This is a genomic window from Paraburkholderia sp. RL17-347-BIC-D, from assembly GCF_046027915.1.
Lineage (GTDB): Bacteria > Pseudomonadota > Gammaproteobacteria > Burkholderiales > Burkholderiaceae > Paraburkholderia.
In genome coordinates, this window is record NZ_JARESS010000001.1 from 226,214 (window position 1) to 283,884 (window position 57,671).

General features: G+C 62.9%; 51 protein-coding genes and 1 pseudogene. 40 read left to right on the forward strand and 12 right to left on the reverse strand.

Annotation, left to right across the window (positions count from 1 at the left end; genetic code table 11):
* Positions 1-16 precede the first annotated feature (16 nt).
* Positions 17-634: a P-loop nucleotide/nucleoside kinase family protein gene (locus tag P0D96_RS01105; RefSeq protein WP_408290029.1), complete on the reverse strand. Its 618-nt coding sequence runs from the start codon at positions 632-634 to the stop codon at positions 17-19.
* Positions 631-780 (reverse strand): cytochrome bd-I oxidase subunit CydX, encoded by a 150-nt coding sequence (gene cydX / locus P0D96_RS01110; RefSeq protein WP_408180758.1) that lies wholly within the window; start codon positions 778-780, stop codon positions 631-633. Before cydX ends, P0D96_RS01105 begins: the two co-directional genes overlap by 4 nt.
* A 381-nt stretch (positions 781-1,161) precedes the next feature.
* On the opposite strand from cydX, the gene P0D96_RS01115 reads away from it, so the two are divergent.
* From P0D96_RS01115 to P0D96_RS01170, 12 genes are all read left to right on the forward strand, one after another.
* Positions 1,162-1,629, forward strand: a complete 468-nt coding sequence (locus P0D96_RS01115; protein WP_408310907.1) for a hypothetical protein — start codon at positions 1,162-1,164, stop codon at positions 1,627-1,629.
* Between the two features lie 179 nt (positions 1,630-1,808).
* Positions 1,809-2,786 (forward strand): magnesium/cobalt transporter CorA, encoded by a 978-nt coding sequence (gene corA / locus P0D96_RS01120; protein ID WP_132374233.1) that lies wholly within the window; start codon positions 1,809-1,811, stop codon positions 2,784-2,786.
* A 430-nt stretch (positions 2,787-3,216) separates the two neighbouring features.
* Positions 3,217-4,179 (forward strand): sugar ABC transporter substrate-binding protein, encoded by a 963-nt coding sequence (locus P0D96_RS01125; RefSeq protein ID WP_408180756.1) that lies wholly within the window; start codon positions 3,217-3,219, stop codon positions 4,177-4,179.
* A gap of 303 nt (positions 4,180-4,482) precedes the next feature.
* Entirely contained in the window at positions 4,483-6,081 is a 1,599-nt protein-coding gene (locus P0D96_RS01130; protein ID WP_408310909.1) for a sugar ABC transporter ATP-binding protein, read from the forward strand.
* Entirely contained in the window at positions 6,078-7,133 is a 1,056-nt protein-coding gene (locus P0D96_RS01135; protein WP_132374236.1) for an ABC transporter permease, read from the forward strand. The genes P0D96_RS01130 and P0D96_RS01135 overlap by 4 nt, the downstream gene beginning before the upstream one ends.
* Positions 7,134-7,301: 168 nt before the next feature.
* The gene (locus tag P0D96_RS01140) at positions 7,302-8,342 is read left to right on the forward strand and encodes a LacI family DNA-binding transcriptional regulator (protein ID WP_408310912.1); all 1,041 of its coding nucleotides are present in this window, start codon (positions 7,302-7,304) and stop codon (positions 8,340-8,342) included.
* A 597-nt stretch (positions 8,343-8,939) separates the two neighbouring features.
* Positions 8,940-10,715 carry a methyl-accepting chemotaxis protein gene (locus P0D96_RS01145; protein ID WP_408310915.1) on the forward strand — a complete coding sequence of 592 codons (1,776 nt, stop codon included), beginning with the start codon at positions 8,940-8,942 and terminating at the stop codon, positions 10,713-10,715.
* A 389-nt stretch (positions 10,716-11,104) separates the two neighbouring features.
* On the forward strand, positions 11,105-11,866 hold the full coding sequence (locus P0D96_RS01150; RefSeq protein ID WP_408310918.1) for a hydratase: 762 nt from the start codon (positions 11,105-11,107) through the stop codon (positions 11,864-11,866).
* A 793-nt stretch (positions 11,867-12,659) separates the two neighbouring features.
* Positions 12,660-14,582 (forward strand): PrkA family serine protein kinase, encoded by a 1,923-nt coding sequence (locus P0D96_RS01155; protein WP_132374241.1) that lies wholly within the window; start codon positions 12,660-12,662, stop codon positions 14,580-14,582.
* Positions 14,583-14,808: 226 nt separating this feature from the next.
* Positions 14,809-16,080 (forward strand): YeaH/YhbH family protein, encoded by a 1,272-nt coding sequence (locus tag P0D96_RS01160; RefSeq protein ID WP_132374242.1) that lies wholly within the window; start codon positions 14,809-14,811, stop codon positions 16,078-16,080.
* On the forward strand, positions 16,077-17,792 hold the full coding sequence (locus tag P0D96_RS01165) for a SpoVR family protein (protein WP_207915627.1): 1,716 nt from the start codon (positions 16,077-16,079) through the stop codon (positions 17,790-17,792). Before P0D96_RS01160 ends, P0D96_RS01165 begins: the two co-directional genes overlap by 4 nt.
* Before the next feature lie 290 nt (positions 17,793-18,082).
* The gene (locus tag P0D96_RS01170; RefSeq protein ID WP_132374243.1) at positions 18,083-19,387 is read left to right on the forward strand and encodes an MFS family transporter; all 1,305 of its coding nucleotides are present in this window, start codon (positions 18,083-18,085) and stop codon (positions 19,385-19,387) included.
* Positions 19,388-19,515: 128 nt separating this feature from the next.
* On the opposite strand, the gene P0D96_RS01175 is transcribed toward P0D96_RS01170, so the two are convergent.
* The 3 genes from P0D96_RS01175 to P0D96_RS01185 form a co-directional block, all read right to left on the reverse strand.
* Positions 19,516-19,737 carry a hypothetical protein gene (locus tag P0D96_RS01175; protein WP_012433250.1) on the reverse strand — a complete coding sequence of 74 codons (222 nt, stop codon included), beginning with the start codon at positions 19,735-19,737 and terminating at the stop codon, positions 19,516-19,518.
* Between the two features lie 159 nt (positions 19,738-19,896).
* Entirely contained in the window at positions 19,897-20,976 is a 1,080-nt protein-coding gene (locus P0D96_RS01180) for a glycosyltransferase family 2 protein (RefSeq protein WP_408180750.1), read from the reverse strand.
* Positions 20,977-21,188: 212 nt separating this feature from the next.
* Positions 21,189-21,368, reverse strand: coding sequence for a hypothetical protein (locus tag P0D96_RS01185; protein WP_408180749.1), 180 nt, complete (start codon positions 21,366-21,368; stop codon positions 21,189-21,191).
* A 226-nt stretch (positions 21,369-21,594) separates the two neighbouring features.
* On the opposite strand from P0D96_RS01185, the gene P0D96_RS01190 reads away from it, so the two are divergent.
* Entirely contained in the window at positions 21,595-21,846 is a 252-nt protein-coding gene (locus P0D96_RS01190; RefSeq protein WP_132374246.1) for a DUF1488 family protein, read from the forward strand.
* Positions 21,847-21,901: 55 nt separating this feature from the next.
* Here P0D96_RS01190 and P0D96_RS01195 read toward each other — a convergent pair whose 3' ends face one another.
* Positions 21,902-22,831 carry a LysR family transcriptional regulator gene (locus P0D96_RS01195; RefSeq protein WP_408310924.1) on the reverse strand — a complete coding sequence of 310 codons (930 nt, stop codon included), beginning with the start codon at positions 22,829-22,831 and terminating at the stop codon, positions 21,902-21,904.
* Between the two features lie 251 nt (positions 22,832-23,082).
* Between P0D96_RS01195 and P0D96_RS01200 the strand changes: the two genes are divergently transcribed.
* Entirely contained in the window at positions 23,083-23,856 is a 774-nt protein-coding gene (locus P0D96_RS01200; RefSeq protein ID WP_408310927.1) for an SDR family NAD(P)-dependent oxidoreductase, read from the forward strand.
* A gap of 18 nt (positions 23,857-23,874) precedes the next feature.
* Here the strand turns inward: P0D96_RS01200 and P0D96_RS01205 are convergent, their stop codons facing one another.
* Positions 23,875-25,275 carry a DHA2 family efflux MFS transporter permease subunit gene (locus P0D96_RS01205; RefSeq protein ID WP_408310929.1) on the reverse strand — a complete coding sequence of 467 codons (1,401 nt, stop codon included), beginning with the start codon at positions 25,273-25,275 and terminating at the stop codon, positions 23,875-23,877.
* A 164-nt stretch (positions 25,276-25,439) separates the two neighbouring features.
* On the opposite strand from P0D96_RS01205, the gene P0D96_RS01210 reads away from it, so the two are divergent.
* Together P0D96_RS01210 and P0D96_RS01215 are read left to right on the forward strand one after the other, a co-directional pair.
* Entirely contained in the window at positions 25,440-26,300 is an 861-nt protein-coding gene (locus tag P0D96_RS01210) for a LysR family transcriptional regulator (RefSeq protein WP_132374250.1), read from the forward strand.
* A gap of 382 nt (positions 26,301-26,682) precedes the next feature.
* A complete protein-coding gene (locus P0D96_RS01215) occupies positions 26,683-28,257 on the forward strand; it encodes a methyl-accepting chemotaxis protein (RefSeq protein WP_408310933.1) in 1,575 nt (524 codons plus the stop codon).
* A gap of 32 nt (positions 28,258-28,289) precedes the next feature.
* On the opposite strand, the gene P0D96_RS01220 is transcribed toward P0D96_RS01215, so the two are convergent.
* Positions 28,290-28,727, reverse strand: coding sequence for a carboxymuconolactone decarboxylase family protein (locus P0D96_RS01220; protein WP_408180744.1), 438 nt, complete (start codon positions 28,725-28,727; stop codon positions 28,290-28,292).
* Positions 28,728-28,966: 239 nt separating this feature from the next.
* Here P0D96_RS01220 and P0D96_RS01225 point away from each other — a divergent pair, with 239 nt between their 5' ends.
* Entirely contained in the window at positions 28,967-30,016 is a 1,050-nt protein-coding gene (locus P0D96_RS01225) for an NAD(P)/FAD-dependent oxidoreductase (protein ID WP_408180743.1), read from the forward strand.
* A gap of 83 nt (positions 30,017-30,099) precedes the next feature.
* Here the strand turns inward: P0D96_RS01225 and P0D96_RS01230 are convergent, their stop codons facing one another.
* Entirely contained in the window at positions 30,100-30,336 is a 237-nt protein-coding gene (locus tag P0D96_RS01230; protein WP_408180742.1) for a hypothetical protein, read from the reverse strand.
* A 191-nt stretch (positions 30,337-30,527) separates the two neighbouring features.
* On the opposite strand from P0D96_RS01230, the gene P0D96_RS01235 reads away from it, so the two are divergent.
* From P0D96_RS01235 to P0D96_RS01255, 5 genes are all read left to right on the forward strand, one after another.
* Complete coding sequence (locus P0D96_RS01235; protein WP_408290004.1) at positions 30,528-32,498, forward strand: PAS domain-containing hybrid sensor histidine kinase/response regulator; 1,971 nt, start codon at positions 30,528-30,530, stop codon at positions 32,496-32,498.
* Between the two features lie 198 nt (positions 32,499-32,696).
* Positions 32,697-33,875, forward strand: a complete 1,179-nt coding sequence (locus P0D96_RS01240) for an acyl-CoA dehydrogenase family protein (protein ID WP_408310938.1) — start codon at positions 32,697-32,699, stop codon at positions 33,873-33,875.
* A gap of 24 nt (positions 33,876-33,899) precedes the next feature.
* Complete coding sequence (locus P0D96_RS01245; protein ID WP_408290000.1) at positions 33,900-34,505, forward strand: class I SAM-dependent methyltransferase; 606 nt, start codon at positions 33,900-33,902, stop codon at positions 34,503-34,505.
* Entirely contained in the window at positions 34,502-35,158 is a 657-nt protein-coding gene (locus P0D96_RS01250) for a glycosyltransferase family 2 protein (RefSeq protein ID WP_408310941.1), read from the forward strand. Before P0D96_RS01245 ends, P0D96_RS01250 begins: the two co-directional genes overlap by 4 nt.
* A 38-nt stretch (positions 35,159-35,196) precedes the next feature.
* The gene (locus P0D96_RS01255; protein WP_132374257.1) at positions 35,197-35,691 is read left to right on the forward strand and encodes a DUF421 domain-containing protein; all 495 of its coding nucleotides are present in this window, start codon (positions 35,197-35,199) and stop codon (positions 35,689-35,691) included.
* A gap of 9 nt (positions 35,692-35,700) precedes the next feature.
* On the opposite strand, the gene P0D96_RS01260 is transcribed toward P0D96_RS01255, so the two are convergent.
* Positions 35,701-37,098 carry an MFS transporter gene (locus P0D96_RS01260; RefSeq protein ID WP_408310945.1) on the reverse strand — a complete coding sequence of 466 codons (1,398 nt, stop codon included), beginning with the start codon at positions 37,096-37,098 and terminating at the stop codon, positions 35,701-35,703.
* Positions 37,099-37,326: 228 nt separating this feature from the next.
* On the opposite strand from P0D96_RS01260, the gene P0D96_RS01265 reads away from it, so the two are divergent.
* A complete protein-coding gene (locus P0D96_RS01265; RefSeq protein WP_165923831.1) occupies positions 37,327-37,479 on the forward strand; it encodes a hypothetical protein in 153 nt (50 codons plus the stop codon).
* Between the two features lie 295 nt (positions 37,480-37,774).
* Here P0D96_RS01265 and P0D96_RS01270 read toward each other — a convergent pair whose 3' ends face one another.
* Positions 37,775-37,915 carry a hypothetical protein gene (locus P0D96_RS01270; protein WP_165923832.1) on the reverse strand — a complete coding sequence of 47 codons (141 nt, stop codon included), beginning with the start codon at positions 37,913-37,915 and terminating at the stop codon, positions 37,775-37,777.
* A 490-nt stretch (positions 37,916-38,405) separates the two neighbouring features.
* On the opposite strand from P0D96_RS01270, the gene mprF reads away from it, so the two are divergent.
* The 7 genes from mprF to P0D96_RS01305 all read left to right on the forward strand — a co-directional run bounded on the left by mprF (position 38,406) and on the right by P0D96_RS01305 (position 47,550).
* Entirely contained in the window at positions 38,406-40,958 is a 2,553-nt protein-coding gene (gene mprF, locus P0D96_RS01275; RefSeq protein ID WP_408180775.1) for a bifunctional lysylphosphatidylglycerol flippase/synthetase MprF, read from the forward strand.
* A complete protein-coding gene (locus P0D96_RS01280) occupies positions 40,955-42,217 on the forward strand; it encodes a virulence factor family protein (RefSeq protein ID WP_408180736.1) in 1,263 nt (420 codons plus the stop codon). Before mprF ends, P0D96_RS01280 begins: the two co-directional genes overlap by 4 nt.
* 67 nt (positions 42,218-42,284) lie before the next feature.
* Positions 42,285-42,509: a hypothetical protein gene (locus P0D96_RS01285; protein ID WP_408310949.1), complete on the forward strand. Its 225-nt coding sequence runs from the start codon at positions 42,285-42,287 to the stop codon at positions 42,507-42,509.
* 215 nt (positions 42,510-42,724) lie between these two features.
* Complete coding sequence (ilvA, locus tag P0D96_RS01290; RefSeq protein WP_408180734.1) at positions 42,725-44,299, forward strand: threonine ammonia-lyase, biosynthetic; 1,575 nt, start codon at positions 42,725-42,727, stop codon at positions 44,297-44,299.
* Between the two features lie 241 nt (positions 44,300-44,540).
* Entirely contained in the window at positions 44,541-45,719 is a 1,179-nt protein-coding gene (locus tag P0D96_RS01295) for a 4-hydroxybenzoate 3-monooxygenase (protein WP_132374263.1), read from the forward strand.
* Positions 45,720-45,930: 211 nt separating this feature from the next.
* On the forward strand, positions 45,931-46,587 hold the full coding sequence (locus tag P0D96_RS01300; protein ID WP_408310953.1) for a TetR/AcrR family transcriptional regulator: 657 nt from the start codon (positions 45,931-45,933) through the stop codon (positions 46,585-46,587).
* A gap of 183 nt (positions 46,588-46,770) precedes the next feature.
* Positions 46,771-47,550 carry a ParA family protein gene (locus tag P0D96_RS01305; protein ID WP_408180729.1) on the forward strand — a complete coding sequence of 260 codons (780 nt, stop codon included), beginning with the start codon at positions 46,771-46,773 and terminating at the stop codon, positions 47,548-47,550.
* Positions 47,551-47,572: 22 nt separating this feature from the next.
* On the opposite strand, the pseudogene P0D96_RS01310 reads toward P0D96_RS01305, so the two are convergent.
* Positions 47,573-48,538, reverse strand: a pseudogene (locus tag P0D96_RS01310) (Hsp70 family protein); the annotation flags it as partial.
* A 319-nt stretch (positions 48,539-48,857) separates the two neighbouring features.
* Here P0D96_RS01310 and P0D96_RS01315 point away from each other — a divergent pair.
* From P0D96_RS01315 to P0D96_RS01360, 10 genes are all read left to right on the forward strand, one after another.
* Positions 48,858-49,994, forward strand: a complete 1,137-nt coding sequence (locus P0D96_RS01315; RefSeq protein ID WP_342960346.1) for a porin — start codon at positions 48,858-48,860, stop codon at positions 49,992-49,994.
* A gap of 162 nt (positions 49,995-50,156) precedes the next feature.
* Positions 50,157-50,894 (forward strand): GntR family transcriptional regulator, encoded by a 738-nt coding sequence (locus tag P0D96_RS01320; RefSeq protein WP_408180728.1) that lies wholly within the window; start codon positions 50,157-50,159, stop codon positions 50,892-50,894.
* Positions 50,895-51,076: 182 nt separating this feature from the next.
* Entirely contained in the window at positions 51,077-52,060 is a 984-nt protein-coding gene (locus P0D96_RS01325; protein ID WP_408310957.1) for a substrate-binding domain-containing protein, read from the forward strand.
* Between the two features lie 35 nt (positions 52,061-52,095).
* Positions 52,096-53,094 (forward strand): tripartite tricarboxylate transporter substrate binding protein, encoded by a 999-nt coding sequence (locus tag P0D96_RS01330; RefSeq protein ID WP_408310960.1) that lies wholly within the window; start codon positions 52,096-52,098, stop codon positions 53,092-53,094.
* A 46-nt stretch (positions 53,095-53,140) separates the two neighbouring features.
* Entirely contained in the window at positions 53,141-53,521 is a 381-nt protein-coding gene (locus P0D96_RS01335; RefSeq protein ID WP_132374268.1) for a VOC family protein, read from the forward strand.
* A gap of 189 nt (positions 53,522-53,710) precedes the next feature.
* Positions 53,711-54,229, forward strand: a complete 519-nt coding sequence (locus P0D96_RS01340) for a tripartite tricarboxylate transporter TctB family protein (protein WP_408310963.1) — start codon at positions 53,711-53,713, stop codon at positions 54,227-54,229.
* A 12-nt stretch (positions 54,230-54,241) separates the two neighbouring features.
* Complete coding sequence (locus P0D96_RS01345; protein ID WP_408310966.1) at positions 54,242-55,789, forward strand: tripartite tricarboxylate transporter permease; 1,548 nt, start codon at positions 54,242-54,244, stop codon at positions 55,787-55,789.
* Between the two features lie 87 nt (positions 55,790-55,876).
* The gene (locus P0D96_RS01350; protein WP_408180723.1) at positions 55,877-56,449 is read left to right on the forward strand and encodes a chromate transporter; all 573 of its coding nucleotides are present in this window, start codon (positions 55,877-55,879) and stop codon (positions 56,447-56,449) included.
* Positions 56,439-56,975 (forward strand): chromate transporter, encoded by a 537-nt coding sequence (locus P0D96_RS01355; protein ID WP_132374272.1) that lies wholly within the window; start codon positions 56,439-56,441, stop codon positions 56,973-56,975. Before P0D96_RS01350 ends, P0D96_RS01355 begins: the two co-directional genes overlap by 11 nt.
* Positions 56,976-56,991: 16 nt before the next feature.
* Positions 56,992-57,633 carry a glutathione S-transferase family protein gene (locus tag P0D96_RS01360; protein WP_408310969.1) on the forward strand — a complete coding sequence of 214 codons (642 nt, stop codon included), beginning with the start codon at positions 56,992-56,994 and terminating at the stop codon, positions 57,631-57,633.
* Positions 57,634-57,671: the final 38 nt, after the last annotated feature.

Sequence of the window (57,671 nt, forward strand, 5' to 3'; positions counted from 1 at the left end):
TTTATTGACGCCGCTGCTACACAGGTACCGGCGGCATGATCGTCGCCGCCTGCGGCTCGCCCACGATGCGCGCGAGCAGGGTTTCATGATCCGCCGAAGTAGGCGCGGTATTGTCGAACATCAGCAGATCGCCGCAGATATCGCCACTGGGCACGAAACGGCGCTGCCGATACTCGTCCCAGTGCGCGAGTTTGTATGCGTCGTTCGGATTGGCGCGCGCGAGGATCCGCTGCCGCGCCGTCTCTTCCGACGTATAGACCCACACGACCCGTAGTACCACGTCCGCAGCGACCCCCAGCCACGCGCGATCGAACAAACGCCGCTCGCGCACTTCGCGCGAGAGCGGCCCGACCACCATCGCGCTGACGCCGAGTTCGAGATTGTCGCGGGCGGTATCGAGCAGGCCGCGATACTCGGGATCGCGCAGATGCTGCAGAAACAGCGGGCTGTCGCGGTCGTTCGGGTCGCCGGTCAGCATGGCCATGGCGGCCGCGCTGTAGCCGCCGTAGAGCGTGTCTTTATCGAGCAGGCAGAAGGGCGTGGCGCTCGCTTTCATCAACGGGCCGAGCAGCTTTCTCGCGAGCGTGGTCTTACCCGTGCCCGCGTGGCCGCAGAAGAAAACCAGATGGGTCACGAAGGCGTGTCCTCGGGCGTGGCGGGTGCGGCGCCGGCGCGCTCCGGGTCACGCGCGAACTTGCCGCCGGCTTCCAGCCACATCACGTTGATGATGCCGAAGCCCAACGCTACGCCGATGCCGAGAATCCAGGTGAAATACCACATTGCAGACTCCTTGGTCGTATGTCCAGCAAGGCCGGCCCCGAAGCGTGGCGCATAGCTCGTACAGTGAAGCCGGCATGTCCGCAGGCAAAGTGGCATGCGCTGGAACCGAGGGTAAATCCGCAACGGGAACACAACGCGCAGCAGCCCACGGAACGGCCCTTTGCAGCGATCATGAAGAAGAACGCGGCGCCATGCAAGAGGCCGCGGGGTCGTCCGATCGGCCAGGCTGGCAGAACGACCGCGCATTGCTATCATGCATGGCAAAGGTTGAGCGGGTGCAATGAACGGCAGCGATCAGGACGGCCAGGCATCGTCCCGCATACCGATCAGCAAGAAGAAGCACACGAGCAAGACCACAACCAACAACACGGGAGACCCAGCATGCCGACGCGTCCGGACCGTCACCGTCAAGCCACGTGGGTCGTATTGGCGAAGCTGGGCGCGCTTGCCGCGCCGAGCCTCGGCGTGCTCGCCGGCTGCGCCTCGACACCCGCCGAGCCGGTTCCATTCAAGCCGGTGCCGGCCGCGCGCATCGTCCAGCCAGGCTACACAGAGGCGGGGACGGGGCTCGTCGCCGTGGATGTCCGCCGTGAGCGTTCGCGCGACGTGATCGTCCGCTTTCGCGATGCCTTGGTGTATATCGACGGCGAACAGGTCACCGACCTGATGAACGGCGAGCACGTGGTCTTCTATCTGAGTCCGGGCGTGCATCGCATCGCCGTGTCGACGCAGTTCGATCCGGTCGTCGAAATGCGCTTCACGGTGACGGCCGATACGCGCTACACGAACCGCGCCTCGGTCACGTTCGGCGACGATCACCGTATCGCGCTGCGGCGGGTCGCGCAATAGCGTGCTCTGTCTCGCGGGCGTTGCGCACGGCGTCCGCGCGGCTTAACAATTCGATACATGAGCGGCGCGCATAGCCCTTAACATGGCGGCTAACGCCAATCCGTTCCTGCAGATGCGCCGCCAGGCTTACGTTTCGTAAGCGTCGGGCCGCTCTGTTCCGTTTTCAAGGTAATCCAAACATGCTGATCAATTGCGCCGCCTATCAGGACGGCCGGAAGCTGGCAGACATCGACATCGATAGCATCAGCGACTACGTGGCGCGGCCCGAGTGTTTTGTCTGGGTGGCGCTAAAGGACCCGGGCCCGGGCGAGCTGGCCGTGATGAAACACGAGTTCGGCCTGCATGAACTCGCGATCGAAGATGCGCAGAACGGCCATCAGCGTCCCAAGATCGAGGAGTACGGCGAGTCGCTGTTCGCCGTGATGCACACGGTGGAAATGGACGAAGAGGGCGAACTGCTGATCGGCGAAGTCGACGTGTTCGTGGGAAGCAACTATGTGCTGTCGGTGCGGCGCGGCACGCGCATCGGCTTTCAGAACGTGCGCGCCCGCTGCGAGCGCGAGCCGCAACTGCTCAAGGAAGGCGCGGCGTTCGTGCTGTATGCGCTCGCCGACGATATCGTCGATCGTTACTTCCCGATCATCGAGGCGTTGAACACCGAGATCGAAGCGCTCGAAGACCGCATTTTCGACCGCAACAATTCGGCGGCGTCGCGCGCGATCATCCAGGATCTGTATTCGTTGAAACGGCGCCTCGTGATTCTGCAGCACCATATCGCGCCATTGCAGGAAGCAATCAGCAAACTGACGGGCGGCCGGATTCCGAGCGTCTGCGGGGGCATGCAGGCGTACTTCCGCGATGTCTACGACCACCTCGAGCGGATCGTCAGGATCATCGACGGGCGGCGCGAAATGGTCGTCACCGCCGTGCAGGTGAATCTCGGCATGATTTCGCTGGCCGAGAGCGAGGTGACCAAACGGCTCGGCTCGTTCGCGGCGCTGTTCGCGGTGCCGACCATGATCGCCGGCATCTACGGGATGAACTTCCAGACCATCCCCGAGCTGCACTACAAGTACGGCTATCCGATCTGTCTCGCGGTGATGCTGACCGTCGACCTGGTGCTGTACTGGCGCTTCCGCAAGGTCGGCTGGCTTTGATGAGCGGGCAGGGCGGCGTCCGTCGGCGCCGCCATCCATCCGCTCAAACTGGCCGGACTGAGCAACAGCGCCCCCGCAGCAAACCCACCCGCTGGCCGTCCGGCGTTCTCCACGCTTGCACCGCGCGCAATAAAAGTCCAGCATAGGCGGCCCGCCGGCCGTTGATCTTGCAGCCGGCGGCAAATCTGCTACGCACGGACCAAGCGAGGAACCCTTTGCCACACGCCGCCTGCCGGCCCGCTACAACAGCGCGCCGCTCCGATTCGACCGGGCGCACAGCACGCCGGCGCATCGCCGCGCGCCGATGCACTGCAACACCGCGCATCGTTGACAATCGGAATGGACTGCGCTGAGAATGGGCCTCGCAAACGTTTGCGCACTAATTAAAAATAAGGCTCCGTTGCGAGCCTGACAGACCCTGGAGATATGCATGAGCCAACGCATTCGCCGCCGCATCCTGGTGGCCGCCGTCCTCGCCACCGCTACCGCCGCCTTGCCGTTTTCCTCCGCGTACGCGCAGAGCGCGCCCGCTCATAAGCCGAAGGTCGCGCTGGTGATGAAGTCGCTCGCCAACGAGTTTTTCCTGACCATGGAGACCGGCGCGAAGGACTATCAGAAGCACAACCCGTCGCAGTTCGACCTGATCACCAACGGCATCAAGGACGAGACTGATACCGCGAACCAGATCCGCATCGTCGAACAGATGATCGTCTCGAAGGTCGACGCGATCGTGCTCGCGCCGGCCGATTCGAAAGCGCTGGTGCCGGTCGTCAAGAAGGCGGTGGACGCGGGCATCATCGTCGTGAACATCGACAACCGGCTCGACCCGGACGTGCTCAAGTCGAAGGACCTGAATGTGCCGTTCGTCGGACCGGATAACCGCAAGGGCGCGCAGAAGGTCGGCGACTACCTGGCGAAGAAGCTCAAGGCAGGCGACGAGGTCGGCATCATCGAAGGCGTGTCGACCACCACCAATGCGCAGCAGCGCACCGCGGGCTTCAAGGACGCGATGCAGAAGGTGGGCGCCAAGGTCGTCTCGGTGCAATCGGGAGAATGGGAAATCGACAAGGGCAACGCGGTGGCGTCGGCCATGCTCAACGAATACCCGAATCTGAAGGCGCTCCTTGCCGGCAACGACAATATGGCGATCGGCGCGGTCTCGGCCGTGCGCGCGGCAGGCAAGCAGGGCAAGGTGTTGGTGGTCGGCTACGACAACATCAACGCGATCAAGCCGATGCTCAAGGACGGGCGCGTGCTCGCCACGGCGGATCAGTACGCCGCCAAGCAGGCCGTGTTCGGCATCGACACCGCGCTGAAGGCGCTCAGCGAACACAAGAAGCAGGCGGATCTGTCCGGCGTGGTGGAAACGCCGTGCGATCTGGTCACGAAGTAAGCATCGCCCGGTCAGTCCCGGGGTAAGTCGGGTACGCGGGTTTGCGCTGGCGTCGTTTCGTGCTCAATGCATGACATACGCTCGCAAACCCGCGTGTATTCAATAAACGCTCAAGAAACCTGCCGCGCCGCCGTTAATTCCAGAGGTAAGCGTCATGACGGTGCCGCGCGACGGGAGGGTGCGTGGCTTTTAGCGCCTGCGCATTCCGCGCATTGGGCCGGCATGACACGGGGCGCAAGGGCCGCAACTTCATTCGAGCGAATCGCATGAGGCCGCGGCCACCGCCCGGGAACCAGGATTGCGATGGATTCAACCGATCACGACGCCGTGCCTGCCGTCCTGTCTGTTAGCGGCATCGGCAAGACCTACGCCGAACCGGTGCTCGCCGACATTTCGCTGTCGCTGCGCGCCAGCGAGGTATTGGCGCTGACGGGCGAGAACGGCGCGGGCAAGAGTACGCTGTCCAAAATCATCGGCGGCCTGGTCGACCCGACCACTGGCACGATGCAGCTCGGCGGCGCGCCTTATGCGCCGGCGAGCCGCACCGAAGCCGAAGCGCTCGGCGTGCGCATGGTGATGCAGGAGCTGAATCTGCTGCCGACCTTGTCGGTGGCCGAAAATCTGTTCCTGAACCGCTTGCCGCGGATCGGCGCGTTCAGCTTCGGCTGGATCGACCGGCGCAAGCTGCGCGAGGACGCGCGTCACGCCATGGCGCAGGTCGGCCTCGACGCGATCGATCCGGACACGCTGGTCGGCGAGCTCGGCATCGGCCATCAGCAGATGGTGGAAATCGCCCGCAATCTGATCGACGACTGCCGCGTGCTGATCCTCGACGAACCGACCGCGATGCTGACCGCGCGCGAAGTCGATCTGCTGTTCGAACAGATCGACCGGCTGAAGGCGCGCGGCGTGGCGCTCGTCTACATCTCGCACCGGCTCGAGGAGCTCGCGCGGGTGGCCGAGCAGATCGCGGTCTTGCGCGACGGGCGGCTGGTGCATGTCGACGCGATGGCCAACCTGACCAGCGACGAAATCGTCACATGGATGGTCGGCCGTGAACTCGGCGAGCGGATCGATCTGGGCGTGCGCAACATCGGCGCGCCGCTGTTGAAGGTGGACCGGCTCACGCGCGGCAGGGTGGTGCGCGAGGTGTCGTTCGAAGTGCGCGCGGGCGAGATTTTCGGCATCAGCGGCCTGATCGGCGCGGGCCGTACGGAGCTGATGCGGCTGATTTACGGCGCCGATCCGAAGGACGGCGGCGCCGTCTTGCTGGCGCAAACGCCGGGCGCGCCGCCCACGCCGGTGCAGATCGCGTCGCCCTCGGACGCGGTGCGCGCGGGCATCGCGCTGATCACCGAGGACCGTAAAGGCGAAGGGCTTCTGCTGCCGCAGCCGATCGCGGCCAATGTGTCGCTTGGCAATATCGGCAGCGTGGCGCGGCACGGCATCGTCGATGCGAAGCGGGAGAATGCGCTCGCGCAGACGCAGATCGCAGCGATGCGGATTCGCACGTCCGGGCCGGGGCAGATTGTCGGCGAGCTGTCGGGCGGTAACCAGCAGAAGGTCGTGATCGGCCGCTGGCTGGCGCGCGACTGCCGCGTACTGTTATTCGACGAACCTACGCGCGGCATCGACGTCGGCGCGAAGTTCGACATTTATGGCCTGATGGGTGCTCTGGCCCGTGAAGGGCGCGCGCTCGTCGTGGTGTCGAGCGACCTGCGTGAGCTCATGCTGATCTGCGACCGGATCGGCGTGATGTCAGCGGGCAGCATGACGGGTGTGTTCGAGCGCGATAACTGGTCGCAGGATGCGTTGCTGGCCGCGGCTTTCGCCGGTTACCGCAGCCGCGAAGCGTTGCTGCACGCCGCCCCCGACACCAGCGAAGCAGGGAGTCTGTCATGAACGATCAACCGTTGCGGGAAGCATCGGGCGACAAGCCGGGAACGGGCAGCGGCACCGGCACAGTCGCGCCGCCGGCCGATCCGTCGGCGCCGCTCGCGAGCGGCAAACCGGCCGGCACGCGGCTGGGCTTTTCGAATTATCTCGGGCTCGCCGGCGCGTTGCTGGCGATGATCGTGCTGTTCTCGCTGCTGAGTTCGCACTTTTTGACGTACGACACGTTCAGCACGATCGCCAATCAGATTCCCGATCTGGTGGTGATGTCGGTCGGGATGACCTTCGTGCTGATCATCGCCGGGATCGATCTGTCGGTGGGATCGGTGCTGGCGCTGGGCGCGTCGGTGGTGAGCGTGGCCGCACTGAAGTGGGGCTGGGGGCCGTTGCCGTCGGCGCTGCTCGGCGTCGCCGCGGCGGCGCTGACCGGCACCATCACCGGCGCGGTGACGGTGGGCTGGCGGATTCCGTCGTTCATCGTCTCGCTCGGCGTGCTCGAAGCGGCGCGCGGCATGGCGTATCAGATGACGAATTCGCGCACCGCCTATATCGGCGACGCGTTCGACTTCCTGTCGAACCCGATCGCGGTCGGCATCTCGCCGGCGTTCCTGATCGCGGTGGCGGTGATGGTGATCGCGCAGCTGGTGCTCACGCGCACGGTGTTCGGCCGCTATCTGGTCGGCATTGGCACCAACGAGGAAGCGGTGCGGCTCGCGGGCGTCAATCCGCGTCCGTACAAGGTCATCGTGTTCGCGCTGATGGGCGCGCTCTCGGGGCTGGCCGCGCTGTTCCAGATATCGCGTCTGGAAGCGGCCGATCCGAACGCGGGTGTCGGCCTGGAACTGCAGGTGATCGCGGCCGTGGTGATAGGCGGCACCAGCCTGATGGGCGGGCGCGGCTCGGTGATCAGTACCTTTTTCGGCGTATTGATCATTTCAGTGCTGGCGGCCGGCCTCGCGCAGATTGGCGCGAACGAGCCGACCAAGCGCATGATCACCGGCGCGGTGATCGTGGTGGCGGTGGTGCTGGATACGTATCGCAGCCGCCGCAAGCGCGCCTGAGCGGTGGCCGGCACCGCAAGCCGGCAGAGTAACGCAACCAGGGCGGTTGCGGCGTCATGAGCGGTAAAGCGTAAGAATTCATGGGTTTGGTCTGTCTTCGATGAAGACGTCCGGTGGGTCGCCAGATGGCGCGGCCGGCGGGTAAAACTGGCGGGAGAGCAACAGGTTATGGCGACGATCAAGGATGTAGCGGCTGTGGCAGGCGTGTCGTTCACGACGGTATCGCACGTGGTGAACAACTCGCGGCCGGTGTCGGCGGACGTGCGCGCGAAGGTCGAACACGCGATCCGTCAGCTCCACTATGTTCCGTCGGCGGTGGCCCGCTCACTGAAGGCACGGGCGACCGCGACGATCGGGCTGGTCGTGCCCAACACCACGAACCCGTATTTCGCGGAACTGGCGCGCGGCATCGAGGACGGTTGCTCGCGTAACGGCTACTGCGTGTTTTTCTGCAATTCCGACGACGATCCGGCCAAGCAGCGTAACTATCTGCGCGTGCTGCAGGAAAAGCGGATCGACGGCCTGATCGTCGCTTCCGCTGGCGACGACGCCGTGCTCGCGCAAACGCTCGCTGACTCGCACGAGCCGCTGGTCATTCTGGATCGCAATATCGAAGGGCTGAACGCGGATCTGGTGCAGATCGATCACGAGAAGGGCGCATATCTCGCGACCCGGCATCTGCTCGAACTGGGGCACGTGCGGATCGGCTGCATCACCGGGCCGGTTCACACGGCGGTCAGCGCGATGCGCGTGCACGGCTTTATCCGCGCGATGACGGAGCGCGGCATCGAGATTCCGCCCGATGCGATCGTGGAAAGCGATTTTTCGGGCACCGGCGGCCACCGTGCGGCCGCGCAACTGTTCGACACGGTCAAACCGTCGGCGATTTTTGCCGGCAACGACATGATGGGCATCGGCGCATTGCGCGCCGCCGCGGAACGCAATATCAGCGTGCCGCGCGACTGCTCGATCATCGGTTTCGACGATATCGAGCTGGGGCGTTTCACCTATCCGGCCCTCTCGACCGTCGGGCAATCAGTGCGCGCGCTCGGCGATATGGCTGCGCAGACGCTGATCGAACGGATTGCCGGCACGTCGTCGGGCACGCCGCGCGCGCCGGGGCGCCGGCGCGTGGTGTCGCCGCGGCTGATCGTGCGCGAGTCGACCGCCACATGGGCCGGCGCGGCCAAGCGCGATCTGGCGGCGTGATTGGATTCGATGCGCTGATACATACGCGCATTTGTGGCTAGCGGCGCGGCCGCGCGCGTCATCGGGCGATTTGCTTGGCGTAACACGTAGCCTTCGATTCTCGCCCGCAGCGGCGTTGAACATTTCTTCAGATCTGGCAGGCGTTGTCGAGCGAGGCGCTGCAATCGCGCGGACGTCCTAACGCTCAATAGCGTTGTTCTGCAACGCTTGCCCTCGTCGCAGCAAGAACGCAGGCCGATCGGATTCAGCCGTGCGGCGCGCTCGCTGTCGTCGCGGTATTCAATACCTGTGGCGCGACACCGTCAGCACATTCCCAGCGGTCGCAATGTCGTGCGGTCTCTCACTTCCATCTCCAGGCACCGGCACGCCCGGTCCGCATCACCGGTGCGTAAATCCGCCGTCTGTCAGCATCTTGTAATTTATTCCGGTTGCTTACAGCGCCTTTCCTCATACCATATAAATCCTTCAAGTACGCGGTCAGCAGGCCGTAAACAGGACTATTAGAGCGACGTATCGAAAAAGCGCCATTACGCAGACGCCACACGCCAAACCGCGCTGCGTACGCAGCCTCTCATTTTGTAAAGCACAGGAACAAGCATGTTGAACAAAGGCATTACGATCAAGGCGCGGATAGGCCTCACGATGGCTTTTCTCGCCGCGCTGCTCGTCGCCATCGGCGTCTTCGGTTTGTTCGGCATGAGCCGTTCGAACGACGCCTATAAGGACACCTTCACCAACGCCATGCCGAGCGCGGTCAATATCGGCAACGCCGAGCTGTTCGCGGCGCGTGAGCGGCTGGCGCTCGACCGCGCGGCGTTCATGATCGGCACGCCGGAAGCGACACCGACGCTCGAGCGCGCGCGCGGCATGCGCGCCACCTCCGACACGTGGTGGAAACAGTACATGGACCTGCCGCGCGACCCGGATGAAGACCGCCTCGCGCAGGACGTCGTCGCCAAACGCGACGCGCTGCATCAGCAGATGGACACCTTTGCGGCGATCGTCGTCGCGAACGAACCGCCCAAGCTGGTCGAGGGCGCCAAGCGTCTGCAAGTGGCCTACAACGACCTCGCCAATGCCGACGACGCGCTGCGCAAATACCAGTTCACCTCGGCGAAAGAGGGTTACGACGCCGCGCAAGGCAGCTTCGATGTGTTCCGGATGGTCAGCGTGGGCGCCTTGCTGATCGGCGTGCTGGCTGCGGCGATTTCGTACCTGACGCTTAGCCGCGCCATCGCCCGGCCGCTCGATGCCGCCCTCGAACATTTCGACGCGATCTCGGCCGGCGATTTACGCCGCCCGGTCGTCGTGACATCGCGCGACGAAATGGGGCAGTTGCTCGAAGGCATCGCCAAAATGCAGCACAGTCTCACCGAAACGGTGCGTACCGTGCGCAGCGGCAGCGAATCGATTGCGACGGCTACGCGCCAGATCGCGGCCGGCAATATCGACCTGTCCTCGCGCACCGAAGAGCAGGCTTCCGCGCTGCAGGAAACCGCGTCGAGCATGGAAGAGCTGACCGGCACGGTCAAGCAGAACGCCGACAATGCCCGCCAGGCGAGTTCGCTGGCGGCCAATGCGTCGGAGATCGCCAATAAGGGCAGCGCGGTGGTCGGCCAGGTGGTCGGCACGATGGGCGACATCAATCAAAGCTCGGCCAAGATCGCCGACATTATTTCGATCATCGAAGGGATTGCGTTCCAGACCAACATCCTCGCCTTGAACGCGGCCGTGGAAGCGGCGCGAGCCGGCGAAGAAGGGCGCGGTTTCGCGGTCGTGGCCGGTGAAGTGCGCAGCCTCGCGCAGCGCTCGTCGGCGGCGGCGAAGGAAATCAAGGAACTGATCGACACCTCGGTGGAGCGCGTGCAGTCGGGCTCGGCGCTGGTCGACGAAGCCGGCCGCACCATGACCGAGATCATCGGCGCGGTGCAGCGCGTGACCGACATCATGGGCGAAATCGCCGCGGCGTCGGAAGAGCAGAGCAGCGGTATCGATCAGGTTGCGCGCGCTGTTACGCAGATGGACGAAGTCACGCAGCAAAACGCCGCACTGGTCGAAGAAGCGGCGGCGGCAGCGTCGTCGCTCGAAGACCAGGCCGGCAAACTGCGTACCGCGGTAGCCGTGTTCCAACTCGAAGAAGGCGGTTACAAGGCGCCCGTGAGCGCGCCGCCGAAGCGCGCGGCTACGCCGCCGCGTACGGTGGTCGCACGCAAGGTCGCGCACGCTCGTGCTGCGCAACCCGCCGCGCAAGCCGCAGCCGCGACGAAGGCGCCGGCCGCGACGGCACAGCCCGTTGCCGCAGCGGCACGCGCGCCTGCTAAAGCGATAGCGACCGCTAGCGCCGGCAGCGATCAGGATTGGGAAACGTTCTGAGCGGAAGTCAGTTGCAACATTCATTCCCGGCGCCGCAGCCAATCCCATTAGATGGGTAGGCGCCGCGAGAAGATGACGGCCTCGCTTCAAAAAGACCTCGATTGCGCACGCATTCGCGGTCTTTTTTTATGGTGTGCGCATTAAGTAACGTTTGCGACCGCAGTCGGTCCCCTGGCAAGCGTCGTGATCCGGTACATTGACGGACGCACCGAAGCAACTCCCCTTGGGGGACGCTATCCGCCATGGTGCGGCAATCGCCGACGCGGCCCGTTAGCCCACGAGCGTGGTTCCGCCGCCTTCGATCGCAGCAACGCATGCCCCAAAGCACGGCCACCACCCACCAGCACGCCACAACCAACCGCTCAATGCGCCAGCCACAAAGGACCGACATGACGCCATACGACCTCGCGAACCGCCTCGTCGAAGCACGCCGGCATCATCGCCCGATCGATGCGCCCGCACCCGACAGCCTGCCGCCCGATGCGGCGACCGCGTATGCGATCCAGCAGGCGGTCATCGCAGGTCTCGGCGACTCGACGGGCGCCTGGAAGATCGGTGCCAAAGCGCCCGGCGGCGCCGCCGCGGGCGCGCCGATTCCGGCCTCGCTGGTGCTGCGCTCGCCGGCGCGCGTCGCGCATGACGGTTTCTTCCGCGTGCTGGTCGAGCTGGAAATCGCCTTTCGCTTCGCCGAGGCGATCGAACCGCGCGGCCGGGCCTATGCGCGCGACGAAGTGCTCTCGAAGGTCGGCGTCGTATTGCCGGCCATCGAGATCGTCGATAGCCGCTTCGCCGAGTGGCCGAATGTCGCGCCGCTCGCGCAACTGGCCGATGCGCAGAACAACGGCGCGTTGATCACGGGCCATCCGGTCGCTTATGCGGGTCTCGCGCGCGGCTTCGATTTCGTTTCACCCGAACTGGAACTGAGCTTCGACGGCGCCTCGCTGCTGCCGGAAGCCACCGGCAATCCGGCCGGCGACCCGCGCGAACTGCTGGTCTGGTTCGTCAACCATTGCGCCGCCATGGGTATCACCATCGAACCCGAGTGGACTATCACCACCGGTTCGTACGTCGGCGCACACAGGCTGGATAAAGCGGGCATCGTGCGCGGACACATCGACGGCCTTGGGGAAGTGGAGATTGAACTGACCTGAGAGGCCGCGCGCTTGTAACAGCGTATTACGAAGCTTCATTCAAACGGCTGCCTGCGGGTGGCCGTTTTACATTGCTCGCATCTGTACCGGCGGCTTTGCCGTATACACCTATTGAGCGATGCATGGCGTTGTCGTCATTCAGTTATACATGCGGCTAACCATGCTCACGACGCGGTTAATGCCTGCGTGTCGCTCACGACGATGCATGACTCGCTTGCCAATGACGGAACAAAAACGTTCGTGGCTTGACGAACCGCATGAAGCTGCACGGACTTTGCTTATGTGTGAAACCGCGCGTGAATCGCGCATGAACATGTAACAGGCATGTGTCGGTGTAGACCGAACGCTTGTGTCGCGCGTTGAGGAAAAAGGTAACGGACACAGAAAGCCGGCAGACATCCGCGCTTTTCAGCAACAAAGTGTGCGTGTGCAGACATGCCGTCCGGTACAGCAGTGGGATCGTTCGATGAACGTAACGGCTTACGCAAGAGAGTATTGCAGGACAGTAAGAGAGGAACACTGAGCAGCACTGCAGTAGAGTGCTGATGAGGCGTCAAGGCGGCAGCGCAAAAGGCAGGGACGTATGACTGCAATCGCTGCGATATGAGTGCAAGATTGTAGGTGGTCGAAACTTTGTTTCCAAGTGAGGAATGTTGGGAGGCGAATGCGGCGCGATTTTCGCAACGTAGTTCGTGAAAAAAAATTTAAAAGGGTTTAGGATGAATTCGAGCGATGTCGTTTCCGAATAGCGCGCCGCGCACGACATCGGTCTAGACTTCGGCGAGGAGGTAGCATGGATATCTACAGCAGTTTCGCGACCCGCTTCGAGAAAACGCGAGAAGATGAGCTCTCGCTCGAGGAGTATCTCGCGCTCTGCAAAGACAATCCCGCCGCGTACGCCACGGCTGGCGAACGCATGTTGACGGCGATCGGGGAGCCGGAACAGATCGACACTCGTAACGATCCGCGCATGTCGCGCATCTTCGCGAACAAGGTCATCAAGGTATACCCCGCATTCCGTGAGTTCTACGGAATGGAGGAGGTGATCGAGCAGGTGGTCGCCTACTTCCGGCACTCGGCCCAGGGGCTCGAAGAAAAGAAGCAGATTCTGTATCTGTTGGGCCCGGTCGGCGGCGGTAAATCGTCGATTGCGGAACGTCTGAAGCAGCTTATGGAACGCGTGCCGTTCTACTCGATCAAGGGCTCGCCCGTGAACGAGTCGCCCCTGGGTCTGTTCGATTACGAGGAAGACGGCCCGATTCTCGAAGAACAATACGGCATTCCACGCCGCTACCTGAAAAGCATTCTGAGCCCGTGGGCGGTCAAGCGCCTGCACGAATTCAACGGTGACATCCGCAAGTTCCGCGTGGTGCGCCGCTATCCGTCGATCCTTCGCCAGATCGGTATAGCCAAAACCGAGCCGGGCGACGAAAACAATCAGGACATTTCGTCGCTGGTCGGTAAGGTCGACATCCGCAAACTCGAACAGTATGCACAGGACGACGCGGACGCATACAGCTACTCCGGTGGCTTGTGTCTCGCGAATCAGGGCCTGCTCGAGTTCGTCGAAATGTTCAAGGCGCCGATCAAGGTCCTGCACCCGCTCCTGACTGCGACCCAGGAAGGCAACTTCAAGGGCACGGAAGGCTTCGGTGCGATCCCGTTCGACGGCGTGATTCTGGCTCACTCGAACGAGTCCGAATGGAAGGCGTTCCGCAACAACCGCAACAATGAAGCACTGCTCGACCGGATCTTCGTGGTGAAGGTGCCGTACTGCCTGCGCTACGGTGAAGAGGTCAAGATCTACGAGAAGCTGCTGCGTAATTCGTCGCTGGCGAATGCGGTGTGCGCGCCGGGCACGCTGAAGATGATGGCGCAGATGTCGGTGCTCACGCGTTTGCAGGAGCCGGAGAATTCGAGCCTGTTCTCGAAGATGCAGGTGTACGACGGCGAAAATCTCAAGGACACCGATCCGAAGGCCAAGTCGTATCAGGAGTACCGCGATTTCGCGGGCGTGGATGAAGGGATGACCGGCGTGTCGACCCGCTTCGCGTTCAAGATCATGTCGCGCGTATTCAACTTCGACTCGACCGAGGTCGCGGCCAATCCGGTGCACCTGATGTACGTGCTCGAACAGCAGATCGAACGCGAGCAGTTCCCACCGGAAACCGAGCAGAAGTATCTGTCGTTCATCAAGGACGTGCTCGCCTCGCGCTATGCGGAGTTCATCGGCAAGGAAATTCAGACCGCGTATCTGGAGTCGTATTCCGAGTACGGTCAGAACATCTTCGATCGCTATGTGACGTACGCGGACTTCTGGATTCAGGATCAGGAGTTCCGCGATCATGACACCGGCGAGAGTTTCGATCGCGCGGCGCTGAACGCCGAACTGGAGAAGATCGAGAAACCCGCGGGCATCAGCAACCCGAAGGACTTCCGCAACGAGATCGTGAACTTCGTGCTGCGTGCGCGTGCTGCCAACGGCGGAAAGAACCCCGCCTGGGTCAGCTACGAGAAGCTGCGCGTCGTGATCGAAAAGAAGATGTTCTCGAACACGGAAGAGCTGTTGCCGGTGATCTCGTTCAACGCCAAGGGCTCGGCGGAGGAACAACGCAAGCACGAAGACTTCGTCAATCGCATGGTGACGAAGGGCTATACGCCGAAGCAGGTGCGCTTGCTGTGTGACTGGTATCTGCGCGTGCGCAAGTCGTCATGATGCGCATTGCGTGCCGCCCGCGCGGTCCGACCGCGCGGGCACCCTGCGAGGCGCAAGCTGCATGGACATAGCGTGGGCTTAAGCAGCAAGCGTCTCGCGCACCGGAAATTAGTGCCGCTGCATGGGGTCTGGGTAAGTGCTAAAGCGCCAACTCTGATCGACATGCGGTGCATGGGATGGGCGTAAGCGCTAAAGCGCGAACGCCCATCGATACGGGAGACCGGGCGTGCTTCATCAAATCATCGACCGCAGGTTAGCAGGCAAGAACAAAAGCATTGCGAATCGCGAACGTTTTTTGCGTCGCGTTAAGAACTATATTCGTCGCGCCGTTTCGGAAGCCGTGCGCGATCGCAGCATCAAGGACATTCAGAACACCCAGAGCATCACCATCCCGCGCAAGGACATTGCGGAACCGTCGTTCCGGCATGGACCCGGCGGCAAGCGGGAAATGGTGCATCCGGGCAATTCCGACTACATCCGTGGCGACAAGATCCAGCGCCCGCAAGGCGGCGGTGGTGGAGGCGGGGGCAACCAGGCCAGCAACGAAGGCGAGGGCCAGGACGACTTCGTGTTCGAGCTGAGCCGCGAAGAATTCATGCAGTATTTCTTCGACGATCTCGAGCTGCCGCGTCTCGTCAAAACCCATCTGATGGCCGTGCCCACGTGGAAAAGCATCCGCGCGGGCTGGGCTGCGGAAGGCACGCCGAACAACATCGACGTGGTCCGTTCGTTGCGCAGCGCGCTCGGCCGCCGCATCGCGCTCGGTGCGCCGCTCGTCAACCAGTTGCACGAGATGGAACGGCAACTGGAAACGATGAAAGCCGATCCCGACGATCGTCGCGAAGAGATCAAAGTGCTCGAAGAAGAGATTCACCATTTGCGCGGGCGCATCTGGCGGATTCCGTTCATCGATCCGTTCGATCTGCGCTACGTGAATCGCGTGAAGCAGCCCACGCCTTCCAGCCAGGCGGTCATGTTCTGTCTGATGGATGTGTCCGGCTCCATGGACGAGCAGCGCAAGGACCTCGCCAAGCGCTTCTTCATCCTGCTGTATCTGTTCCTCAAGCGTAACTACGAGAAGATCGAAGTGGTGTTCATCCGCCACCATACGCGTGCTGAAGAGGTCGACGAAGACACGTTCTTCCACTCGACCGAAAGCGGCGGCACGGTGGTGTCGAGCGCGCTGGAGCTGATGCAGAAGGTAATGGACGAGCGCTATTCGCCAACTGAATGGAATATTTACGGCGCTCAGGCGTCGGACGGCGACAACTGGACCGACGACTCGCCGAAGTGCCGCAAGATACTCTCGGATGACATTCTGGAGAAGGTGCGCTATTTTGCGTATATTCAGGTGACGCCGGAAGAGCAGAATCTGTGGCTCGAATATGCGCAGTTGGCTTTGAGCCAGCCGCACATGGCGATGAAGAAGGTCGAAACCGCGGCCGACATCTATCCGGTATTTCGCGAGCTGTTTGAGAAGCAGGTGGCGTCTTCATGACAAAACACCTGCACAACGAAGCGCGCGGCTACCAGCCGGAGCGCGGGAAAGGCGTGCCGCAGCAGCAACAGTCGGGGCATGCCGAGGCGAAGGCGGACGATACGGGAGCCGCCGCAGCCGGAGCAGTCGACACCGCTGCAGCACGGGGACACACCGGAACGCCCACTGAGGGGCAAAGGGAAGTCCGTATGAACGTAGCCGATAGACGGCCTCTGCCGTGCCCGTCCGACTGGACCTTCGAATTGATCGAAGAGTATGACTCGCATATTGCCCGTGTTGCAGAGCAATATGAACTCGACGTGTATCCGATCCAGCTCGAACTCATCAGCGCCGAACAGATGATGGATGCGTACGCGTCCGTCGGCATGCCGGTGAACTACCGTCATTGGTCGTTCGGCAAACACTTTCTCTCCACCGAAAAAAGCTACCGTCGCGGGCAGATGGGGCTGGCGTACGAGATCGTCATCAATTCGAATCCCTGCATCGCGTATCTGATGGAAGAGAACACGATGACGATGCAGGCGCTCGTCATCGCCCACGCGGCCTATGGGCACAACTCGTTCTTCAAGGGCAACTATCTGTTCCGGCTGTGGACGGATGCGCACGCGATCATCGACTACCTGGTCTACGCGAAGAATTACATCGCGGAGTGCGAGGAGCGTTTCGGGCTCGACCGGGTCGAGGAATTGCTCGATTCGTGCCACGCGTTGATGAACTACGGCGTGGACCGTTACAAGCGCCCGCAGAAGTTGTCGCTGGAAAAGGAGTTTGCGGCGCGCCGCGAACGCGAAGCGTATCTGCAGTCGCAGGTCAATGAACTGTGGCGCACCTTGCCGACCCGGCATACGCCGTTGCCGGAGGAAATCGAGGAGCGCTATCCACCGGAGCCGCAGGAAAACCTGCTGTATTTCGCGGAGAAGAATGCGCCTTTGCTGGAGCCGTGGGAGCGGGAAGTGATCCGCATCGTGCGCAAGGTCGGCCAGTATTTTTATCCGCAACGGCAGACCCAGGTGATGAACGAGGGTTGGGCAACGTTCTGGCATTACACCTTGCTCAACACCATGTACAACCAGGGCAAGCTGGAAGACGGCTTCATGATGGAGTTTCTCCATTCGCACAGCAATGTGGTCTACCAGCCGCCGGTGACGAAACCGTACTACAGCGGCATCAATCCGTACGCGCTCGGTTTTTCGATGATGAGCGACATTCGCCGCATCTGCGAGGCGCCAACGGACGAAGACCGCAAGTGGTTCCCGGAACTGGCGGGCAGTCCGTGGCTGCCGGCCATGCACTATGCGATGCGTAACTTCAAGGACGAGAGTTTCGTCGCGCAGTATCTGTCGCCGCATCTGATCCGTGAGATGCGCCTCTTCTCCGTGCTCGACGACGACATGCGCGACGCGCTCGAAGTCTCGGCGATTCATGACGACAGCGGCTATCAGTACGTGCGTCAGGCGTTGTCGCGCCAGTACGACATGCATCACCGCGAGCCGAATATTCAGGTGTGGGCGGTGAACACGCGCGGCGACCGGAGTTTGACGCTGCGGCACTTCATGAGCGACAACCGGCATCTGTCGGGCGATAGCGAAGAAGTGCTCAAGCACATGGCGCGGCTATGGCAGTTCGACGTGTATCTGGAAAGCGTCGATGAGAATGGCACGGTCCGCAAGCGTTATGAGTGCCGCTATGTACCGCCCGCGGTGAGAGTGTGATCGGCGGGTTGCGACGCAACGCGATCGATACAATGACAAAAAAGCCAGCTTTCGAGCTGGCTTTTTTCTTGGCCGCGCAGTCGCAATCAGGACAAGACATCAGCGCTGCCGCGCCGCAACATCGACATGCCCCCCGTCTGGCGCCCCCTAACAAACCCCCATCTTCTCCTTGCGATTCTGTAAAATTCGCGCACGCACGCGCCGACTGCCTCTGCGGCATGTCGGTTCGCGGGTGATGAAGGCGGCGCCACGACCGCTACCTCCGTTCAAAGACAAGGAAAGAGAACAGCATGACCGACCTAACCGACCAAACTGTGGCCTCGGCTCACGACACACGGCGCCGCATCTTCGCGATCGTTGGCGCTTCATCGGGCAATCTCGTCGAGTGGTTCGACTTTTACGTGTATTCGTTCTGCGCGCTGTACTTCGCGCCGGCGTTCTTCCCCAGCGGCAATACCACCACGCAGCTGCTCAATACGGCGGGCGTGTTCGCCGCCGGCTTCCTGATGCGCCCGATCGGCGGCTGGTTCTTCGGCCGCCTCGCCGACAAGCACGGCCGCCGCACGGCCATGATGGTGTCGGTGTTCATGATGTGCGGCGGTTCCCTCGTGATCGCCTTGCTGCCCACGTACGCACAGATCGGCGCGCTGGCGCCGGCGCTGCTGCTGGTCGCGCGGTTGTTCCAGGGCTTATCGGTGGGCGGCGAGTACGGCACCAGCGCGACCTATATGAGTGAGGTCGCGCTCAAGGGCCGGCGCGGTTTCTTCGCGTCGTTCCAGTACGTCACGCTGATCGGCGGCCAGTTGTGCGCGTTGCTGGTGCTGGTGGTGCTGCAACAAACGCTTTCCACCGAAGAGCTGAAGGCATGGGGCTGGCGCGTGCCGTTCGCCATCGGTGCGGTCGCGGCATTGGTCGCGCTGTATCTGCGTAAATCGCTCGACGAAACCACCACCGCCGAAACGCGTCAACGCAAGGAAGCCGGCACGCTGCGCGGGCTGTGGCTGCACAAAGGCGCGTTCATGACGGTGCTCGGTTTCACGGCCGGCGGCTCGCTGATTTTCTACACGTTCACCACCTACATGCAGAAGTACCTGGTCAACACGGCCGGCATGCATGCGAAGACGGCCAGCAACGTGATGACCGCCGCGCTGTTCGTCTACATGGTGATACAGCCGGCGTTCGGCGCGTTGTCGGACCGCATCGGCCGCCGTCGTTCCATGCTGTTCTTCGGCTTCTTCGCGACCATCGGCACGGTGCCGCTCCTGCACGCGCTGAAGGACGTGACGAGCCCGTATGCGGCCTTCGGTCTGGTGGTGGTGGCGCTTGCGATCGTCAGTTTCTACACGTCGATCAGTGGTCTGATCAAGGCGGAAATGTTCCCGCCTGAAGTGCGCGCGCTCGGCGTGGGGCTCTCGTACGCGGTGGCGAATGCGATCTTCGGCGGCTCGGCCGAGTATGTGGCGCTGTGGCTGAAGTCGGTCGGCAACGAGTCGATGTTCTACTGGTACGTCACCGCGCTGTGCGCGATTGCCGGCCTCGTGGCGCTGCGGATGCGCGATCCGTCGAAAGAAGGGTATTTGCGTCTCGAGCCTTGAGTCTTGAGGCTCGTCGAGAAGCGCAGTTAGGCGCTGCTTGAAAACGGCGGTCCGGGGCAATCCCGGCCGCCGTTTTTTATGGGCCCCGGCGATGCGGACCGACTGTGCATCGAGGGCAGGGCGCATGCTCACGCCACGACGATCTCCGTGCCCAATGCGTGCAGCAGATCGCGCAGCGTCTCGGCTTGCGCCATTTTCGCGTCGCTGCGTAAATGAATCTGCAGCGCTCGCCCCGCGATTCCATCGACGGGTTGCGCGAGCCATAACTCCACCGCGAGACCCAATCCTTCAGGCTGGTTGACGACGACCGGTTCGATCACACGCGGCTTGAAACAGGCACTGTCGGACATGGTGTATCACCTCAGGGCTGGTGAAGGGACGTCCTTATCGTAATCAGCGCACCGCGCCGGACCAAGCAACAAATCCGCGTTTGCTTACCAGAGGATGCTTAGCAGAAAACACGTTTATTGCGCGAAGGCTTGCCGGCGTTCAGCGCCGGCGTTGCCACGTCAGACTTGTTCCGAATGATCGCTTACCAGTTCCGAGACGAGTTCCTTCACCACGGCGGCCGGATCCGCGGCAACGACAGGCGCGGCCGCTACCGCTGCAACCGCCGCCGCGACGGGCTGCTGACGCGCGCTCAATGCACCACGCGCAAGCAACAGAAGATGGTAGTAAAGCCGCGCCCTCAGGCCATAGTTGTACGCGTACAGATGGGCGAGGGCGACCTTGAAGCCGGTGAGCGCCTGACGATTCTTCGCATGAACCGACACCACGATCGGCGCGAGACGGCGCAACGCCAGCGTGCGCGACGGCTCGAGCTGCGCCGGCAGCCTCAACGCCTTGACGAACGCATACGCGCTGACCGTTGCGGCGACCGCCGTGCCGCGCGTGCTATGCGAGATCGAGCTGGCCGTCTTTCGATACACCGAGACATAGTCGTGCAGATAGAACACCTCGCGCGCGGCGAGACAGAGTTCGGTGCCGAACACGAAGTCGCAGCACACGCCGTATTCTTCCTTGTAGCCGATCCGTTTCACGAGTGCGGCGTTGGCCATCCAGCCGTTGTTTGGAAACATCTGGATCAGGCCGGTTCTGCCCGGCAGAGATTGCAGGCCTTCGGCATCTTTCGTACGCCGAAACGCGGAGTTCAGGTTCGCGCTCGCTTCGAAGTCGATGGCGCCGCTGTGATCGGCTTCGTACTGGTCGCCGAATGCCGCATCGAGTTGCGGGTGAAGCGTCCATAGCGACACGAGCTTTTCGACGCCGTCCGTGGTGAGCAGGTCGTCGTCGTGGATCAGCAGGATCTTGTCGCCGCTCGCGCGTTGGAACAGCCTCGCGACATTGCGCGCCTGGCCGAGCGGCGGCTGATTCTTCGCATAGCGCACGCGCGGCTCCCGCGCATAACGGGCCGCGATCAACTGCTCGGTGCGCGCGTCCTTCGAGTCGTCGCCGATCACGATCTCCAGATCGTCGTAGCTCTGCGCGAGGCACGAATCGATGCACGTTGCGATCAGATCGGGACGATCGCAGGTCGGCAGACAGATGGAGACCTTGGGACGGTGGGTGAGAGTCGAGGAGATGGACATGAGCGTCGCCTTTGTTATCTGTTGAGGGGCGGCAGCTGGTCCGCTTGGCGCACACGTCGCTGCAAGCAGAAAAATAGTCCATCATGCAGAAAAAATAATCGGTAAAAATTAGGAAGAAATGTTTGGCTTATGAAAGTCGTTGGAAGGGAAAAATTTATGCGGCTTCGCCGCGAAAATGCAGCAAAGCCGCTCCTGGATGGGCTTCTAATATTTCAACCGACCGACGGCTCGCCCTCGCCGGGTTTCTTGCCCGGACGGTCCGCGGGTGACTGATCGCGTCCTTCATCGTCGCGTTCAGGCAGCTTGCTCTTTTCGTTGTCGCTATGCGTGGCGGGCTGCGGATGTTCGATGTCGTCCGGCTTGCCCTTGGCGGGTTCTTTGGTCTGGCTCATGGTGCTCTCCTGGTTGGATGACACGAGCTTTGCAGCAAGCGGCAGACCTGGGCTCTTGATTCGCGTATTGATCCGGTCTCTCGCACATCATTGACTGATCCGGACTCAAAAACCCCGCCGTGACCCGGGAACGGCGAGCCCGCTCCGCCCGCCTGCAAAAACCCCTTGACCCGTTCCCCCATTCAGCGCACCGTGGAAGGAGAACCCTATATCCCGGGAGTACGAAATGTCCCTCAACTTCCCGAATCCCAGCCGCAGCTACGACGCGTCTCACCACTGCGTCAATTTCTGGGGCTACGACAATGCGCGCGAAATCGCCTTTACCGTCAACCGTTCGGTGATTTCGAATCTGAGCCCGAGCGTGGGCTCCGACGAACCGGCGGTGCTCGCCGCGTTCGACCGGCATCGCGAGCAGATCCTCACGCTCGCGCGCGGCCTGTACCTCGGCGGCCCGCAAAACCGTTACACGATTTCCTGACACAGCGCAGCGCCTTTCGCCGGCGCGCTGACGTCGCGGACCGCGGACCGCGGACTCAAGCCGCCGGTTCGCGCGGCGCGGCGCCCGTGAGCGACACGATGAAATCGTAAAACGCCCGCACCTTCGCCGGCGGATGATGCCGCGAAGGATAGAGCGCATACAGCGGATAAACCTCGTCGCCCCAATCGGGAAATAGCTCGACGAGTTTTCCGCTCGCCATCAACGACTCGGCGCCGAGCGAGAGAATCTGCGCGACGCCCTGGCCCGCCGTGCAGACGCTATGCAAGGTGCCCACGTCGTTCACGGTTAAACGGCCGTGCGGCGTGATCGCCATCTTCTTGCGGCCGCGATGAAATTCCCAACTGAACGGGTAGCCCGTGAGCGGATCGCGAAACTTGATGCAGACGTGCTTGCCGTTTTCGAGCTCGGCCGGATTCACCGGGTGTCCATGCTTCTTCAGATACGGCGGCGCGGCCACGGTGAGAATCCGCGTGTCCAGCAGCTTGCGAGCGATCAGCGTCGACACCGGCGGATCGCCGAAACGGATCGCGAGATCGAAACCGTCGGCGACAAGATCGCCCATCTGGTCGCGGGTGATCAGTTCGAGCTGCAGATCGGGATGCTTGTCGATAAAGCCGCCCAGCCGCGGCCCCAGCACGAGGCGCGAAAAGAACGGATCCATGTTCACGCGCAAACGTCCGCGTACGGCGCTCGCGCCCTCTGCGGCGCAAGCCGCGGCTTCTTCGAGTCCACCCAGCAGCGGCACGATCTGTTCATAGAAGCGCCGGCCTTCGTCGGTCAGCGTAACCGAGCGCGTGGTGCGGTCAAAGAGCCGGATGCCGAGACGCGCTTCGAGCCGCGCGACCGAACGGCTCACCCCGGATTGCGACATGTCGAGCGCAACGCCTGCCGCCGCAAAACTGCCGCAATCGACAATCGCCGTCAAGACGCCCATGCCGTTCAGCACGCGCTCGTCAAATGGCATGTGATAGTCCTTTGTTATTCATTAATGCGTGACATGCTAACGCGAAAGTCCGTTTGAAATCACGTGCCGCCGCCGGGAAAACGCCGCCAGGCAAGGCGGCGAATGATGTCATGTCATGAGTGCAATGACAGCCAGGCTATCGCGTCAATCACGCGGCGGACGTTAATCTGCTGACGTTCGCTCGAAGCACCAAGACATGCGATTCTCGTCATGCATCGGGCATATTTGAACTGAATAACGGAGAACGCCCCATGTCGCGTATTTTTATTACCGGTTCCGCCGATGGTCTCGGTCAGATGGCCGCGCGTCTGCTCGTCGATGCCGGCCATCAGGTGGTGCTGCATGCGCGCAGCGCCGCGCGTGCCGACGAAGCGTTGCACGCCGTGCCGCAAGCGGAAGCCGCGCTGGCCGGCGACCTGTCGAGCATCGCGGCTACGGCCGCGCTCGCGGAGCAGGTCAACCGGCTAGGCCGCTTCGACGCGGTGATCCACAACGCGGCGGTCGGCTATCAGGAGCCGCGCAGAATTGCCACGGTCGACGGCTTGCCGCACGTGTTCGCGGTCAATACGCTCGCGCCGTACGTTTTGACCGCCTTGATCGAGAAGCCGAAGCGGCTCGTCTATCTGAGTTCGGGCCTGCATCGCAGCGGTGACGCGAGCCTCGCCGATCTGGCCTGGGAGCAGCGCCCCTGGCGGGGCACGGCGGCGTACTCGGACTCGAAACTGCACGATGCATTGCTGGCGTTCGCGATCGCGCGACGTTGGCCTCAGGTGTTATCGAACGCGCTGGAGCCGGGCTGGGTGGCGACGAAAATGGGTGGTCCGGGCGCACCGGACGATCTGCGGGCCGCTCCGAAAACCCAGGTATGGCTTGCCGCCAGCGACGAACCGGCGGCCACCGTCAGCGGTGCGTACTTCTATCACATGAAGCCGTGCGAGACGCACCCGGCGGTGCGCGACGTTGCCGTTCAGGAGCGTTTGATCGAGGCGTGCGCGGGATTTTCCGGCATTCGCTTGCCCGACTGAAGCAAGGCAAAGCCGGGATTAGCGGCCGGCGGTCTGTGTCGCTTGCCCGTGCACCGCGCGCGAGGCAGGCGCTTCGTCGAGGTGGCGAAACACCCACGCCGACACCAGCGTGATCACGCCGACGCACACGAAGGCGAGGCGAAAGCCGAGCGCGGCCGATCCCACTTGCGCCGAGAAGAGATTCACCAACCCGCCGCCGATCGATACACCCAGCCCGATGGCGAGCATCTGCACCATCGAAAAGAGGCTGTTGCCGCTGCCGGCATCTTCATGCGAGAGGCCTTTGAGCGTGACGCTGTTCATCGCCGCGAACTGCATGGAGTTGGCCGCGCCGAACACGGCCAGAATCGCGATCTCGACCACGAGCGGTGTGCCGCGCGTAATCAGTGCGAACGCAACGATCGACGAACCGACGATGATCGTGTTGACGAGCAGAAACGTGTCATAGCCATAGCGGCGCACGAGCGGCGCGATCCAGCGTTTGGCGACAGTGCCGGCCAATGCCGCGGGCAGCATCATCAGGCCCGAATGCAGTGGCGAGTAGCCCAGTTGCAATTGCAGCAGCAAGGGCACGAGAAACGGCACGGCGCTCGAACCGATGCGGCACACCAGGTTGCCGATCAGGCCGACGCTGAAGTTCGGCTCGCGAAAGAGCGACAGCTTGAAAAGCGGATTGACGCGGCGTCTTGCATGCGGAATGTAGGCGAGCGCGCTCACGGCGGCGAGCGCGAACAGCGCCACTGACCATGCCACGCGATGCGTGGGCACCGGCGCGTCGACGGCGAGCGAGAACGCGATCATGCACAGCGAGAGCAGCCCGCAACCGACGAAGTCGAACGGCGGCGCCTTTGCTTCGCCATGCGATGGCAAGAAGCGCTGCACCGCGTACAGTCCCACGGCGCCGATCGGCACGTTGATCAGGAAAATCCAGTGCCACGTGATCGCCTGAACGAACCAGCCGCCGAGCGTCGGCCCGGCGATCGGCCCCAACTGTCCGGCAACCGAAATGAACGCGAGCGCCGCCACGTACTGTTCTCCCGTGACGCTGCGCAGGACGGCGAGCCGTCCGATCGGCAGCAGCATCGAGCCGCCCAGACCTTGCAGCACGCGCGCCATCACCAGTTGGCCGAGCGTATGGGCGCTCGCGCAGCAGATCGAGCCGAGCACGAACACGAGAATGGCGGCGAAGTAGACGCGCCGCGTGCCGAAGCGGTCGGCGAGCCAGCCGGAGGCGGGCGTGAGCATCGCCATGGTCAGCGTGTAGGCGACCACGATCGGCTGCATGGCGAGCGGCGCGACGTGCAGGCTGTTCGCAATCGACGGTAGCGCGGTGTTGACGATCGTCGTGTCGAGCGACTGCATGAAAAAGCCGGCAGCGACGATCCAGAGCAGAGCGGTCTGGGAAGAATCCTTGGTCATCTTTAACGGAGCGGCGGAGCGGCGGCACTGGCGGGCGGCCGCTCCGGCTCTAAGCATTCAGTGGGGGCAATTCCGTCATCATATTGACATCCTCGTCAATCGGGAACCCCACTAGGGACGCTGACTGTTATCGACTTTGCCGATAAGCAGCGCGACAATGCCCCATGCTCAATCCCATCTGGCTCAAGACTTTTTCGACCGTCGCGGCCTGCCACAGCTTCACCGAGGCGGGGCGGCGGCTCGACCTGACGCAATCGAGCGTCAGCGAACACATCCGTCGGCTCGAGGAGAGCGTGGGCCGGCGCCTCTTCGTGCGCGACACCCATTCACTTGCCATGACGCCGGACGGCGAAGCCATGCTCGCGCACGCCAGCGTGATTTTGCAGGCGCTCGCGCGGGCCGAATCGCAGTTTCGCGCGCCGCGTCTGAAAGGCCGCGTGCGGCTCGGTTCCTCGGACGATGTCGCGCTCGGCCCATTACCCACCGTGCTGGCGGCGTTTCGCGACGCGCATCCGGATGTCGAGCTCGAAATCACCATCGGCATGACCGGCAAGCTGTATGAGTTGCTCGACGCCGGCGCGATCGATCTGCTGGTCGGCAAGCGGCGGCTTGGCGACCGGCGCGGCGTGCCGCTTTTCACCGGACGGCTGGAGTGGCTGGCGCGTGCCGGCACGCTGGTCGATCTGAGCCAGCCGTTGCCGCTGATTCTGGTCGCCGAGCCGAGCGTGACGCGGGCCGTCGTGCTCGACGCGCTCGCCGAGGCGGGCTTCAGCTGGCAGTTGGTGTGCACGAGCAGCAGCCACGCCGGTTGCATCGCGGCCGCGCGCGGCGGGCTCGGCATTACGGTTCGGCCGCAGTATCTGGCGGCGCGCGGCCTTGCGGCGCCGCTGAACATGGCGAGTCTGCCGGTGCTGCCGTCGGTGGAATTCATTGCGCTGGCGGCGAAGCGGCTTAGCCGGCCGGCGGGCACGCTGCTGCAATTGCTGCACGACAGCGATCTGCGCGGGTCGTGGATCGGGGAATAGTGGCCAGGGCGTGCGGCGCCGGGATCTGCGCCGCGAGTTGACTTGACTACGACGGCTTGCGCATCGGCATAGAGGATCCATCCGATGTGTGCCATATAGATAGGATCCCAGAATAATCCACTGCGACGTGCCGTTGTTTGGCAGTTCGTCAATCGAATCTATTCAAGCCGGGCGCCGCCGCCCATTGGCGGAAAAGGCGCGCCCCCGGCCTGTTGCGCGTTTACCGCGCCCGCCAAATTTTATTCTTTCGCCAGGGAGTGAATCGTTATACTTTCCATATACGGTTCATTGTTCCATATAAGGAACGTTTAATCGTTCACGTGCGCGGGGGCCGCACGTCATAAGCCAGAGCGCCAAACCAGCCAGAGCGATAAAAACCACGATGACCAAGAACCTCACCATCAATCTACGGATCGCGATCACCATCGCGTTTCTCGGCGTGCTGCTGATCGCCACCGGCGTGCTCGGCATTCTCGGCATGAACGAAAGCAACGAGGCACAGCGCGACGCCTACACGATCCATTTCGCCTCGGTCGTCGCGCTCGGCAAATCGGGCACCGCCATGTCGCGGGCGCGCTTCGGACTCGATTGGGCGATGAGCAATCCGCACTCGCCGCAACTGAATCCGCAGCTCGAGCGTGCGCGCATGCTGCTCGGCGATTCGGACAAGTGGTGGACCAGCTTTCGCGATCTGCCGAAGACGCCCGAACTGCAGCGCCTCACCGACGACCTCGACTCGAAGCGCACCGCCGTGCGCCGCGACGCCATCGACAAACTGATCGAGGCGATCCGCACGGGCGACGCGAGCTGGATGGACGAAAGCCGTGCGAACCGTCTGATCGGTCTGTACACGGCCATGAACACGAGCCAAGGCGCGCTGGAGGACTATCTGAACCAGCAGGCGAGCGACGCGAGCGAACGCTCGGCCACGCTTTTTCATACGCTGCTATACGCGTGCATCGGCAGCATTCTGCTGGGGCTGACGGTCGCGTTCATTAGTTGGCGCACGTTGCGCCGCGCGATCATGGCGCCGCTGAACGACGCGTTGCGCCAATTCGACGCGATCGCCGCCGGCGAATTGACGACCCACGTGCCGATTCGTTCGAACGACGAAATGGCGACGCTCTTGCGCGGCGTCGCCTCGATGCAGGACAAACTCGGCGCCACCGTCACCACCGTGCGGGCCGGTTCGCATTCGATCGCGTCGTCGACGCAGCAGATCGCCGCCGGCAATCTCGATCTGTCGCAACGCACCGAGGAACAGGCGGCATCGCTCGAAGAAACCGCGGCGGCGATGGAGCAGCTCACGTCCACCGTGCAGTTGAACGCGGAGAACGCGCATCACGCGAGCGAACTGGCGTTGCGTGCCTCGGAGATGGCCGCGCGCGGGCGCACGTCGGTCGGCAGCATGGTCGAGACGATGCGCGTGATTCACGCGGGTTCGTCGAAAATGACCGGCATCATTACCGCGATCGAAGGCATTGCGTTTCAGACCAATATCCTCGCGCTGAACGCGGCCGTCGAAGCGGCGCGCGCCGGCGAGGAAGGGCGCGGTTTCGCGGTGGTGGCGGGCGAGGTGCGCAGTCTCGCCCAGCGTTCGGCGGCGGCCGCGAAGGAGATCGGCGCGCTGATCGCGGAGTCGACCTCGCGCGTCGAGAGCGGCGCGGGGCTCGTCAACGAAGCGGGCGATACGATGCAGGAAATCGAAGCCGCGATCGGGCGCGTGGCGCGTATCGTGGGCGAGATCGCGGCGGCGTCGAAAGAGCAGAGCGAGGGCATCAAACAGGTGAGCCTCGCCGTCACGCAGATGGACGAGGTCACGCAACACAATGCGGCGCTGGTCGAGGAAAGCGCGGCGACCGCGAACTCGCTCGCGGATCAGGCGCGGCAATTGAGTGACTTGACCGCGGCCTTCAAAGTCGCGAGCGATGCGGCGCAGCGCGAGGCGGTTTTCTAAAGTGAACTGAACCGCCTTCGAGCGCGTGACACTCAGGCAGGCAGCTTGCGGAACGAAATCGCGAAGCGGTTCCATGCATTGATCGCGGAGATCAGCAGCGTCAGATCGACCAGTTCCTCATCGCCGAAGTGCGGGCGCACCGCTTCCCAGATCGCGTCGGGCACATGGTCTTGCGACACCAGCGTCAGCGCTTCGGTCCATTCGAGCGCGGCGCGTTCGCGGTCCGTGAAGAACGGCGTTTCGCGCCAGACCACGACGGTCGCCAGACGGCGGTCGGTTTCGCCACCCTTGCGGGCGTCGGTGGTGTGCATGTCGACGCAGTACGCGCAGCCGTTGATCTGCGAGGCGCGCAGACGAACCAGTTCGGTCAGCGATTTTTCGAGGGCCGATTTGCCGATGCGTTCTTCAACGCCGATCATGGCCTTGATCGCGGCAGGGTTGGCTTTGTAGAAGTCGAGACGTTGTTGCATGATTCACTCCTGAGTTGGGCTGAACGCATTCCGTGATGCGATGAGTGAAGATTAGACGCATGACTGGCTTTGGAAAATGACCGATTTTGGCTATTTTCAGGTAACCACTTCGACTCGGTAACGGCGAACGCATGCGGCCCGCCGAGCGTCCTTACCGATGGTAATGGCATCGTTGCCGCGCATCGGGCGATTCGGTATGGTGGGTTATCCCTCCATCCACCCATCCGAAGAGATCGCGCATGACTTCCGCCACAGACCAACAACCGCCGCCCATCCGCACCGACGTCCTGATCGTCGGCGCCGGCCCCGTGGGGCTTTTCGCCGCTTTCGAGGCGGGCGTGATCGGCCTGTCCTGCCAGATCGTCGACGGGCTCGACAAGGTCGGCGGCCAATGCATCGAGCTCTATCCGGACAAGCCGATCTACGATATTCCCGCCATTCCGTCGTGCACCGCGCGTGAACTGGTGGAGCGCCTGCTGGCCCAATGCAAGCCGTTCGATCCGTCCATTCATCTCGAACAACGGGTCGAGTCGGTCGAGCAGGGCGGCGACGGGCGCTGGACCGTACGTACCGATCGCGGCCTCGTGTTCGATGTCGCGGCGATCCTGCTGGCCGCCGGCAACGGCGCGTTCGTGCCGCAAAAGCTGGCGCTAGCCGAGGCCGTGCCGCTAGAGTCGCGCCATGTGCACTACAGCGTGCAGCGTCTTGCCGACTTCGCCGACAAGACCGTGGTCGTGGCGGGCGGCGGCGATTCCGCACTCGACTGGGCACTGGCGCTGCGCAAGGTCGCGCGCCGGGTGACGCTGGTGCATCGGCGCAGTGGTTTCAGCGCGGCCGATTCGAGTGTCGAGTTGATGCGGCGCGCGGTCGAAGCGGGCGAGATGGACTTTATCGTCGGCGCGATTGCGGGGCTCAATGTCGAAGGCGATGCATTGAAGTCGATCACGTTGCGGCATATCGAGGGCGAGACACAACTCGCGGCCGAGCATCTCGTCGCGCTGTACGGACTCGTTGCCGACCTCGGGCCGATCGCGCAATGGGGATTGTCGATTCATGGCGGGCGCGTCGATGTCGATACGTCGAACTACGAGAGCTCGCGGCCCGGCATCTTCGCGGTTGGCGACATCGCCAACTATCCGAACAAGCAGAAGCTGATTCTGTCGGGTTTTCATGAGGCCTCGCTGGCGCTGCGCCGTGCATATTCGTATGCCTATCCGGACAAAAAGCGCGTGCACGTACACTCCAGTTACGACGCGAAGCTGGCGGAAAAGGTCAGCGCTGCCGGATGACTATGTTGCGGAGATAACGAGTTCCTGATTGATTGAGCCGGTAGTGCTTCACAGGTCGCTACCGGCTCTTTTCTACATGCCGCTTATTTCCCGGCGGGTTGACTCGCGGCGGCGGCCGCGCTGGCTTCCTTGTCCTTCTTCTTGGCCTCGTGATGGCCGACCGCGCAGCCGGCGGCCGCGCCCGCTACGCCGTGGTCACCCGCAACGTGGCCGGCGACGCCGCCCACGACCGCGCCTTTCGTACAGCCTTCGGCTTGCGCGGCACTGTGGGTGAGTGCCAGCGCTGCGGCGAGAGCGAGGGTGGTGAATGCTTGTTTCAATTGCGGCTCCTGGTTCTGATGAGTGTGCGATCAGCGAGTAGCAATTGCGGGGCCCGGCGATTGCCCTCGCGCTTTTGTCGGCGCGGAAGACGGCGCCGGACTTTTCGCGTGGGCCTCAGGTAAAACCATAAGCGAAGCGGACGGTGACTGGCGGTGTATGCTTTTGGACGTAGCCTTTATTCCGGACCACCATGAAACAGCTTGATGTTCCCTCCGCCGGCGAAAACGGCAAGCCTGCCAAGGCCCCGACCGCGGCCCGCCCGAGTGCGATTGCCGACGTCGACTACTGGACGCTGGTGCAGGCGATCGAAGACTATGCGATCTTCCTGCTCGACGCGACCGGGCGGATCGTTAGCTGGAATGCCGGGGCACAGAAGCTGACGGGCTACACGGACGAGATCATCGGCCGGCACTTTTCGTGTTTCTATCCCGATGAAGCGGTGGCGCGCGGCTGGCCCGCCTACGAACTGCAACAGGCGTCGCTGACCGGCCGCTTCGAGGACGAAGGCTGGCGGGTCCGCAAGGACGGCACGACCTTCTGGTCGAACGTCGTGATTACGTCGATCCGCAACGACGCGGGCATTCTCACCGGCTTCGCCAAGATCACGCGCGATCTGACCGCGCAACGCGAGTATCTGGAAGCGCTGCGGCAAAGCGAGGAGCGGTTCCGCTTGCTGGTCGACTGCGTCAAGGACTATGCGATCTTCATGCTCGATCCGCAAGGCCACGTGGTGAGCTGGAATGCCGGCGCTGCGCGCATCAAAGGCTATTCGCGCGAGGAAATCGTCGGCCAGCATTTCTCGGTTTTCTACGCGCCTGAGGAAGCGGCGGCAGGCAAGCCCGCGCGCGAACTGGCAATCGCCCGGCAGATCGGACACGTCGAGGACGAAGGCTGGCGCGTGCGCAAGGACGGCACGACCTTCTGGGCCAACGTCGTGATCACCGCGATGCATGACGAGTCGAACCGGCTGCGCGGCTTCGCCAAGGTTACGCGCGATCTGACCGAGCGGCGTCAGCGCGAGGAACTGGAGCGTTCCGGCGAACGCATGCGGCAGTTTCTCGCGACCCTCGCTCATGAATTGCGCAATCCGCTTGCGCCGGTCCGCAATGCGATTGGCGTGATGCAACTCGAAACCGGTGTCAGTCCCACGCTGGCGCGTTCGCGCGACCTGATCGATCGCCAGGTCACGCACCTCACGCGGTTGGTCGACGATCTGCTCGACGTCGGCCGGATCATGTCGAACAAGGTCGAGTTGCGCCTCGGCCGTGTGGATCTGGCCGAGGTGATGGCGCGCGCGATCGAGGCAGCCCGGCCGTTCACCGATGCGCACGAGCAGCGGGTCGTGCAGCATATGCCGGACGAGCCGGTGATCGTGCGCGGCGACATGACGCGTCTCGTGCAGGTGTTGCAAAACCTTTTGCACAACGCGGCAAAGTTCTCGCCGGTGAGCAGCACCATCGACGTCGTGGCGCGTATCGATTACCACATGGCCGTGCTCGAAGTGCGCGATGCCGGTTGCGGCATTCCTGTGCGCTCGCTCGACAAGATCTTCGAGCTGTTCGCTCAGGAGAAGGAAGGGCAGAATGCCGGCGAGGGTGGTCTCGGCATCGGCCTCACGCTGTGCAAGTCGCTCGTCGAGATGCACGGCGGCAGCATTATCGCGAGCAGCGAAGGGGTGGGTTGCGGCAGTACCTTTACGCTGAGTCTGCCGCTGGCCGCCGCGCCGTCCGAAGCGACGGGCGATGAGGCGAACGCGGCGAACACCCAAGTCGCGCCACTGCGCATTCTGCTGGTCGATGACAATTGCGATTCGGCCGACAGTCTGGCGATGCTGCTCGAACTCAAAGGCCACGAGGTGCGCATCGCCTACGAGGGCGAGCAGGCGGTCCAGGTCGCGCCGCGCTTTGCGCCCCACCTCGCTGTGATCGACCTTGCCATGCCGAAGATGGACGGCTACGCGACCATCGCGGCGCTGCGCGCGATGCCCGAACTCGCCCACACCCTGTACGCCGCCATGACCGGCTTCGGCCACTCGAGCGATCGCGAGCGCACCCGTGACGCCGGGTTTCATGCGCATCTCGTGAAGCCGGTGGAACTCGAGCTGTTCGATGCCTTGCTGGCCGAGGTGGAAGCGCGGCGCAGCGGGCGCGACCCCGGCTAGCCGTTGGAGCAACGCGCGCTTCCTTCATACGAGAGCGGTGTGATGGCTGGCTTGCATCAGCATTCCTGATTCCCGAAGAAAGGTGTCACGTGTCCAGGCATTTCAGCGCCTGCGGCACGCCGCTTGCTGAGCGTCTTTTGTGCGCGGCGGCCCTTGAGAGTCCGCCGGCACTCGATCGAACAGCTTCAGGGAGGCACGATGCTCGATACGCGTGATCGTGCGGCCGGCGTCAACGCGCGGCCGCCGCAAAGTTCCGGCATGACCGCGTCTCGCGATTCCCATACAGCGGCGAGCAGGGCTCGGAAGGGTGCGCAACCTGCCGGGTCGCTTGAAAATTTTCTGCGTGACACGCGCTTCGATCCCAATGACCCCGCCGCGCTCGGCGACGTGTTGCGCGCATTGGTCGAACACGGGTATGACCGCGCGCCTTTTGTGCCCTTGCCGGGTCACGGCGAGACGCTCGCGCGCTGGCGCGCCCTCGCAGCAGTCGCCGCGTGCGATCTCGGACTCGTCAAGCTGTTCGAAGGCCACACGGATGCACTTGCGATCCTCGCCGAATTGCATGGGCCCACGCCGCCTCTGGGAAGCCGGTGGGGTGTCTGGGCCGCCGAGCCGCCCGATGCGCGTGTGCAAGCGACCAAAGTAGGAATCCGAAGCGATGGCGAAGGCCTTCATCTTGTAGGCACAAAAGCATGGTGCTCGGGCGCGGGTGTCGTCACGCATGCGGTGATTAGCGCATGGCTGGACGATGAGCCGGTGCTGGCGGCTGTCGCGATGGATCAGCCATCCATCTCGATCGACACGTCGAAGTGGCAAGCGGTCGGCATGCAGGCCACGGCAAGCGCTGACGTGACCTTCGACCAGGCTTCGGCGACGCTGGTGGGCGGCGCGCATTCCTATGTGCGGCGTCCAGGCTTCTGGCACGGCGGCGCCGGTATCGCCGCGTGCTGGTATGGGGCCGCCGCGCAGATCGGCCGGATGCTGCGCGACGCGTCCACGCAGCGCGCGGATCCACATCGGCTTGCCCATCTCGGCGCGGTCGAGGTGGCATTGGCCGCGGCGGCCGCGGTATTGCGCGAGACCGCCGCGCGCATCGACGCCAATCCGTCGACTGACTCGCAACGCGAGACGATGCGCGCGCGCCTCGTGGTCGAAGACGCCGCGACCGCCGTGATGAATCACGCGACGCGTACCCTCGGTGCCGGCCCGTTGTGCCGCAACGCGCGCTTCGCGCGTGCGCTGGCGGATCTGCCGGTGTTCCTGCGGCAGAGCCACGCGGAGCGCGATCTGGCCGCGCTCGGTGAACTGGTTGCAGCGGCGGGACAGGGCGACGGTCGTGACGATCACGATGCCGGAGGTGCCCCGTGGACGCTTTGACGCCATGCACGGAGGGCCGCTGACATGAGCTCTCCGGTCACATACTTCGATGAACTCTATCAACAGAGCGACGATCCGTGGAAGTTGCGCGAAGGCTGGTACGAGAGCCGCAAGCGCTCGCTCACGCTCGCGTTGCTGCCGCGTCCGCGTTACCGGAACGCGTTCGAGCCCGGTTGCGCGAACGGCGAACTGACCGTTGAGTTGGCGAAGCGCTGCGATACGCTGCTTGCCGCCGATCTGCACGAACGCGCGGTGCAGCTTGCGCGCGAGCGGGTCGCGGGCGCAGCGCACGTCCGTGTCGAACAGCGCACGGTGCCGCGCGAGTGGCCGACCGAAGCCGGACCGTTCGATCTGATCGTGATCAGCGAATTCGCGTATTACCTCGATTCGGCGGAGCTCGAAACGCTGGCTTCACGAATCGCCGCCTCGCTCACTACAGACGGCACGCTGCTCGCATGTCATTGGCGCCGTCCCTTCGCCGAAGCGCTCGAATCCGCCGATGCCGCGCATGCGCTGTTCGATACGCGCTGCGGCCTCGCGCGTCTCGCGCATCACGATGAAGCCGATCTGCTGATCGACGTCTGGTCGCGCGACGCACGGTCGGTCGCGCAGCGCGAGGGGCTCCTATGATCGGGGTGATCGTTCCGGCGCATAACGAAGAGGCGTTGCTGGCGCCTTGCCTCGCGGCCTTGATCGCTGCCTCCCGCCATGAGGACCTGGCGGGCGAACCAGTGCGCATCGTGGTCGTGCTCGACGCTTGCGACGACTTCACCGGCGCGATCGCGCGTGCCTACGGCGTCGAGACGCTGGCGCTGAAAGCGCGCAATGTCGGCATTGCGCGCGCAACCGGCGCGGACTTCCTGCTGGCGGACGGCGCCCGCTGGCTCGCGTTCACCGACGCCGACAGCCGCGTCTCGTCAGGCTGGCTGGTCGCGCAGCTTTCACTGGATGCGGACGCGGTGTGCGGCTCGATTGCCGTCGACGACTGGACCGCGCACCCGCACAGCGTGCGCGAATACTTCCGCAAGACTTACGTGGATGCCGACGGTCATCGTCACATTCACGGTGCGAACCTCGGCGTGTCGGCCGACGCCTATCGGCGCGCGGGCGGCTTTCCACCGCTCAAGTGCAGCGAGGATGTCGCGCTGGTCGACCGGTTGATCGCGATCGGCGCGCGCATTGCGTGGAGCGCGGCGCCGCGCGTGATTACGAGCGCGCGCGCAGCGGCTCGCGCTCGCGGCGGCTTCGGCGATACGCTGGCGGCGTGGGCGGCCGCCGGGTAAGGGGGCGCCGCGCGCTGTCGCTGTCAAAGGAGGGCGACATGATGGACGCGATCTTGCTGCTGTTCGGTCAAGGCAGAACGCTCGATCCGCTGCAGATGGCCATGCGCGCGATCGTCGTATTTCTGATCGCGCTGGTGCTGATCCGGATCTCGGGCCGGCGCTCGTTCGGACAACGCTCGCCGTTCGATTCGGTGGTGGTGATACTGCTAGGCGCGACGTTGAGCCGGGCCATTGCCGGCGCGTCGCCGTTTATTGCCACCGTGGTCGCGTCGTTCATGATCGTAGCGTGTCATCGGCTGCTGGCGTGGGCGTGCATGCGCTCGCCCGGGCTGGAGCGGCTGGTGGGGGGCGTCGAACGCGAGGTGTTCAGCAACGGCGCATTCAATACGCGCGAGTTGGATGCGGCGCTCATCACCCGAACCGACGTGCACGAAAGCGTGCGGCAGAAAACCGGCTCACGTTCGATGGACGACGTGGCCGCGGCAATTCTCGAACGCAACGGCGAAGTGAGCGTGATCCGCAAGAAGGCTTGAGGCGACCGCTCAGCCCCGGCCGCCGCGCGAGATTTCCTCGCCCGCGCGGTGCGGCATGCGCAGCGTGACCGGAATCGATGCGAACGAGCACAGGCCGACCACCAGAAACGCCGGCCAGAAATCCGACCATGTGATGCCCGGATGACCATGCAGCACGCGCGAGATCTGCAGCACGATACCGCCGATCGTCACGCCGAGGCCGAGCGACATCTGCTGCACGACGCTGCCGAGACTCGTGGCGCGGCCTACGTCGCGAGTGGCGATTTCCGCGTAAGTGAGCGAGTTCAGACTGGTGAATTGCAGCGCGGGGAAGAAGCCGCCGAGCAACACGACCACCCAGATGATCCAGGTCGGCGTGCCGGGGAAAAATAGTCCGCAGGCCGCAATCGAGAGCCCCGACAACGCGGCGTTGACTACCAGCACCGAACGGAACCCGAAGCGGTGCAGCACGCTCGAGGCGACCGTGCGCATGAACATGCCGCCGAACGCGGACGCGCACGTGATCAGGCCGGATTCGAACGCGCTCATGCCGTGGCCTTCCTGCAGCATCAGCGGCAAGAGGAACGGCAATGCGCCGAGGCCGATCCGAAACAACGAACCCCCGAGCACGCTCGCCTGGAACGTCGGCACCTTGAAAAAGCGCAGGTCGAGCAGCGGTAGCGGGACGCGCTGCGCGTAGGCGACATAGGCCGCGAGCAGAACCGCGCCGCACGCGCACATGCCGAACGCGTCGCGATTCGAGATCAGTTCGCCGCCGACCAGCGACAGCCCGAGCAGAAGCAGCACCGCACCCGCCGCCGACAGAAAAAAGCCGACCCAGTCGAGCGGGCCGGGGTCCGGTTCGCGCGTATTGGCGATGTGCTTGTTGGTCAGATAGATGCCGAGAATGCCGATCGGCACGTTGATGAAGAAAATCAGGCGCCAGTGCAGATAGGTGGTGATGAAGCCGCCGAGCAGCGGTCCCGCGGCGGGGCCGAGCATCGCCGGGACGCTCAGATAGTTCATCGCGCGGATGAAGTCGGACTTGTGCACCACGCGAAAGATGATGATCCGCCCGACCGGCACCATCATCGCGCCGCCCACGCCCTGCACGAAGCGCGCAAGCGTGAAGGTGGCCAGAGAATTCGACGCGGCGCACAGCAGCGAGCCCGTCACGAAGATGCCGATTGCCGTGCGGAAGATCGTGCGCGCGCCGAACCGGTCGGCGAGCCACCCGCACACGGGAATGAAGACGCCCAAGCCCAGCACATAGCTCGTTACCGCGATTTTCAGCGTGACCGGATCGCGCCCGAAGTCGCGTGCCATGGCCGGTAGCGCGGTGACGATCACGTTCGCATCGACGCTTTCCATGAACATCGCGCACGCGACGATAAGGGGCGCAATCAGAGCTTTCTGGACGGCGGTCATGACGGCGGGCTGCGGCGAACGGCCGCGGGCAAAGGGGCCATTATTGCACCTGTACGGTGCGGATTGTTAACAGTGCACAAGCCGATGCCGCCCTTTTTAAGATCGTGTCGTTGTAATTGTGACCGTCGCGCAACAGTCTGCGGTTTTATTGATATTTGTTGCAGTGCGGCAGGAGATGGCTATAATCGGGTTATTGCCTAGGTATAAACCCTATACAGGAGTCCCGCCATGAACACCGCTTCCAACGCTTCCGCTGTCCGCGCTACCGTCGCCGCCAACAACACCTTCTTTGGCAAGCTGCGCGCCTTGGCATTGCATGCACTGAATCTGCACCTGCAAAACTGCGCTGTGATCGCGGAAGCGCATCGCCGTCCGGAGTAAGACAAAAGCCGCGCGCCACACGCGCAGACCGATACAGCAGGGCGCAGACATGCGCCGCGTCTGTCATGCGCACGGCGCCACGGTTTAGCGTCGTTTTTGCGTCATTCATGCCCGCCAGGCCGCGATATCACCGCGGCCCGCTGGCACGTGCAGCGAACGCTGTGCGATCTGGTTTCATCATTCAAGCTTCTTTGCAGCGGCGGCACGCGTGCAGTTCGCACCGTGTGAGCGTCATTCGTGACGCCGCTCGTGTTTCCGACCTCGTACGGCAACCGCCCGTACTTTACGGCTCGGTTTAGTCGCGGGCGCGGCTCGACACCCTCACTACGGCCTTGCGCTCCATGGTCGCTCGCGTGGCCAGTGCGCTCATCAACAGCGCCATCGACACCAACCCGACCAGATACACGCCCGCCATCATCCAATCCTGTTCCGCCATCTTCATTCTCCTTCGAGTACCTGATTTCACCCGGCAAGTGCGCCGCGTTTCACTGAGCTATTGCTCTCGATTACGGCACGCGAAGAGAAAATCTTGATGCCGCGTTTCAACGCTTCGAGCGATAGGCCATGCCGCGCGCAATCGACGCCACGTCGAATCTTCATTCGCCGCGCGCAAATAGCGTTTAAACTTCAGCCCCCTGTCGACAAGCCGGCGCGCCTCATCGCGGCCCAATCGGCAATATCGACCGTTTTATGCACGCGGATGGCTGCGCCAAGTCGCGCAGTGCATTCAAATTCAATGGGCGGGCCAGGTTAAACCCCTCGATACGGCTGACGCTGTCAACCTTTTTACCCCTGTGCCGTTATCCATTTGTAATCGCCAATAACCGGCGACGCCGCGAAGGACAATCCGTCGCGACAGCTCCACGCAAGGCCCTGCATTGACCATGTTCCATCGATATAACTATAAATTCGACCGGCTGGGCGCGATGTTCGACCGTGCATCGAAAACGCTCGGCAGCAGGGGATTTCTCTCGCCTGTGCTCGCGCTCGTGATTGGCGCGCTGCTGCTGGTCGTTTTGCAACACCTCTCGCAAGCAGTCGACTATCGCTCGGTGATGCGTCAATTGCGTCAGCTGACGGCCGGTGAGTGGACCGCCGCGCTCGGCGCCACCGCGCTCAGCTATGTGGCGCTGGTCGGCCGCGATGCAGTCGGTTTGCGCTATCTGGGCGCGGTCGTGCCGCGTGTGGCGCTGTGGATCGGTGCGACCGCCGGCTCGGCACTCGGCAATGCCACCGGCTTCGGCGCGCTCACTGGCGGGGCCGTGCGTGCGCGCGTCTACGGCGTCGCGAGCATCACGCCCGCGCAGATCGGCCGCATGACGGTGTTCACGAGCGTGTCGCTCGCGCTCGCACTGGTGTTGATGACGGCGCTCGGCATGGTCGGCGTGGCTGGCACGCTCGCGCCGATGCTGCACCTCGAACCCGTCACGCTGCGTTGGATAGGCATGGCGCTGCTCGTCGTACTCGGATTGGCGGCCGCCGCCTGCCGCAGCGAAACGCGCCCGGTGCGCACGCGCTGGCAGTGGCTCTCGTTCGATATTCCCGCGCGCCGCGACCTGCTCGCGCAAGTGGCGCTCGCGGTGCTCGACGTGGTGGCCGCCGGCCTCGCGTTGTGGGCATTGCTGCCGCATGCGGATGTGAGCTTCGTGACCTTCATCACGGTCTACGCCGCGGCCATGCTGCTCGGCATGATCGGCCACACGCCTGGCGGCGTCGGCGTGTTTGAAGCGGCGATGGTCTTCACGCTGAACGGCAGTGTGCAAACGCATCAGATGGTTGCCGCCTTGCTTGCGTATCGCGCGATTTACTTTGGTGTCCCGTTGATCGTCTCGGCCGCGCTGCTCGCCGGCTTCGAAGGCCGCGCGCTGAAAAGCCGTTTGCCGCTGCAGCACGCCGCTGCGGCGTCGAAGCTCGCGCCGCTGTTCCTGAGTCTCGTCACGTTCGTGGTCGGCGGCATGCTGGTGATTTCCAGCGCGACGCCCGCGTTCTGGCAACGCATTCACATGCTGCGCGATGTGCTGCCGCTGTGGGTGCTCGAAAGTTCGCAGATGCTCTGCAGCGTGCTCGGCGTGGCGCTGCTGTTCGTTGCCCGTGGTTTGCTGCGGCGGCTGGACGCCGCGTGGTGGATGACGCTTCTGCTGGCGGTGCTGAGTCTCGCGTTGTCGCTGACTAAAGGTCTGGCGTTCGTGGAAGCCGGGGTGCTTGGCATGCTGGTCGTGTTGCTGCTGTCCACGCGCCGGCGTTTCAACCGTCATTCGTCGCTGTTCGCGGAGCGCTTTACGGCCGGCTGGCTGGTGTCGGTTGCGATGGTGCTGATGCTCGCCACGTGGGTCATGCTGTTTGCTTTCCGCGACGTGCCGTACACGCGCGACCTGTGGTGGCAATTCGCCTTCGACGAACGCGCGCCGCGTGCGTTGCGCGCGACGCTCGCCGCGAGCCTGTTCGCCGCGACGTTCTCGTTCTGGCAGTTGCTGCGTCCCGCGCCGGGACGCTTCGTCAAACCGGCGCCGGAAGATCTGCACGACGCGGCGCGCATCGTGCGAGCACAGGAACGCAGCGACGCCGGTCTCGCACTGATGGGCGACAAGAGCTTTCTGTTCTCCGAGTCGCGCAAGGCTTTCCTGATGTACGCGAAATATGGCCGCACGTGGGCCGCTTTGCACGATCCGGTGGGTCCGCGCGAAGAGTGGGCCGGTCTGATCAGCAAGTTCGTCGCGCTCGCGCATACGCACGGCGGGCGCGCGGCGTTCTATCAGGTGCGCGCCAACGCGTTGCCGCTTTATCTCGACGCCGGCCTCACGCTGATGAAGCTCGGCGAGGAAGCGCATGTCGTACTCGACGATTTCGACCTGAAGGGCTCGCATCGCGCGCATCTTCGCTATGCGCTCAAGCGCGGCGAGCGTGATGGCTTTACCGTCGAAGTGATCGATCAGGCGAACGTGCCCGCGTCGCTCGCAACGCTGCGCGAGATTTCAGACGGCTGGCTCGACAGCCGCGACGCGCGCGAAAAGAGCTTCTCGGTGGCCGCCTTCACGGACGAGTACCTCGCCGCGCAATCGGTGATGCTGGTACGCCAGAACGGTGAACCGGCTGCGTTCGTCACCTTCATGACGACCGACATGAACACCGAGGCGACGGTCGGCGTGATGCGTCATGTGGAAAGCGCGTCGCCGTATGCAATGGAATATCTGTTCACGCAACTGGCGCTGCATCTGAAGCAGGCGGGTTTCCGCTCGCTCAGCCTCGGCATCGCGCCGCTCTCCGGCATGCAGCCCACGCCGCTCGCTTCGCGCTGGCACCGGTTCGCCGGCATCGTGTGGCGTTTCGGCGGCCGTTTCTATAACTTCCGCGGACTGCGTGCTTTCAAGAGCAAGTTCCAGCCGCGTTGGGAGCCGCGCTATCTCGCGGCGTCGGGTTCGGTGGGCGTGTTCTTCACGCTTGCGGACCTGTCATTGCTGGCAGGAGGCCGGCGTTCATGACATTGCATTCGTTGTTCAAGCTCGCCGTGGCGGCGAGCCTCGTGACCGGCGGCGCGTTCGCGCACGCCGCGACCACTACCGTGTCCGGTGGCCGTTATGGCGACGTCACGGTGACGCAGCCGACCGGCCCGTTGCGCGGCTTCGTGGTGCTGTACTCGCAAGCGAGTGGCTGGAGCGCGGCGGATCAGCAGAGCGCCGACGCGCTCGCCAAGGCCGGCGCGTTGACCGTCGGCGTGGACACCGCGCGCTACGCTGCTAATCTAAGTGCGAAGAAGGAAGCCTGCCATCAACTGGTGGGCGATGCGGAGGCGTTGAGCCATCAACTCGAACGTCAATCGCAATCGAGCCATTATTTCGCGCCGATCGTCGCGGGTACGGGCCAAGGCGCGACGCTCGCCGTGCATGTGCTCGAGCAGGCGCCGTCCAATACGATCGCCGGCGCGGTCTCGGTGGGCGCCGAGCACACGCTCGATCCGCGCTTTCAGCCTTGCCCGCCGGACCCGACGATTATCCGCGACAAGGTGCCGGGCTTCGTCGAAAAGGCTGCCACGGGTAACGCCGATCGCACGCGCCTCGTCGCGTTGATCACGCCGCATTTGCAGGCGGTGTCGACGAGCGACGACGACGTCTCCGATCTGCCGCTCATCGAATTGCCGGCCGTGCATCCGAACGGCCTCATGGCGATCGTGATTTCCGGCGACGGCGGTTGGCGCGATCTCGACAAGACGATCGCCCAGGCGCTGCAGAAAGACGGCGTCTCCGTGATCGGCTGGGACAGCTTGCGCTATTTCTGGAGCGAAAAGCCGCCTGCGCAAACGAGCCGCGACCTCGCGCGCGTGATGCAAACCTACGGCACGCGCTGGAACGCGCAGCATATCGCGCTGGTCGGTTATTCGTTCGGCGCGGACGTGATGCCGTTCGCCTATAACCGTCTGCCGGAGACGCTGCGCGCGAAGGTGTCGCTGATCGCGTTGCTCGGCTTCGCGCCGGACGCCGATTTTCAGATTCGCGTGGGCGGCTGGCTCGGCATGCCGGCAAGCGACAAGGCGTTGAAGGTCCAGCCGGAATTGACGCGCGTGCCACCGGCGATCGTGCAGTGCTTTTACGGCGAGAACGAGAAGGACACCTTGTGTCCGGCGCTGACCAAAACCGGCGTCGAGGTGATTCGCACCTCGGGCGATCATCACTTCGGTGGTGACTACAATTCGCTCGAAAAGCGCATTCTCAACGCTTTCAGGAAGCAAAGTGGCGTGCATTGATACTCATGCGCGACGTGGAGCGCAAGAGAGTCCAACTACGCTGATGCATGTTTCACTCGACGAAGGATTGGACGCGCTCGAAATTTATTTCGGATCCCGTGGTAATCGCTTAGGCAAGTTGAAGAACATCGACGTGAAACCGGTCGGCAAGCTCGACCAGTTTCTGCGTGAGCGTGTGCTGAGTACGCGGCGTTCGCCCGCCGTGCCGGATCGTGGTTTGCGCGTCGTCGAGCGCATTTCGCCGCCACGCAAAGAGCACGCCGCGGCGCGCATAACAATCGACAGGGATTGACAAAGCGCCCCAAGTCAACGAAGATCGGCCACATGAACTGCCTCGACATCCGTATTGCGCTGATTATTAGCATCATTCATCGAATGGTGGGTTAGCGCGCGTCTGATAGCAGTGACACATAACCCGCCCCACGAGGCGGGTTTTTTTATATCCGCTTGCAGCCTGCCTCCTGGTGAACTCTTTGCTGATTCGTCCTTGCCGCACAGGAGCTTGCCTTGTCGTTACACCAACTCAAACAGGCCGCTGAAGCCGCCGATAGCGTCGCGCTTCGTCACGACTACCTGAAAAAAACTCTGACCGCGCGCGTCTACGACGTGGCCCGCGAGACCGAACTCGAACGCGCGCCGAATCTGTCGGCACGTCTGCGCAATCCGGTTTATCTGAAGCGCGAGGACAACCAGCCGGTGTTCTCGTTCAAGGTGCGCGGCGCGTACAACAAGATGGCGCATATTCCGGCCGAGGCGCTGGAGCGTGGGGTGATTACGGCGTCGGCGGGCAATCACGCGCAGGGCGTGGCGCTGTCGGCGGCCCGTATGGGCGTGAAGGCGATCATCGTGGTGCCGGTGACGACTCCGCAGGTCAAGGTCGATGCGGTGCGCGCGCACGGCGGTCCCACTGTCGAAGTCGTGCAGTTCGGCGAATCGTATAGCGACGCCTACGGACACGCAGTGAAACTGCAGGAAGAGCGCGGTCTGACCTTCGTACATCCGTTCGACGATCCGTACGTGATCGCTGGCCAGGGCACCGTCGCGATGGAAATTCTCAGCCAGCATCAGGGCCCGATTCACGCGATCTTCGTGCCGATCGGCGGCGGTGGACTGGCGGCGGGCGTCGCCGCGTACGTGAAATCGGTGCGCCCGGAGATCAAGGTGATCGGCGTGCAGACCGATGATTCGTGCGCGATGGCGGCGTCGCTCAAAGCCGGTGAGCGGGTCACGCTGAACGAAGTGGGTCTCTTCTCGGACGGCACGGCGGTGAAACTCGTCGGTGAAGAAACCTTCCGCCTGTGCAGCGAATATCTCGACGACGTGCTGCTCGTGAATACCGATGCGCTATGCGCCGCGATCAAGGACGTGTTCCAGGACACCCGCAGTGTGCTGGAACCCGCCGGCTCGCTCGCAGTGGCTGGCGCCAAGCAGTATGCGGAACGCGAAGGCATCGAGAACCAGACACTGATTGCGATCACGTCGGGCGCGAACATGAACTTCGACCGCATGCGCTTCGTGGCCGAGCGCGCCGAAGTCGGTGAAGCACGCGAAGCGGTGTTCGCCGTGACGATTCCCGAGGAGCGTGGCAGTTTCCGCCGCTTTTGCGAACTGGTCGGCACGCGCAGCGTCACTGAATTCAACTACCGCATTGCGGATGCGAACTCCGCCCATATCTTCGTGGGCGTGCAGATCAGGAATCGCAGCGAGTCGGCGCAGATCGCGGGCGCGTTTGAAGCGCACGGCTTCGCCACGGTCGACCTGACGTTCGATGAACTCTCCAAGCAGCACATCCGCTACATGGTCGGCGGGCGCTCGCCGTTGGCACACGACGAACGTCTGTTCCGTTTCGAGTTTCCCGAGCGTCCGGGCGCGCTGATGAAATTCCTCTCGTCGATGGCGCCGAACTGGAATATCAGCCTGTTCCACTATCGCAACCAGGGCGCGGACTACAGCTCGATTCTGGTCGGCATCCAGGTGCCGGACAGCGAGAATGAAGCGTTCAACAAGTTTCTCGCCACGCTCGGCTATCCGAACTGGGAAGAGACGCAGAATCCGGTGTATCGGCTGTTTCTCGCGTCCTAGAGCGGCTCGGGGTTTACCTTGAGCTAGCGCAACACTGTGCGACGGATGAGGCGTCGGGTGAATGGGCCACAAGCCCCGTCTGGACGGCGTTTGGGCTCGATTTCGCCTATCGGCTGCATGTGCCCGAGCAAGGCTGCTATTTCAAAACTGGATACAGCCTATCCACCATATCGCGTTGCGCGATACAGCACGTGATCGTCAAACTGAGTGCAAATCTAACGCCGCATTCAGGAGACAACTCATGCGCACCCAAGTTGGCATCATCGGTGCCGGCCCTGCGGGCCTGCTTCTTTCCCATCTTCTTCACCTGCGCGGTATCGACTCCGTCGTGCTCGAGTCGCGCAGTCGCGATCAGATCGAATCCACCATTCGTGCCGGCGTGCTTGAACAAGGCACGATGGACCTGTTGACCGAAGCCGGCGTCGGCGCACGGATGAAAGCAGAAGGCGCACTGCATCACGGCTTCGAACTGGCTTTCGAAGGCAAGCGGCACCGCATCGACCTGACCGGACTCACGGGGCATTCGATCACGGTTTACGCGCAGCACGAAGTCATCAAGGATCTCGTCGCGGCACGCGTGGCCGATGACGGCAAGCTGCGCTTCGGCGTCTCGGAGACGTCGATTCACGGCATCGATACCGACACGCCGTCGATCCGCTATCGCCACGAGGGCGAAGCGTACGAATTGCAATGCGACTTCGTGATCGGCTGCGATGGTTCGCAAGGCGTGTCGCGCGCATCGATTCCGCAGGCATTGCGCAAGGACTTTGAGCGGGTGTACCCGTTCGGTTGGTTCGGTATCCTGTGCGAAGGGCCGCCGTCATCGGATGAATTGATCTACGCGCGTCATGAGCGAGGCTTCGCGTTGATCAGCACGCGCTCGCCGAATGTGCAGCGCATGTACTTCCAGTGCGATCCGAAGGACTCCGTCGAGAACTGGTCCGACGACCGCATCTGGGCGGAACTGCATGCACGAGTCGATTCTCACGACGGCCAGACAATCGTCGACGGCAAGATCTTTCAGAAGAACATTGTCGGCATGCGCAGTTTCGTGTCGAACACGATGCAACATGGCCGGCTGTTTCTCGCGGGCGATGCGGCGCATATCGTGCCACCCACCGGCGCGAAGGGCATGAATCTGGCGGTGGCCGACGTGCGTGTGTTGACCGAGGCGCTGAACGCGTTCTACGTCGAGAATCGCACGGATCTGCTCGACAGTTACAGCACGACCGCACTCAAACGCATCTGGCGCGCCGAGCATTTCTCGTACTGGATGACCAGCATGATGCACCGTATCGAGGGCGCGTCGCCTTTCGAGCAGCAGCTTCAGGTGGCCGAACTCGAATACGTGACGACCTCGCGCGCGGCGGCCACAGTGATGGCGGAAAACTACGTCGGCATCGCGGGCGCGCATGCGTGAGCGGGCAGGGCGCGTTGCATTGGATGATATGGCGGCGCCTTTCAGTGACGATCTGATCGCGCTGAAAGACGGCTAGCCCGCTGGCGATAAAACTCGCCATGTCCGATCACGGCCATCGTTTTTTCTCCAGAAGATCCGCGTGCCCGGCGAACCTCTGGACCCGCGCCGGGAATGCGAGCATATTGCTCATATTCCCATTCAGGAGTCACACTTGGCTACTCGCATTGCCGCGCCACGCGGCGCGATGCGCAAAGCGCCGCAGCAAGCGCGTTCGCGGGCCACCATCGACGCCATTCTCGACGCGGCGGCTCACATTCTCGGCGAGCGCGGCTGGGAAGGGCTTACCACTAACGGCGTAGCGGAAGCGGCGGGCGCGAGCATCGGATCGCTGTATCAGTACTTCCCGAACAAGCTGGCGCTGATCGAAGCCGTGCGTCGCCGGCACTTCGACGATGTGCTCGCAGTGCTGCATGCCGCGGCGAACCTCGAAACCCCGCGCGTGAAACGCATCACGGTGCTCGTCGACGGGATGATCGCGGTACACAGCCGGCATCCGGCGGCACACCGCGTGCTGCTGGAAGAGAGCCCGCGCGGCGAGGATTCGCGTAGCGCTCACGATCGCTTCGATGTGGAATGCACAAAGGCGTACGAAACGCTGTTCAGGGCCAACGTTCGCGGCGTTGCCGAACGCGGCTGCGTGGGTGCGCGAGTGCTCGCAGGCGCCCTTGCTGGCGCCGTCCACGAAGCGGCACGGCAGGTGCAGCTTGCGTCGCCCGTCTTGCGGCGGGAACTCATCGCGCTGGTGGATGCGTACCTGTCGAGGCTGCGGCCGCTCGGCGAGAAGCCGGTCAGTCGACAAGCGCGCTAACCCCGATGCGCATCAACTCAATTCCGGACCATCGCCATGACCCAGAACGTATCGCCCCGGCATGGCCCGATTGGACGCAGGTGAAGGCCTTCGAGAACTATTCATAAGGCCGCACCTCGCGCTGTCATTTTGCCAGGGTAAGCTGTGCCTTTGGTGCGTTCTTCAAATAAGGGGCAGAGGTCCATGCGGCGTGTCATATTCAACCAGAAGGGCGGTGTGGGCAAATCGACCATCGTATGCAACCTGGCGGCCATCAACGCCAGCGAGAACCTGCGTACGCTGGTCATCGATCTCGACCCGCAAGGTAACTCCAGCCAGTATCTTCTTGGCAAGCAGGCCAGCGATCTCAAGCCCAACGTCGCGGACTTCTTCGAAACGGCCTTGAGTTTCAGTTTCAGGCCGACGCCGGTCTCGACCTTCATTCACCCCACGCCGTTCGAGAACCTCGACGTGATGCCCTCCCATCCGGATCTCGACACGCTGCACGGCAAGCTCGAATCGCGCTACAAGATCTACAAGCTGCGTGACGCGTTGAACGAGCTGGATGAGTACGACGCGATCTACATCGATACGCCGCCGGCGTTGAATTTCTACACGCGTTCCGCGCTGATTGCGGTCGAACGCTGCCTGATTCCGTTCGACTGTGACGACTTTTCCCGCCGCGCCTTGTACACGCTGCTCGACAACGTCAAGGAGATTCAGCAGGATCACAACGCCGGACTCGAAGTCGAAGGAATCGTGATCAACCAGTTTCAGCCGCGCGCGAGTCTGCCGCTTCAACTGGTCGAGGAACTGATCAGCGAGGGCTTGCCTGTGCTGGAGTCGCGATTGTCGACGTCCGTGAAGATTCGCGAGTCGCATCAGTATGCGAAGCCGATGATTCACTTCGATCCGCGTCACAAGCTCGCCCACGAATTCATGGCGTTGCATCGGGAATTGATTGGAGCGGGCGCCGCGGGGTAACACCGCCGTCACGAATCTCCAGCTAACCGAACACCCGTTTTGCGTGGATGCCGAGGCCGGTAGCCACGCTCGCTAGCGGGTCGCCGAACACGAGTTCGGCTTGCGCAAACAAACGCACCCGCAATCGCGCGCGTCAACGACGCGAGCCCCGTCGAACCGCCGGTGAAATACACGGCGTCGACTTTGCCCGCAGCGATGCCGGCCAGCCGCGCAGTTTCCCGCGCGGCGTGAACGATCCGCGTTCTTTCTTCGCGCATGGCTTCGACGAGTTGCTGTTCATCGAAAGCGACGCTCAGGTCCGGCTCGATCGGGTCGATCTCGATGAGCGTGTCGCCCCCGGCCGCAATCGCAATCTTTGCCCGTTCCGCACTCGCGGCGAGCGCATGGCCGAGCCGCCGGTCCACCACCCGCATCAGCCGGTCATGATGAACCGGGTTTCGATACAGATGGCGCATGAGCCGAAGCTCGGTTTCTCGTTTAGGCGTGTAGAGCGAGTTGATAGATGCCAGGTCTCCAGATCGAAGTAGGCGCGATTCGGTATTTCGCGTCCTTCGGTGTCCAGACTGCGATACCCGGCCTCTCGCAGAATGGCCGCCAATTCGACCCGCCGATCCACGTCCGTTCCGGCGACATGCACGCCGTGATGCGCGAGCACATCTTCCTTGCGATCCACCCTCGACATTCGCTGCGGACCCACCCGCACCATTGAGAAATCCGAGGTGCCTCCGCCGATATCGGCGACCAGCACGATTTTTTCTTCTCCGAGCCGCGATTCGTAGTCGAAGGCGGCGGCAAGCGGCTCGTACTGGAACTCGACGTCGCGAAAACCCACCGAGCGGGCGGCCGCTTCGAGCTGCCGTTGCGCGCGGGCATCGGCAGCGAGGTCGTCGTCGACGAAGAACACCGGGCGCCCGAGCACGGCCTGATCGATTGGCGCGCCGAGCAGCGTTTGCGCGCAGCCCTTCAGAAGGCCGATGAACACCGCCACGGCTGAATTTGAGGTGCCGAAATCTATTCCGCAGTAAGCCATATCGATGCTGTGCGTCAGGAAAACCATAGGCGTGTAAAATGTTGACATTTATCATAAAACCTTCGACACTCCGTTTCAAGTTGTGACGCACCAGCGGAACCGGCTCTCACGGCAGGTTGCGTCGCCGGAGCAGGCAAGTGCGGAATTCGGCTGTAAGGCAGTTGAAGGTGGAAGTTCGAGGGCGCCGGTTGAGGCCGAAACCCGAAGCGAGGAATTCCTTTCAATCTGATATAAAAATTAGGAGACTTAAGTGAACACCCACAAGGCTCAGAAGCTGATGTGTGCCGTAGCAATAGGAGGGTTGGCTGGCGCGGCCCACGCGCAGAGCAGCGTGACTCTTTATGGATTGATCGACGCCGGCATCAGCTACGTCAATCATGCGGAGAACGCGTCCGGCGGCAGCTCCAGTCTCGTCAAGTTCGACGACGGCATCAACGGTGGCAACCGCTGGGGTTTGAAGGGTGCCGAAGACCTGGGCGGCGGTTACAAGGCCGTGTTCACATTGGAAAATGGTTTCGGTCTGGGCGACGGTACGCTCAGCCAGGGCGGCGCGCTGTTCGGCCGGCAGGCTTTCGTCGGTATATCCAAAAGCGGCGTGGGCGCATTCACGATGGGGCGCCAGTATCCGTTCTCGCACGACTATCTGAACCGGTATTCGACCGGCGGCCTGACGGCCGGCGATGCTTATGAATATCACATCGACACGCTCGATCTGCTGACGTCGGTGCGGATCAACAATTCGGTGAAGTTCGACAGCGTGCGATTGTACGGCTTCAAAGTCGGCGCGATGTACGGTTTTTCCAATGCGGCGGGCGAGTTCGGCGGTTCGAACGGCGACAACGGCAACGGCGGTTCGTCGCGGACGTACAGCTTCGGCGTCGACTATCGCAACGGGCCGTTCAGCATGGCCTTTGCCTATACCGACATCACGTATCCATTGCAGGAAGTGCCGCCGCTCAAGCTGACGCTCGCCAATCTGGACCCGCTCGGCGAGCGTGATCTGCGAACCCTCGGCATCGGCGCCAAATATCAGTTCGGCTCGGTGCTCGGTTACGCGCTATGGACCAACACGCGGCTCGAGAACCTGGACCACAGCGCCGCGACGCTCAACATCTACGAAGGCGGCGTGGTGTATCAGGTCAATGCGCCGCTGGTGGCCGCGCTGGGCTACACGCGCACGCAGGTTCGAGGATCCGCCACGGGCACGTGGAACCAGATCAACAGCAGTGTCGAGTATTCGCTGAGCAAGCGCACCAGCGTTTATGCGCTGGCGATTTACCAGAAAGCGTCCGGAACGAATGACGGCGTGCCGGTTCAGGCGATGATCGGCAAAACGACGAGTTACTTCGGCAACTCGGGCAGCGACGCGCAAAACCAGTTGGCTTTCCGGATCGGGATGCGGCATCGGTTTTGAGGGGGAGGGCAGAAGCACGTCGGCGGGTTTCAGGTTGGTCTGACGTGAAAATGTCAGTGAGATGGCAGGCGCGTCAGGCCCGCCGCACGGGCGTTCCGCAAGGATGAGATCGTGAAAAGTAAAGTGTTGACATTTTTCAGGGCGCCACCTAGACTCGTTTTCATGGACACTGATCACATCTCCCCTACCGTCTCTCTAGCTGATTTCCGGGCGCATACGCTGACCGGTGTCGTGCAGCACGAGATCGAGCGAATGATTCTGAGCGGCGAGTTGAAGCCGGGACAACGGCTCAATGAGAAGGCCGTCGCGGACAAGCTTTCGGTGAGCCGCGGGCCTGTGCGTGAGGCATGCCGCGCGCTGGCTGAACTCGGCCTCGTGTATCTGATTCCGCAGCGCGGCGTATTCATTCAGCGCGTCACGCGAGACGATGCAATCGAAGTCTACGATCTGCGCGCAGGTCTCACGGCATTGTCGGCGTCGTTGCTCGCGCCGCTCTTGACGGACGACATGGCAACCCAGCTCGACGCGTATGTCGACGAGATGCAGGAAGCCGCCCAGAAAGGCGATTTTTCGCGATTCGATCCGTTGAACCTCGAGTTCCACGACTACATCGTGCGATCAACGGGGAACTCGCGATTGATCAAGCTGTATCGCGGCTTCGTCAAGGAATTTCATCTGTTCCGGGTGCATGGAATGGTTCAGCGCGGCGCGCTGCTTCAGTCGAATGAAGAGCACCGCGAGATCGTCAATGCGCTCAAATCGCGCAACGCGAGCCTGAGCTACGAGATGAGTTTCAGTCACGTGTCGAAGGGCAAGGAGCGCATGCTTGTCGCGTTGGACGGCATGGTGAAATCCGGCGAGGAAGCTGCAGCGCCGCCGGCCACGGATCAGATCGCCTGACCAGGCCGGTTACCAGAAAAACCTAAGCACCTCCGCGTTTAACGAGCGCGGATTGATGGGCACCCAACGTCGAGTCGGGCGCAGGAGTATTAGTTTGCACTACGAAAGACGTAAGCGTATTTCAGATTTATTTTTGAGCACTCTTCCCCAGTTTCTATACCAGCCTACGGCGCTTTACTTCTATGCTTGAACTATCGCTGGCTTGTCAGATTACCGACCGCACACGTGCGCTGATCGACGGAAAGGTCGCGATCGACGGATGCAAGGTCAACTTCGTGAATGGGCCTGCCGAAGAACTCTTTCAACGTGCGTTCCGCCACGGCGAATTCGATATCTCGGAACTGTCGCTCGGCACGCATCTTTTGACCACCGCTCGTGGGCAAAGCAGTTACATCGGCGTGCCGGTGTTTCTGTCACGGTCGTTCCGCCATTCGGCGATCTATATCCGTACCGATCGCGGCATTGATTCTCCGCGAGCGCTAAAGGGCCGCCGCATCGGCGTGCCCGACTTTCAGCAGACGGCGGGCATCTGGGTGCGCGGCATGCTCGCCGATGAATACGGTGTGAGCAGCCGCGACGTGAAGTGGGTGATCGGCGGCCTCGAGCAGGCTGGCCGCGAGGCGCGGGTGCCTTATAACCTGCCGTCCGCTATCCAGGTGGAACCGATTGCGTCGGACCAGACACTCGCGCGCCTGCTCGACAAAGGCGAGATCGACGCGTTGATCGCGCCGAAACCACCATCGTGCTTCGGCCGCAATGAACACGTGCAGCGCCTCTTTCCCGCTTTCCGCGAAAACGAGGAAGCGTGGTTCCGCAAAACACGGCTGTTCCCGCCCATGCACATGGTCGGCATTCGCCGCTCGCTCGTCGAACAGCATCCGTGGCTGCCGGTCAATGTGTTTGCCGCATTCAGGAAGTCGCGCGATATCGCGCTCAGCGAGCTCGCGATCACCGACACGCTGCGCGTAATGCATCCGTGGATCACATCCGAATACGAGTGCGTCAAATCACTGATGGGCGATGACTACTGGCGCTACGGTCTGAAAGAGAACCGTATCGACCTCGACACGCTGCAGCGTTATGCGAAAAGCGACGGCCTGATCCAGGACGAGGTGCCGATGGAGAGACTTTTCGCCGCCAGCACCTTCGACGCATTCAATTTTTAACCCGTCATAGAGCACCATAAACAGGAGACGAAGTGATGAGGAGGAGGCTTGAGACATCGAGTGTCGCACGTGGCATCTGTGTTGCGTTGCTTGCAGCGTGCGCGACGCTCGCGAATGCCGCGGACGCATGGCAGCCTCGACGGCCGGTCGAGGTCGTGGTGCCGAGCGCGCCGGGTGGAGGACTCGACCTGGTCGCGCGCACGCTGCAGAGCGTGATTCAGCAGGAGAAGCTCTCGACCAAACCGGTAACGGTCATCAACCGTCCGGGCGGTGGAGGCACCGTCAGTATCGCGTACATCAATTCACACGAAGCCGACGGCGACTTCGTCACGGTTCAGGCGCTACCGCTGATCACCAACCGGATCACGGGCCTTTCCACGGTAGGCATCGACGACGTGACGCCGCTTGCCGTATTCGTCACCGAACAGGTGGTGTTCTCGGTGCCGGGCAATTCGCCGATCAAATCGGGCAACGATCTCGTGCAGATGCTCAAGAAAGACCCGACCAGCGTGACGCTGGGCGTGTCGAGTTCGCCCGGCGGCCAGAGTCACGATGCCGCGGCGCTGGTCATGAAGGGCGCCGGCCAGGATCCGAAAAAGATCAAAGTCGTGTTCTTCGATTCAGGCGGTGAAGCATTGACGGCGCTGATGGGCGGCCACGTGACCGCGGCTGCGACGCCCGCCGGCGTGGTGCTCGGACCGAGCAAGTCGGGCAGCGTGCGCATGATCGCGATTCCTGGCGGCACGCGTCAAGGCGGCGAACTGGCGAACGTGCCGACGTGGAAAGAGCAGGGCATCAATGTGGACTTCACGACCTGGCGCGTGCTGGTCGGTCCGAAGAACATGACGCCCGCCGAAATAGCATGGTGGGACAACCTATTGCAGAAGGCCACAGCGTCACCGGAATGGGCGGCAGCCGTGAAGCGCAATCTGTGGACCGCCGACTACAAGAACAGCACTCAGACCCGCGCTTTCCTTCAGGGCGAGCGCAATCGCCTGACCCCTCTGCTTGGCGAGCTTGGTATCGCGAAGTAGCGAATTTTTCTTTTAACCCGCAGTACCTATCGACATGGAGATCCATATGTCACGCATCGTTCACCTCGCAGTCAAGGTCGACGACCTCGAGCAGGCCACGCGTTTCTATACCGAAGTGTTCGGCTTCAAGGAAGTGAAGACCGGGCGCAACCGCGAACACATTTCGCGTCACATGACCGATGGTCACATCGACTTTACGCTGATGAAGTACGACAGCGAAGACTCGCACGAAGCGCAGATCGCGGGTGCCGGTCCGCGTCTGCACCACTGGGGCGTCACGGTCGACGACCAGGAAGCCGCTGCCGAGAAGATCAAGCAGTACGGCGGCGAGATTCTCTCGGCAAAGGGCGAGGGCGCACTCAAGTTTCGCGCACCGGACGGCACGATCGCCGAAGTGGTGAAGCCGGGCCGCTACAACGAGAAGTGATGCGGCGCTGTCGTTGCTGACAGGTAGTGGCGCACGGGGGCAACCCGGCGCAAGCGGCGCGCGCGGCATGCGCGGCATGGCGCGCACGCGGATCAACGAGCACGACTACGCGAGTCCGCGCGGACTGTGCGAACCGTCGGTGGTCGCTGCGTTTGGCGACCACCAACGGAGTCGAACTCTGGAGGAGACATGAAAAGCATCAGAAGCGACGTATGGCTCGCATTCTGCGTGATGGCGCTCGCCGCCGTGTACCTGTACATGGACATGCGTTTGCCGGAAGTCCGGCTGAGCGATCCGCTCGGGCCTAAAGCGTTTCCGGCTCTCGTCGGCGTGGGATTGATCGCCTCGGCGCTCGTCCTTCTACTCGAAGGGCGCGGCAAGGCGCATGCGCAAGCGGCCGAACCGGTTCCCGCACCAACAGTGGCCGATGCGGAGCAAGACCACGTGGACCATGCCGTGCCGGAGCCGAAGCAACGTCCGTTCATTCTGATCAGCATGGTTGTCTGGACTGCCATCTATTACCTGTGTTTCGAGCCTGCCGGGTATGTACTCTCGACCTCGGTCTTTCTGTTTGGCTTGCTCAGCTATTTCAATCGCCAGCGCCACAAAACCAATCTCGCCATCGCGCTCGGCGTGACAGTGGTTTTCGATCTGCTGTTTTCCCAGCTTCTCGGCGTTCCGGTGCCGACCGGCCTTCTCCCATTCTGAGGCGTTCGCATCATGGACAGTCTGCATGGCATTCTGCACGGACTCGCGGTTGCCGCGACGCCGATGCATCTCATGTATACGCTTTTCGGCGTTTTCATCGGCACGATGATCAGCCATTTGCCGGGCATCGGCCCGTCGGCGGGGATTGCGTTGCTGATTCCGGTGACCTTCGGCATGGATCCCATTTCCGCGCTCATGATGCTCACCGGCATTTACTACGGCTGCATGTACGGCGGCGCGGTCACGGCGATCCTGCTCAATACGCCGGGCGACGCCGCAGCGGTGATGACGGTGCTCGACGGCTATCCACTGGCGAGGAAAGGCAGAGCGGCCGCGACGCTGGCGATTGCCGCCGTCAGCTCGTTCATGGCCGGCATGATGGGTGTGACCGCGCTCGCGTTCGTGGCGGCGCCGCTCGCTGCCGTCGCGCTGCATTTCGGACCCACTGAATACTTCGCGCTGATCTGCTTTGCGTTGTCGACGGTCGGTGCGCTCACCGGCGACTCGCTGGGCAAGGGCATGATGGCAGTGTTCATGGGACTCGGTCTCGCGACCGTGGGCATCGACCTGCAAAGCGGGGTGCCGCGTTTTACGCTCGGTCTCACGCAATTGCAGGATCGCGTGAATTTTCTGGTGGTCGTGGTGGGTCTTTTCGCGATTGCCGAAGTCAGCCGGATGGTCGAAGGTACGTTGGGCGGCACGCTGCATACGGTGCGTGTCGAAGGCAAGCTGTGGTTCACTCGCGCGGAGTGGCGGCGCGCGCGGCCCGCGATCTTCCGCGGCTCGGCAGTCGGCTTTCTCTGCGGCGCGGCGCCTGGCCTCGGCGGCACGCTCGCGGCCATGCTCTCGTACGTGCTGGAAAAGAAAATCTCGAAGCATCCGGAAGAGTTTGGCCACGGCGCCATTGAAGGTGTCGCGGCGCCGGAAGCGGCGACCAACGCGGACACGTGCGGCGCGTTCGTGCATCTGCTGGCGCTCGGCGTGCCGGGTTCCGGCGCGACGGCGGTGATCATGGGCGCGTTCATCATGTACGGCATGCAGCCGGGCCCCATGCTGTTTCACACGCAACCGGATCTGGTGTGGGGGCTCATCGCGAGCATGTACGTCGGCAACATCATGCTGTTGCTGCTCAATCTGCCGCTCGTGGGCATTCTGTCGCGCATTCTGTACGTGCCGTCCGGCGTGCTGCTCTGTTTGATCCTGGTGATTGCGTCGGCAGGGGTGTATTCGTTCAGTAACGACGTGTTCGATCTTTTCCTTGCGCTGTTTTTCGGCATTGTCGGTTACGCGTTTCGCAAGTTCGATATTCCCAAGGCGCCGCTGCTGTTCGGGCTGATTCTCGGCCATACGCTCGAGCAGTCGTTCCGTCAGGCGTTGACCATTTCGAATGGCGATCCGAGCGTGTTTCTTCGCAGTCCGATTGCCGCGAGTCTGCTCGGCTGTGCTGCCATGAGTGTGGGGGCTTCGATCTGGAGCCGTCGGAGAAAGTCTTCGAAGCTCGTGCGGGAAGTAGAAGAGCAGGTCGCAGCCGCGCATCGGCTGGCGAACGAGCGGCATTGAGTTTCATCCCACGTTTTGCCGGGTTTTACTTATGCATGCAGCCGTCGCTGCCTGCGCCGCGATATGACCAGCAGAAGGAAAGCCCGCATGCAATCACTATCCGAGCGCAAGTCGAGCGACGTGTCGTTGCTGGAGATTCTTCTGCTGTTCGCGCGGGTCGGACTGACGAGTTTCGGCGGCGGCCTGTCCGCATGGATTTACCGCGAGGTGGTCACGCAACGAGGATGGCTGGAAGAAGATGAATTCCTCGGCGCGCTGACGCTCGGCCAGATCCTGCCAGGCTCCAACGTGATCAATCTGTCGATCTATGTCGGCTACCGCATGAAAGGCGCGATCGGCAGCACAGTGGCCGTGTCGGCCTTGCTCGTGCCGCCCATGGTCGTGATTGTTCTGCTCGCCACCGTGTTTCATCAGTTCGCGCAACTCGCGTGGCTGCATGAGTTTCTCGAAGGTGTCGCCGCGGCGGCGATCGGCATGACCGCATCGGTGGGCTTTCGTACCGCGCGCTCGCTGCTCGCGGTACAACGCTGGCCGCTGGTGATGATCGTCGCGGTTTTCGTTGCGGTCGGCGTGCTGCGCTGGCCGCTCGTGCCGGTCGCTATCGTGGCGGGGGCCGCCGGACTGTATGTTGCGTGGAGGAGCGGCCAAGGTGCGCGATAACATCTATCTGCAACTGATCGCGGTATTCGCGCCGTTGTCGCTTCTCTCGTTGGGCGGCGGGCAAAGTATCGTCGCCGATATCAACCAGCAGACGGTGGCGATCCACGGTTGGGTGACGCAGGCCGAATTCGTCGACCTGTTCGCGATCTCGCGCGCGGCGCCCGGACCGGGCGCATTGCTCACGACGTTGATCGGTTGGAAGGCGGCGGGCTTCCTCGGCGCGGTGATTGCGTCGCTCGCGCTGTTCGTGCCGTCTTCGGTGCTCGCCTACGGTGCGACGCTGGCGTGGACGCGGCACAAGCAGCATCCCTGGCATCGGACGGCGGAGCAGGGCCTCGCGCCGATCGCTACCGGGCTGATTCTCGCCGGCGCGTTTTCCGTGCTGCGCGCTTCTTCGTCGACGTGGACGATCTGGGCGCTTGCGGCCATCGCGTTGAGCCTCTTTCTTTCGCGGCCGAAGATGAATCCCTTGATCGTTCTGTTCGCCGCGGGCCTCGTGAATGTGATAATCGGCCACGTTCTCTAGCTAACGAGGTATGGCAATGCAGGTCTATGGCAGGCGCAGTTCGATCAACGTGCAGAAAGTGCTGTGGTGTCTCGCTGAACTGGGTTTCGAAGAGGGGCGGGAGTTTTCGCGCATCGACGCGGGACTGGAGTACGGTGTGATCGACACGCCGCAATATCGCGCGCTCAATCCGAATGGACTGGTGCCGACGCTCGTCGACGGCGAGTGCGTGTTGTGGGAGTCGAACACGATCGTCCGTTATCTGGCCGCGAAATATGATGCGCAGACGCTCTTGCCGTCCGACCCGGCTGCCCGTGCCGACGTCGAGCGCTGGATGGACTGGCAACTCGGCACGCTGTGGGCGACGTTGCGCGTCGCGTTCCTCGGGCTGACGCGTGTGCCGGAGGCGCAACGCGATTACGACGCGATCGAGCGTTCATATCGTGACGCAACGCGGCTCCTGGGCATTGCCGACGCGGCCCTCGAAAAGCACGACTATCTCGCGCAAGATCGCTTTACCGCGGCCGATATCGGCGTCGGGCTCGCGGCGCACCGCTGGGTGCAACTGGCTGAGCGCTTCCCCGAGAAGTTGGAGGCGCCGCCGCCGTTGCCTTCCTTAAACCGATGGCTTCAGGCGATCAAGGCAAGGCCGGCGTTTTCCGTGGCGGTCGCTCCTTAAGTGGCTATCTGGGCGGCGAATAGTTGCGCGTTCTATCG

Excerpts from the sequence above, each read along its gene's own strand:
- P0D96_RS01270 (WP_165923832.1), bottom strand. The coding sequence starts at position 37,915 with ATGGCGGAACAGGATTGGATGATGGCGGGCGTGTATCTGGTCGGGTTG.
- P0D96_RS01205 (WP_408310929.1), bottom strand. The coding sequence starts at position 25,275 with ATGACCAAGGATTCTTCCCAGACCGCTCTGCTCTGGATCGTCGCTGCC.
- P0D96_RS01200 (WP_408310927.1), top strand. The coding sequence starts at position 23,083 with ATGTCGCGTATTTTTATTACCGGTTCCGCCGATGGTCTCGGTCAGATG.
- P0D96_RS01175 (WP_012433250.1), bottom strand. The coding sequence starts at position 19,737 with ATGTCCGACAGTGCCTGTTTCAAGCCGCGTGTGATCGAACCGGTCGTC.
- cydX (WP_408180758.1), bottom strand. The coding sequence starts at position 780 with ATGTGGTATTTCACCTGGATTCTCGGCATCGGCGTAGCGTTGGGCTTC.
- P0D96_RS01265 (WP_165923831.1), top strand. The coding sequence starts at position 37,327 with ATGAACACCGCTTCCAACGCTTCCGCTGTCCGCGCTACCGTCGCCGCC.
- P0D96_RS01190 (WP_132374246.1), top strand. The coding sequence starts at position 21,595 with ATGTCCCTCAACTTCCCGAATCCCAGCCGCAGCTACGACGCGTCTCAC.
- corA (WP_132374233.1), top strand. The coding sequence starts at position 1,809 with ATGCTGATCAATTGCGCCGCCTATCAGGACGGCCGGAAGCTGGCAGAC.
- P0D96_RS01240 (WP_408310938.1), top strand. The coding sequence starts at position 32,697 with ATGCTCGATACGCGTGATCGTGCGGCCGGCGTCAACGCGCGGCCGCCG.
- P0D96_RS01115 (WP_408310907.1), top strand. The coding sequence starts at position 1,162 with ATGCCGACGCGTCCGGACCGTCACCGTCAAGCCACGTGGGTCGTATTG.
- P0D96_RS01215 (WP_408310933.1), top strand. The coding sequence starts at position 26,683 with ATGACCAAGAACCTCACCATCAATCTACGGATCGCGATCACCATCGCG.
- P0D96_RS01125 (WP_408180756.1), top strand. The coding sequence starts at position 3,217 with ATGAGCCAACGCATTCGCCGCCGCATCCTGGTGGCCGCCGTCCTCGCC.
- P0D96_RS01130 (WP_408310909.1), top strand. The coding sequence starts at position 4,483 with ATGGATTCAACCGATCACGACGCCGTGCCTGCCGTCCTGTCTGTTAGC.
- P0D96_RS01180 (WP_408180750.1), bottom strand. The coding sequence starts at position 20,976 with ATGTCCATCTCCTCGACTCTCACCCACCGTCCCAAGGTCTCCATCTGT.
- P0D96_RS01185 (WP_408180749.1), bottom strand. The coding sequence starts at position 21,368 with ATGAGCCAGACCAAAGAACCCGCCAAGGGCAAGCCGGACGACATCGAA.
- P0D96_RS01210 (WP_132374250.1), top strand. The coding sequence starts at position 25,440 with ATGCTCAATCCCATCTGGCTCAAGACTTTTTCGACCGTCGCGGCCTGC.
- P0D96_RS01135 (WP_132374236.1), top strand. The coding sequence starts at position 6,078 with ATGAACGATCAACCGTTGCGGGAAGCATCGGGCGACAAGCCGGGAACG.
- P0D96_RS01145 (WP_408310915.1), top strand. The coding sequence starts at position 8,940 with ATGTTGAACAAAGGCATTACGATCAAGGCGCGGATAGGCCTCACGATG.
- P0D96_RS01150 (WP_408310918.1), top strand. The coding sequence starts at position 11,105 with ATGACGCCATACGACCTCGCGAACCGCCTCGTCGAAGCACGCCGGCAT.
- P0D96_RS01320 (WP_408180728.1), top strand. The coding sequence starts at position 50,157 with ATGGACACTGATCACATCTCCCCTACCGTCTCTCTAGCTGATTTCCGG.
- P0D96_RS01305 (WP_408180729.1), top strand. The coding sequence starts at position 46,771 with ATGCGGCGTGTCATATTCAACCAGAAGGGCGGTGTGGGCAAATCGACC.
- P0D96_RS01295 (WP_132374263.1), top strand. The coding sequence starts at position 44,541 with ATGCGCACCCAAGTTGGCATCATCGGTGCCGGCCCTGCGGGCCTGCTT.
- P0D96_RS01140 (WP_408310912.1), top strand. The coding sequence starts at position 7,302 with ATGGCGACGATCAAGGATGTAGCGGCTGTGGCAGGCGTGTCGTTCACG.
- P0D96_RS01255 (WP_132374257.1), top strand. The coding sequence starts at position 35,197 with ATGATGGACGCGATCTTGCTGCTGTTCGGTCAAGGCAGAACGCTCGAT.
- P0D96_RS01225 (WP_408180743.1), top strand. The coding sequence starts at position 28,967 with ATGACTTCCGCCACAGACCAACAACCGCCGCCCATCCGCACCGACGTC.
- P0D96_RS01325 (WP_408310957.1), top strand. The coding sequence starts at position 51,077 with ATGCTTGAACTATCGCTGGCTTGTCAGATTACCGACCGCACACGTGCG.
- P0D96_RS01220 (WP_408180744.1), bottom strand. The coding sequence starts at position 28,727 with ATGCAACAACGTCTCGACTTCTACAAAGCCAACCCTGCCGCGATCAAG.
- P0D96_RS01340 (WP_408310963.1), top strand. The coding sequence starts at position 53,711 with ATGAAAAGCATCAGAAGCGACGTATGGCTCGCATTCTGCGTGATGGCG.
- mprF (WP_408180775.1), top strand. The coding sequence starts at position 38,406 with ATGTTCGACCGTGCATCGAAAACGCTCGGCAGCAGGGGATTTCTCTCG.
- P0D96_RS01360 (WP_408310969.1), top strand. The coding sequence starts at position 56,992 with ATGCAGGTCTATGGCAGGCGCAGTTCGATCAACGTGCAGAAAGTGCTG.
- P0D96_RS01345 (WP_408310966.1), top strand. The coding sequence starts at position 54,242 with ATGGACAGTCTGCATGGCATTCTGCACGGACTCGCGGTTGCCGCGACG.
- P0D96_RS01170 (WP_132374243.1), top strand. The coding sequence starts at position 18,083 with ATGACCGACCTAACCGACCAAACTGTGGCCTCGGCTCACGACACACGG.
- P0D96_RS01280 (WP_408180736.1), top strand. The coding sequence starts at position 40,955 with ATGACATTGCATTCGTTGTTCAAGCTCGCCGTGGCGGCGAGCCTCGTG.
- P0D96_RS01330 (WP_408310960.1), top strand. The coding sequence starts at position 52,096 with ATGAGGAGGAGGCTTGAGACATCGAGTGTCGCACGTGGCATCTGTGTT.
- P0D96_RS01195 (WP_408310924.1), bottom strand. The coding sequence starts at position 22,831 with ATGCCATTTGACGAGCGCGTGCTGAACGGCATGGGCGTCTTGACGGCG.
- P0D96_RS01350 (WP_408180723.1), top strand. The coding sequence starts at position 55,877 with ATGCAATCACTATCCGAGCGCAAGTCGAGCGACGTGTCGTTGCTGGAG.
- P0D96_RS01315 (WP_342960346.1), top strand. The coding sequence starts at position 48,858 with ATGTGTGCCGTAGCAATAGGAGGGTTGGCTGGCGCGGCCCACGCGCAG.
- P0D96_RS01260 (WP_408310945.1), bottom strand. The coding sequence starts at position 37,098 with ATGACCGCCGTCCAGAAAGCTCTGATTGCGCCCCTTATCGTCGCGTGC.
- P0D96_RS01165 (WP_207915627.1), top strand. The coding sequence starts at position 16,077 with ATGACAAAACACCTGCACAACGAAGCGCGCGGCTACCAGCCGGAGCGC.
- P0D96_RS01335 (WP_132374268.1), top strand. The coding sequence starts at position 53,141 with ATGTCACGCATCGTTCACCTCGCAGTCAAGGTCGACGACCTCGAGCAG.
- P0D96_RS01155 (WP_132374241.1), top strand. The coding sequence starts at position 12,660 with ATGGATATCTACAGCAGTTTCGCGACCCGCTTCGAGAAAACGCGAGAA.
- P0D96_RS01235 (WP_408290004.1), top strand. The coding sequence starts at position 30,528 with ATGAAACAGCTTGATGTTCCCTCCGCCGGCGAAAACGGCAAGCCTGCC.
- P0D96_RS01245 (WP_408290000.1), top strand. The coding sequence starts at position 33,900 with ATGAGCTCTCCGGTCACATACTTCGATGAACTCTATCAACAGAGCGAC.
- P0D96_RS01250 (WP_408310941.1), top strand. The coding sequence starts at position 34,502 with ATGATCGGGGTGATCGTTCCGGCGCATAACGAAGAGGCGTTGCTGGCG.